Source organism: Brachybacterium sp. FME24 (assembly GCF_014897705.1).
Classification (GTDB): Bacteria; Actinomycetota; Actinomycetes; order Actinomycetales; family Dermabacteraceae; genus Brachybacterium.
Genome location: NZ_JABUXV010000005.1, coordinates 1 through 57,671, shown reverse-complemented (window position 1 = coordinate 57,671; position 57,671 = coordinate 1). Strand labels below are relative to the sequence as shown.

Below are 57,671 nucleotides of genomic sequence, written 5' to 3'. Positions count from 1 at the left end.
ACCGATCCGGCGAGGACCGCCATCTGGTCATCGTCCAGGTCAGCGCCGAGACGCTCACCGGAAACGTTCCCGCGGGAACGCCGGAACCCCTACCCACCGCTGACGAGTCGATGGGAACGCCGACGTCCTCCCCCACCGCTGACGTTCCTGCGGGCACGTCCTCACGCTGCGGGGTCGTCGGCCAAGGACCGTTGGAACCCCGCACAGCCGAACGTCTGGCCTGCTCCGGGAAAGTCGCGCTGATGATCACCGACGCTGGCGGGGAGGTGCTCCATCTGGGCCGGACCAGCCGACTCGCCTCCCGAGGCCAGCGCCGCGCCCTGCGACTGCGCGACACCGTCTGCAACTTCCCCGGCTGCCACCAGAGCCGCCATCTCGACGCCCACCACACGACCCCCTGGTCGCAGGGCGGTGCAACGGACATCGAGGGCCTGGCACTGCTGTGCCGTCGCCACCACGTGATGGTCCACGAGGGCGGCCTCCACCTCGTCCCGGATCCCGCCCGGTTCACGCCTCTCCAGCCACGATTTCAGGTGGTGGACGAGGCCGGCCGACTCGTCCAGGCACGCTGGCCGGCCATGCTCGAAGCCCTGTCCGTGCGCGCCGCTCCCCCGGCCCGTCTCGAGGCGGACGTCGATGCCGACCCCGAGCGGATCGCGGCGACCACCGGAGGGTTCGGCTTTCGTCTCGCGGACTGCGTCGACGTCCTCTGCTCGAACGTGGTGAAGTCCGCCGCCTGATCGCGCGGTCGCGTGATGTCAGCGCATTGATCGGCGGCCGGATCATCTAGCTCATCGGAAGCATCGGCGAGCGGAGACGCGATCGCCAGAGTGCGGCCGATCAACGCCCGGAGTGCGTTCCGTGCTCCGTCTCGTCCGTATCGAGCGCGGCAAACGCCGCCGTGAGGACTCCTGTCCCCAGTCCCATGACCAGTCGCGGCGCCGGGACTCCCCGGGAGCGCAGAGCATCCTCCACACGGTGATCTATCCAGATCCCGGCGACGCCCGCTCCCGCGACGAGGGCCCCGAGGCCGAGGGACAGTCCGAGCCGCCAGCTCGTCGATATCGGCGCCTCGACCTCGTCTGCGGTTCCCGCAGGTTCGTCCGCGACGACCGTCCCCGTCACCGGCGCGGTCTCCTGAGCCGACTCCGCAGGCTCCGTCGTCAGCGAGTCGGCGTCGGTATCGCCGCGGTGTCGCGGATCACGTGCCCCCTGAGCGACGTGGGTGACGATCGCGGTCAGCGTCGCGGGGGCGACGACATAGCCGATCTGTAGCGGACGCGGCAGCCGGTGCAGCGGGATGGTGCCCAATGCCGCAGCGGCCACGGTCCCCACGGCGAGGGGGAGGATCTGGTCTCGTCGCAGTGCGCACATAGTTCGGGTGGCTCCTGTGGTCGGTTCCGGAGGACGGCGCTGTCGCGCGCAGCCATCGGTCAGGAGATCGACGGTATCGAAGCGGACGCGCTGGCGACCCCGACGATCGGCCGAATCCTCACGACGACCGCAGGGGTGCCACCGGCGAACAGCGATAAATGCGGAAAAGATAAATGCGGAAAAGGAGACCCGCAAGGCACAAGGCAGGGCTCGAGGCGCCGGGTAGCTGCGCGGTAGGAGCCTGCTGTCGCGCTCACAGCTCGCGGACGTAGACCTGCATCTGCACGGGCTCTCCGTGCTCGTTCGTGCTGGGAACCTCGTGCGAGACGGAGAATCCTGCCTTCTCGGCAACCCGGACCGAGGCGACGTTGTCGGTCTCGCAGCGGATCACGGCGCGCTCCCCCGCCTGCTGCGCGCCCAGCTGGGCGCAGAGCAGCCCAACAGCACGCGCGGTGATCCCGAGCCCGCGCATCCACGGGGCGAGGGTGTAGGCGATGTTCACGTCCCCGGGGCCGATGCCGTCCTGCGGATCGGCGTCGTGGTCGATGGAGCCCACGCAGTGCCCGTCGACGCGGATGGTGAACGCCCGCTTGGTGCTGCCGGTGGCCGCGCGTGTCTCCAGGTGCCGCACGTACCTGCGGGTGCCCTCGACCGTGCTGCGGCCCCCGGTGAGCCAGCGGACCGTTTCCTCGTCCTCCGCCGCGACCATGGCCTCGGCATCCTCGACCTGCAGGGGCCGCACAGTGATCTCCACGCCGCGATTGTGCGCCACCGGGGTCGAGAACGTCCATCGAATACCGATCGTGCCGGGTACCGGGTACCGCAGGATAGACACATGCGCCTCTGGTCCCTGCATCCCCGCCACCTCGATCGTCCGGGCCTCACCGGCTGCTGGCGGGAGTCGCTGCTCGCCCAGGCCGTGCTGGCCGGTCGAACGCAGGGATATCGTGCGCACCCTCAGCTCGAACGCTTCCGCGCCCAGGAAGATCCCCTCGTCACCATCGGGACCTACCTCGAGACCGTCGCGCAGGAAGCCACTGAGCGGGGATACCGCTTCGACCGAGCCCGCATCGACCGCAGGCCAACAGTCGCTCCGCCGCAGGAGCCTGGAAAGTACGCCGTCGTCGGACGCATCCCCGTCACTGAGGGACAGCTCGCTCTGGAGTGGGAGCATCTGCTGCTCAAGCTGTCCCGTCGAGACCCGGAGCGCTGGGAGCGGGAATCCGCCCTCCCCGGTCCTGAGCTGCATCCTCTGTTCGTGGCAGTTCCGGGAGAGGTCGAGCCCTGGGAGCGCGCCGGGAGGTGAAGGAACTCGCATGATCGCGGCGCACTGCTCCGGCTCGAGACGCAGCACATAGCCAGTCGTGATCCTGCTCCCGATACGGGCCCAGGAACCGGCCCCGGTTCCACGCCATCGCGGCCGTCCCGGCAGGCCATGGGGAGTCCTCCCCATCGGTTTCGCGCCCGGATCCGCATAGTCTCCCGGCACACGCCGCACACACTCAATGGGGGGCCATGACAACCGAAATGACGACCACCACCGGGCGGGGACGGCGCGCTTCCAGGACGAGACGCTCGGTGCTTCTCCTCCTGCCGGTGACAGTGATGGTGGCCGGATGCGGGCGGGTGGACGTCGCTCCCCCTTCGCCGACGGTCACTCTCACAGTCATCTCCGCCCCATGGACCGGCTGGAGCAAGGAACAGCCCGAGCCGGAGCCGTCCGAGGAGAGCGTCACGAAGGGTTCCACATTCACTCGAGACAGCCAGGGCGATGAGATCACCTTCACGGTGAAGGCCGTGGACGACGACGAAGTCACGCTGAGCACGAGCGAACCGATGTCCCCGCGCTCCGAGGACGGCGGGATTGACCTCTCCACCGACCAGACGAAGTTCTCCGTCGTCAAGGGCGAGACCTTGAAGATCACGACCCCGACCATGGACAGTGGGACGACATTCGAGATCACGTACGAGGACTGAAAAGTCAGTACCCCATCCGTCACCTCTGCTCGGCGAAGATCGCGGCGAACCTGCCGTCATGGGCGAGCAGATCCTCGTAGGTCCCCTGCTCGACGACCCGTCCCTCACCGAAGACGTAGATCCGGTCCATCTCCTTGAGGGTCCACGCCCGGTGCGAGACGACGACGGTGATCCTGCCGTGCTTCGTGCGCTGCAGCTCGTGGAAGATCTCCTGCTCCGCCTCCGCGTCGATCGCCGACGTCGGCTCATCCAGCACCCAGATCGGAGCGTTGCGGAGGTAGGTGCGCGCCAGGGCGAGGCGCTGCCACTGGCCCCCGGAGATGCCGACCCCGCCCCACTGCTCGCCGAGCTGCTGATCCAGACCTTCCGGCATCGCTGCGACCATTCCTGCCGCATGGGCCGAGTGCAGAGCATCCCAGACTTCAGCGTCCGTCACGTCCTCGCGGGGAGATCCCAGGCGCACGGCGTCGCGCACTGTCAGCTCGAAGCGACCGAACTCCTGGGTCAGCAACCCGAACCGCGCGAGCCAGGCCGCTTCCCCGAGGTCGGTGCGGTTCTCCCCATCGAGCAGGACCTCGCCGTCCTGCGGCGTGACGAGACCGAGCAGGGCATTGACCGTGGTGGTCTTCCCCGCACCGTTCACACCGACCAGCGCCACGACGTCGCCGAGCCTCGCTTCGATGCTCACGTCCGTGATGGCGTCCTGGTCCCGGCCGCCGTAGCGGTGCGTGAGGTGCTCTGCGCGAAGATGCTGGACTACAGGAGCCGGCGGATGCCTCCGGCTCGGCCGAGCCGCAGACAGGAACCGTTGGAGCCCTCGTGCGAGGGGAAGGTTCTCGATCGCGAGCCCGGCGCTCAGCCCGGCGCCGGCGGAGGCGGTCATCGCTGCCATCACCCCGTAGATGCCTGCGACAGCCGGCGACTCGAACTGCGCACCGATCACCACGGCGAGGATCGCCCCGCCGAGAAGGACCGCCGAGACGATCCCGCTGGCGGCGTTCCCCAGCACTTGGGGCCGAAGGGCCTTGGCCATGATGGAATCGACGATCCGCCAGCGCGCCGCGACCATCTCCCCCACCCGCTCCGAGGTTCCCAGCCCGGCGAGCTCCGTCGCCGAGCGTTGGCGCACGATGAGCTCGCGCAGGTATCGCTCCTTGTCGTAGTGCGGGCTGACCTCCTCCCACTGTCGTTCCCAGACCCGCGAGAGGTACCGGGAGTAGACCAGCGGCGGGATGAGGGAGAACAGGGTGAGCACACCGGCGACGGCACTGAACGAGAACACGGCGACGATCACGCCGACCGAGGACAGCAGTGCCATCACGGCCGTCATGTACTGACTGAAGGACCAGGCGATGCCTTCGCCGATGGCTCGGGAGTGCCGCTCCACCTGCGCCGCGATCGAGGAGTTGACCAGCTCGTCCGGCGCGATCCTCGACGCTTCGCGGACCAGCGACGAGTTCAGCTCGGCCTGCAGCCTCTGCGCAGCTCGATGCTGGAAGTCACCGCAGATCGAGGACACCGACGGGGTCAACCCGACGAGCAGGATCATGGCGAGGAGGAGACCGGCGAGGTCGCGAAGCCGGTCCGTGTCACCGAGGGCGAGGATCAGTTCTGCGATGAGGAGGACCTGCAGTGCTGGGACCGCCGCGAGCGCCAGGGCGATGACCGAAGTCCAGGTGACGATGCCGGGAGCGGCGAGAAAAGCGCGCCGCGAGATCCATGCGATGGTCCGCAAGGTCCCTCCTCTGTCGACGACGACGGTTCCGGCGCGCGTCACCCCGCAACCTCTCCGACTCTCTCACGGTCTCAGAGCACGCGCCCGGAATTCTCCGCTGTCGCGCAGGGAGCTCCCAGCTGCTAGCGTCGAAGCATCGACCTACCTGATCCGCAGGGGAGTCCGCGCCGTTCGGCGCGCCCGACCCCACGGAGACAGTGATGACCGATTCCCTGCGAACGTCTCGACCCCTCAGCATCTGGGACATGGTCGACGGACCGATGCCGCACGGCATCCTGGGTGTGGGCGATCCCGACGTCCATCTCATCGACGGCACCCCGACGATGTTCCTCGGCGGCTTCTCGACCTCGTTCCGCAATCGTCTGTACGTGGCGACCCTCCCGTCGCACGCCGATCCGGCCGGTGACTCCTGGCTCGTGGCGACCGATGCGCGGGGCCGCGCCCTCCCTCTGGCCGCGGACCCGCCGCGCGGCGCGTGGGACGGCGCCGGGATGCACACTCCCTCGTTCGTACCGGCCACCGCTGACCAGCCGGCACGCATCTACTACACGGGCAGGAGATCGACGAAGCAGTACGGCCCGAAAAGCGAATATGCCATCGGGGTTCTTGAGCATCGCGACGGTCAGTGGCACCGGCGAGAGGAACCGCTGGTGCGTGGCGATGCACTCCGGCGCAGTGTGCTCGAGCCGCTCGTCGTGCATGACGGGGATCGCTATCTGATGTGGTTCCAGGCGAATCCCTACGAGATCGGTCCCGGCGACCTGCCCGATTACGAGATTCGCGTCGTCGAGAGCGCCGATGGGCTGATGTGGAGCGACCCCCGCGTCTTCACGACCTCGAGCGACGGCTTCTTCGACAACGCGATCACCCGAGTGCCGGGCGGATGGCTCATGGTTCTCGCCCGCGGCGCGGACATCCACGGTTCAGGAGGAATGCCGCCGCAGGGTCTATGGATCAGCACCGCGACGGTGCTCAGTGCGGATCCCGAGGAGTGGTCGACACCTCGGCATGTTCTTCGCACCGACGAATCAGGCACGCCGGAGAGCCTGGCACGCGGCACCTACGGACCGGGAATTCTGCACACCGCCGACCCCGATCGCGTGGTCCTCTACGCCACCGGGGTCCGGGACACGCCCCGCTGGCCGCGCTTGATCACCCGACGTGTGCTCCGCGGGCAAGCACCCGTCGTCCCGTCACCGTTCTATCTCTCGGTCACGGCGGTCGAGCTGCACGGCGGGGCCACGCCCGGCTCGCCCGGCGGATCTCCGTTCACGACGAGCGCTGGATAGCCCGCAGCTCCTTCTTGAGCTCCTGGACCTCATCACGCAAGCGGGCTGCTGCCTCGAACTGGAGGGTTTCGGCGGCCTGGTGCATCTGCGCCGTCATCTCGTCGATCATGCCGGTCAGAGAACCGACCGGGTCGTCGCCGAGGTCGACGGTGCGGTTGTTGACCGCATCGACCGTGTTCGCGCGCGCCCGGTCGCGGGCCACTCGGTCCTTGCCGGAACGGTAGTCGGTCGACATCAGGGTGTCGGTGTCGATGTCCTCGCGAGCCAGCATGTCGGTGACGTCGGCGATGCGCTTGCGCAACGGCGTCGGGTCGATGCCGTACTTCGTGTTGTAGGCGACCTGCTTCTCGCGACGACGGTTGGTCTCGTCGATCGCGGACTGCATCGAGTCGGTGATCCGATCGGCATACATGTGCACCTCGCCGGAGACGTTGCGCGCGGCGCGGCCGATGGTCTGGATGAGGGAGGTGCGCGAGCGCAGGAAGCCCTCCTTGTCGGCGTCGAGGATCGCCACCAGGGACACCTCGGGAAGATCCAGACCCTCGCGCAGCAGATTGATGCCCACCAGCACGTCGAACTCGCCCTGGCGCAGGGAGCGCAGCAGCTCGATCCGGCGCAGGGTGTCGACGTCGGAGTGCAGGTACTGGACCCTGACCCCGTTCTCCAGCAGGAAGTCCGTGAGGTCCTCGGCCATGCGCTTGGTCAGCGTGGTCACCAGCACTCGCTCGTCGCGCTGGACCCGCTTCTCGATCTCCTCGCGCAGGTCGTCGATCTGCCCCTTGATGGGTTTGACGATCACCTCGGGGTCCACCAGACCCGTCGGCCGGATGATCTGCTCGACCACGCCGTTCCCCTTGCCCAGCTCGTAGGCGGCGGGGGTCGCGGAGAGGTAGACGGTCTGACCGGTGCGCTCGGTGAACTCCGAGAAGGTCAGCGGGCGGTTGTCCAGGGCGCTGGGCAGGCGGAACCCGAAGTCCACCAGCGTGCGCTTGCGGGAGCGGTCCCCCTCGAACATCGCGCCGATCTGCGGGACCGTCACATGGGACTCGTCGATGACCAGCAGGAAGTCCTCGGGGAAGTAGTCCATGAGGGTGTTCGGCGCCGTGCCGGAGTCGCGCCCGTCCAAGTGGCGGGAGTAGTTCTCCACGCCGTTGGTGGAACCCATCTGGCGCAGCATCTCCAGGTCATGGGTGGTGCGCATCCGCAGCCGCTGCGCCTCGAGCAGCTTGTTCTGCGCCTCGAGCTCCTCGAGGCGCTCTCGGAGTTCGATCTCGATGGTGCCGATGGCGCGCGAGAGACGTTCGGGACCGGCGACGTAGTGGGAGGCGGGGAAGATGTGGATGTGATCCTCCTGGCGGATCACCTCTCCCGTCATCGGGTGCAGGGTGTAGATCGCATCGACCTGGTCGCCGAAGAACTCGATGCGGATCGCGAGCTCCTCGTACATCGGGATGATCTCGACGGTGTCACCGCGCACGCGGAACGTGCCGCGTTCGAAGGCGATGTCGTTGCGGTCGTACTGCATGTCCACGAAGCGCTGCAGCAGCTCGTCACGATCGAGCTGCTGGTCGCGGGAGATCTGCACCATCCGGTCGACGTATTCCTGCGGGGTGCCCAGGCCGTAGATGCAGGACACCGAGGACACCACGACCACATCGCGGCGCGTGAGCAGGGAGTTGGTCGCGCTGTGCCGCAGCCGCTCGACCTCGGCGTTGACCGAGGAATCCTTCTCGATGAAGGTGTCCGACTGGGGGACGTACGCCTCCGGCTGGTAATAGTCGTAGTACGAGACGAAGTACTCCACGGCGTTGTGCGGCAGCAGATCACGGAACTCGCTCGCCAGCTGCGCGGCGAGGGTCTTGTTGTGCGCCATGACCAGGGTGGGTCGCTGCACCTGCTCGATCAGCCAGGCGGTGGTCGCCGACTTGCCGGTGCCGGTGGCGCCCAGCAGCACCACGTCCTGCTCACCGTCGTTGATGCGACGGGTGAGATCGGCGATGGCGGTCGGCTGGTCACCCGAGGGGGTGTACTCGGAGACGACTTCGAAGGGATGTTCGGCGCGGACCAGATCGGTGACAGGACGCATGGGTCGAGCCTACGGCCCGGGGCCGACAGTCGGATGGGCTCAGGCGTGCAGGGCTCGTGACAGTGCCCTCAGAGCGCGCTTCTCGAGGACCGCTCGCGACGAGGTGTTCAGCACCAGGCGGTCCGCGCGGCGGATTCTCTCCACGTCCGTGACCTGGACTGCCATGATCGACTCGACGTAGTCGCGATCCTTGCCGCGATCCCGCTGGACTCGCTCGATGCGGTCCGCCCGGCGCGCGAGGACCGCGACGACCGCCTGGTAGTCACCGTCCTTGTCCTGCTCCAGCAGCAGCGGGCTGTCGTGGATCACCAGGCGCTCCCCCGCGGCGACGGCGTCAGCTTCCTCGTGAGAGACCGCTTGCGCGACCCTGCTCAGCACGATCTGCTCGAGATCGGTGCGGGCGGCGGCGTCGGCGAAGACGAGTGCGGCGAGGGCCGCGCGGTCGATGGTGCCGCTCGGTGCCCGGTAGGTCTCGCCGAAGCGGGCGACGGCCTCCTCGATCCCCTCGCCAGGGGTGTCGAGCACGGCGCGGGAGTGGGCGTCCAGATCGATCACCCGGTGCCCTGCCTCACGCCAGATCGCAGCGACCGTCGATTTTCCCGACCCGATGCCCCCGGTCAGCCCGAGCCGCAGCAGAGAAGGGCAGAGGGTGGGGCTCGAGCTCATGGCCCGATCGTACGTGGGCAGGAGTGCGTTGCGGCCACCGATCGAGGGCGGCTCCGTTCTCCGTTCTCCGGCTCGCCCGACAGCTGGCCGGACCGTGGGCACGCTTCCCGCTGGTGTGACCCGTCCGATCACCTCTCCGGCCCCGCGGGCGGCTACCGTCGAGGCGTGAACCCCCTCGAGCTGCTCGTGACCAACGACTTCCTGCGTGTGCTGGACCTGATCGGGGTCTTCGTCATGGGTCTCGCTGCAGGAGCCCTCGCCGCCCGGTTGAACTTCGACGCCGTGGGCTTCGCGATCATCGGGATCGTGGCCGGCCTGGGCGGGGGCCTCGTGCGCGATCTGATCCTCGACTACGGCACGCCGGCCGCCTTCGACGGGCCGTGGTACCTGACCTGCGCTCTGGCCGGTTCGCTCTTGGCCTTCCTGATACCCACCGACGGCCCGTGGTGGCGGCGCCTGGTCACGGTGCTGGACATCGCCGCGATGGCGCTGTGGGCGGCGACCGGCACCGCCAAATCCTTCGGCTACGGGCTCGAGCCGCTGCCCGCGATCCTGCTGGGCGTCACCAGCGCAGTCGGCGGAGGGGCGATCCGCGACGTGCTGGTGGGGCGCATCCCCGTCATCTTCGGGGGCGGACCGCTGTATGCGACCGGTGCACTGGTCACCGCGATCGGGACCTGGATCGTCGTCGCGCTCGGCATCCCGTCTCCCTTCGTGCTGGTCGCGGTCGCGCTCGGGGCTCTGCTGGCCGGGCTCGCCGCCTGGCGGCGCTGGTCGCTGCCCGCCCATGGTGAGTGGCAGGTGACGATGTCCGCCTCACAGGTGAAGGCCCTGGTGCGTCGCACCCGACGCTCGGAGCGTGAACGGGTGGCCCTGGAGACGGGCACGATCCCGGTGGTCGATGCCACCACCGACGATCTCGCCGACGACGTCAGCTTCCTGGACGCGGACGCCGGTGACTACGCGGAGCGCACCTTCGCCGAGCAGGACGAGCCCGACATCGACGCCCCTCGGTCCGGCGGCGCGGAGACCGACAGGTCATGGCGTCAGGACGGGGCCAGTCCGGAGGGTGACGATCCCGGGGACCGGCCCGGTTCCTGACAGGAACGGCGTGTGGTGGTGCTCGACCACGGCTGCGCGACTCGTCCGTGATCACGAGGCGCTGCCCACCCCCGACGGCCGGGAGCGACCCGGCCCGGACTCAGGGGCGCAGGAGCTCCAGCATCCGTGAAACCTCCGTGGCCTCGACCTGCCCGGGGGCCGAGGTCTTCCCGACCGAGGCGAACGTGGCGGCGCTGCCGAAGGTCTCCGCGGCCACCCGGCTGACCACGCCCAGCGATCCCATGCTGATCGCGATATGCGGGCCCTTCCCCTCCGCCGCGACGGTGAGGCTGGCCGACATCAGCGCCAGGACGTCGCGCGCCGAGCTCGGGGTCACGGCGACCTTCGGGACATCGGCTCCCAGGCGGCGCTGGGCCCGGAGCAGCTCGACCAGCTCCTCCTCGCTCGGGGTCGAGGTGAAGTCATGGAAGGAGCCGACGACGACCACGCCGTTGCGATGCGCCGTGGCCATCACCCGCGCGACGATCTCCGGGGTGCGCGAGGTCTCGATGTCGATCAGGTCGATGGGCGATTGCGAGCCGGCCCGTCGCGTCGCGATCAGGGCCTCCAGCAGGACGGCGAGGTCCGAGTCCCGAATCTGACGGGCGCCGCCCTCGGCGGAGGTGCGCACTGTGGCCAGCAGCGCCCGGTCCGGTCCGAGCTGTGCCCGCAGCGCGGGCAAGGAGGCGAGGACGAGCTCGCGATGCGCTTCGGGATCCTCGACGTCGGGGCGGAAATGATCGATCCGCCACTCGATGATGCGAGCCGACGTCGCGGCGGCGGCACTGGCCTGGGCCAGCACTGCCTCCTGATCGTCGCCCATGATCGGCACGATGATCTCGGGGCGCGCCCGGCCCAGTTCGATGCCGCGGACCGTCGCGGTGATGGGCATGCTCTCCGTCGTCATGGCGGCCTCAGGCCGTGATCGCGGCGTAGGCGGACAGGAGCAGCGCAGGATCGGGGCCCTCGAGACGGGAGACCGTGCCGATCCGGTCGAGCACCACGAATCGCAGCAGGCCCGCGCGGGTCTTCTTGTCGCGTTTCATGGCGTCCTCCAGCTTCGGCCACTGTCGGTCGCGGTAGGTGGTGGGCAGGCCCAGGGAGAGGAGGATGCTGCGGTGACGGTCGACGTCGGCCTCGGAGAGCTTCCCGGCCAGATGGGACAGCTCCGCGGCGAACATCATGCCGACGGACACGGCGGCTCCGTGACGCCACTGGTAGCGCTCGTTGCGTTCGATCGCGTGACCGAGGGTGTGGCCGTAGTTGAGGATCTCGCGATTGCCCTGTTCTGTGAGATCGCCGGAGACGACGTCCGCCTTGATGCGGATCTTGCGCTCGACGACCTCGCGAAAGGCGTCGCTGGCGACGTCGAGCACGGCCTGCGGATCCGCCTCGATGATCTCGAGGATCCGCTCATCGGCGATGAATCCGCCCTTGACGACCTCGGCGAGGCCGGCGGCGACGTCATGGGCGCCGAGCCCCGCGAGGACATCGAGATCAGCCAGCACGGCGATCGGCGGATGGAAGGCGCCGACGAGGTTCTTGCCCTCGGACGTGTTGATGCCCGTCTTCCCGCCCACGGCGGCATCGACCATGGCGGCGACCGTGGTCGGGACCTGCAGCACGTCGATGCCCCGCAGCCAGGACGCGGCGACGAAGCCGGCCAGGTCGGTGGCGGCCCCGCCCCCGAGGGCGATGATCAGGTCTCCGCGGCCGATCTCGGCCTGCCCGCACACGCCCCAGAGGAACCCGGCGACCTGGGCGGTCTTGGCCTCTTCGCCGTCGGGGATCTCCGCGGCGAAGGCATCGCGCCCGGTGCCCGAGACCGAGGCGCGAACCTCTTCGGCGACCTCGCGGAGGCTGGGCTGGTGGACGATGACCACGCGCCGCACGCGCTCCGGGATCAGCCCGGGCACGTCGGCGAGGATCCCGCGGCCGACGTGCACGTCGTAGCCGCCGGTCGGGGTGGTCACGGGAATCACGGTCGTGGTCATACGTTCTCCTCCTCGGGGCCGACCAGCAGGTCCTGCCCCATGATGTCGGTGATGACGCGCGCGACGGAGGCGGCGCTGCCGCGGCCGGCGTCGACGCTCCAGCGTGCCAGGTCGCGGTAGATCGGGTACCGCTGCGCGGCGAGCTCGCGCCAGCGGATCATCGGGTCCTGGTCCCCGGCGAGCATCGGGCGGCCACGGCCCCGGCCGAGCCGACTGGCGACCACCGCCTCGTCGATCTCGAGCAGCACGATCGGCCCGCCGCGCAAGCGCTCCCGGGAATGCGCCTGGGTGACGGCTCCCCCGCCCAGGGAGAGCACACCGCGGGTCGAGACCAGGGCGTGCGCGAGCACGGCGGCCTCGAGCTCCCGGAACCCGTTCTCGCCCTCGGTCTCGAAGATGGCCGGGATGGAGCGGCCGGCCTCGGCGACGATCATCGCGTCGAGGTCGTCGAAGTGCACGTCCAGACGTGCCGCGAGCTCACGCCCGACGCTGGTCTTCCCGGCCCCCATGGGGCCGAGCAGGATGACGGCAGGCCCGCTCACGTGGCGGCGTCCGCGCCACCGCCCACGATGCGGGACTGCAGCTCGAGGGTGCCGGCGAGGTGGGCCCGGATCTCGTCGACGCTGTCGCCACCGGTCTTCTCCAGCAGGGCGTCGACGAGGGTCAGGGCGACCACGGCCTCCGCGATGACCGCGGCGGGAGCGACCGCGCAGGTGTCGGAGCGCTGATGGTTGGCGGTGGTCTGCTCGCCGGTGCGCACATCGATGGTGCGCAGGGCGCGCGGAACGGTCGAGATCGGCTTCAAGGCACCGCGCACTCGCAGCACCTGACCGTTGGTCATGCCGCCCTCGAGTCCGCCGGCGCGGTTGCTGGCGCGCGGGACCGCGGCGGCGGCGTCGTCCTGGCCCGCAGAGAGGATCTCGTCGTGGGCGTCGGAGCCGCGGCGTGCGGCCGTCGCGAAGCCGTCACCGATCTCCACGCCCTTCATCGCCTGGATGGACATGATCGCCTGCGCGAGCCGGCCGTCGAGCTTCCGGTCCCACTGGGTGTGGGAGCCCAGTCCGACGGGGAGATCGTAGGCGAGCACCTCGACGACCCCGCCCAGGGTGTCGCCGTCCGCCTTCGCGGCGTCGACCTCGGCGACCATCGCCGAGGACGTCGCGGGGTGGAAGCAGCGCAAGGGATCAGCGTCCAGAGCGGCGTCGTCGTCCGGCGTCGGCAGGGGGGCGTCCTCGGGTACGCGCACGGAGCCGACGCCGAGGGTGTGGGAGACCAGTCGGATCCCGGCGGCCTGCTCCAGGATGGCTGCCGCCACGCGGCCGGCGACCACGCGGGCCGCGGTCTCGCGCGCGCTCGCACGCTCGAGGATCGGGCGGGCCTCCTCGAAGCCGTACTTCAGCATTCCGGACAGGTCGGCGTGGCCGGGCCGGGGGCGGGTCAGGGGCCGGTTGCGGGCGATCTCCCGCTCGTCACCGGTGCCGGCGTCGACGACGAGGTCCTCGCGCTGCACCGGATCGGCGCTCATGACCTTCTCCCATTTGGGCCATTCGGAGTTCGCGATCTCGATCGCGAGCGGGGAGCCGAGAGTACGACCATGACGGAGCCCGGAGTGGATGCTCACCACGTCCTGCTCGAACTTCTGGCGGCTTCCGCGGCCGTGGCCGAGACGTCGGCGGGCCAGCGTGGCCTTCAGATCGTCACTGGTCAGCTCGACTCCGGCAGGGACGCCGTCGAGCAGGGAGATGAGGGAAGGGCCGTGTGACTCCCCGGCCGTGAACCAGCGCAACATGTGCACGATTCTCTCATGAGGCGCCTGACCGCAGAGAATGCGTCCGCGCTCTCAGTCCTCTCCGAGCTCGACGGACTCGATCGGTGTGAGCTGCTCGACCAGGGGCACGACATCGGCGATGCCGTCCAGGACCGCGGTGGGCCGGTACGGGTACTGCGGGATCTCCTCCTCGCGGGTCGAACCGGACAGCACCAGCACCGAGCGCATGCCTGCCTCCAGACCGGACTTCACATCGGTGTCCATGCGGTCACCGATCATCACGGACGTCTCCGAGTGCGCGCCGAGACGATTCAGCGCCGTGCGCATCATCAGGGGGTTCGGCTTGCCGATGTAGTACGGGCGGATACCCGTGGCGGCGGTGATCATCGCGGCGACGGAGCCGGTGGCCGGCGTCGGTCCCTCGGCGCTGGGGCCCGTGACGTCGGGGTTGGTGGCGATGAACTTCGCGCCCGCGGAGATCAGACGGATGGCGCGGGTGATCGATTCGAAGGAATAGGTGCGCGTCTCCCCCAGCACGACGAACTCGACGTCGGCGTCCGCCAGGATGAACCCCTCCTCGTGCATCGCGCTGGTGAGCCCGGCCTCGCCGATCACGTACGCGGCCGCACCGGGCGCCTGCTCCGCGAGGAAGCGGGCCGTGGCCAGCGCACTGGTCCAGATCGCCTGCTCGGGGATGTCGATGCCGCTGCGGGACAGTCGCGCTCGCAGATCGCGCGGCGTGAAGATCGAGTTGTTGGTGAGCACCAGGAAGGGTCGACCGAAGCGCTGCAGGGCTGCGATGAAATCGGCTGCGCCGGGCAGTGCGGACTGCTCATGGACGAGGACACCGTCCATGTCGGTGAGCCAGGTGTGGATCGGATGGGCATCGAGCGTGGTGGTCATGTCACCAGTGTGCACCGCCGACGGGCTTGCTGCAGGCGGGTTCACCGGCGGTGCGCACGCACCTGTGCGGGTCAGGCGCTCCGAATGTGCCCGGCGCGCTCGCCCCGACAGACGGGAACGGCCCGGCCCCCTCGCGGGGACCGGGCCGTTCCGCAGAACGATCCGAGGATCAGTTGCCGGTGAGCTTGGCGCGCAGGGCCGCCAGGGCCTCGTCGGAGGCCAGGGTGCCCTCGTCCGTGGTGGCCGACTGGTAGGAGGACTGCGACGACGCGGGAGCGGCATCGGCGGCTGCGGGCGTCGACGTGGAGGTCTCGGTCGCCGGAGCGTTCGCGGACTCCTCGTCAGCCTTGATGGCCTCGATGACCTGCGCCTTGTGGGCGTTCCAGCGCTCGTAGGCGGCCGCGTACTGGCCTTCCCACACCTCGCGCTGGGCGTCGTAGCCCTCGAGCCACTCGTTGGTCTCCGGGTCGAAGCCCTCGGGGTACTTGTACTCGCCGTTCTCGTCGTACTCCGCGGCCATGCCGTACAGAGCCGGGTCGAACGTGGTGTCGTCGCCCTCGGGGTCGACACCCTCGTTGGCCTGCTTGAGCGAGAGCGAGATGCGGCGACGCTCGAGATCGATGTCGATGACCTTGACGAAGACGTCCTGGTCGACCGTGACGACCTGCTCGGGCAGATCCACGTGACGCTGAGCCAGCTCGGAGATGTGCACCAGGCCCTCGATGCCGTCCTCGACGCGCACGAACGCACCGAACGGAACCAGCTTGGTGACCTTGCCCGGGACGACCTCGCCGATGGCGTGGGTGCGGGCGAAGAGCTGCCACGGATCTTCCTGGGTGGCCTTCAGCGACAGCGAGACGCGCTCGCGGTCCATGTCGACGTCGAGCACCTCGACGCTGACCTTCTGACCGACCTCGACGACCTCGGACGGGTGATCGATGTGCTTCCAGGACAGCTCGGAGACGTGCACCAGGCCGTCGACACCGCCGAGATCGACGAAGGCGCCGAAGTTGACGATGGAGGACACGGCACCCTCGCGGACCTGACCCTTCTGCAGGGTCTGCAGGAAGTCGGAGCGGACCGCGGACTGGGTCTCCTCGAGGTAGGCACGGCGCGACAGGACCACGTTGTTGCGGTTCTTGTCGAGCTCGATGATCTTCGCCTCGATCTCCTGGCCGACGTAGGGCTGCAGGTCGCGGACGCGACGCATCTCGACGAGAGAGGCGGGGAGGAAGCCGCGCAGGCCGATGTCGACGATGAGGCCGCCCTTGACGACCTCGATGACGCGGCCCGTGACGACGCCCTCGTCTTCCTTGATCTGCTCGATCGTGCCCCAGGCGCGCTCGTACTGCGCACGCTTCTTGGACAGGATCAGACGGCCTTCCTTGTCCTCCTTCTGGAGAACCAGGGCCTCGATCTCGTCGCCGACCTCGACGACCTCACCGGGGTCGACGTCGTGCTTGATGGACAGCTCGCGCGAGGGGATGACGCCCTCGGTCTTGTAGCCGATGTCCAGGAGGACCTCATCGTGATCGACCTTCACCACAGTGCCTTCGACGATGTCACCATCGTTGAAGTACTTGATGGTCGCATCGATGGCTGCCATGAGTTCGTCGGCGCCGCCGATGTCGTTGATGGCGATCTGGGGGGTCGTGGTGTCGGTCATGTAGGTAGGAACTCCGTCGGGACAGGAATGAGTAGGAATGATGGGCATGCAGCGCCCGCAAGGGGCGCATCGATGCGCGACGGAACCGACAGGCGGGACAGCTCGCGCACAGACCTTCTGAACCTTACCAGCACTGCCTGCGATGCGCGAGGGACGAGCGCGCGTCTCCGCGACGCACCGGTGTGAGGTCCGTCCCCCATCTCTCCGGCGCGAGAGACCCGCTCCCGGGTCCCCTCCCCGCCCGGACCTGCGGGGACGAGGACGCTCGGGAACCTCAGTGCGCCGCGTCGCGCCAGGTGCGGCCGACGCCGACCCCGACCTCGAGCGGGACCGAGAGCTCGTAGGCGCCGTCCATGCCCTCGACCACGATCCTGCGCGCCGCCTCGAGCTCCCCGGGCGCGACCTCGACCACGAGCTCGTCGTGGACCTGCAGCAGCATCCGGGACTCGAGGCCCTCCTCGCGCATGCGTCGCTCGACCGCCAGCATCGCGAGCTTGATGATGTCGGCGGCACTGCCCTGGATCGGGGAGTTCAGGGCGACGCGCTCGGCGTTCTCGCGGCGCAGCCGGTTGTCGGACGTCAGGTCCGGCAGGTAGCGGCGACGGCCGAGGATCGTCGCGGTGTACCCGGTGGATCGAGCCGTCTCGACGCTCTCGTGCAGGTAGTCCCGCACCCCGCCGAACCGCTCGAAGTACCCGTCGCGCAGGGCGGTCGCCTCCGCCCGGGAGATGCGCAGCTGGCGCGAGAGCCCGAAGGCGGAGAGGCCGTAGGCGAGGCCGTAGCTGACGGCCTTGGTCTTGGAGCGCATAGCCGGATCGACGGCGTCCGGGGACACTCCGAACACTCGGGAGGCGACGAAGTTGTGGAGGTCCTCGCCCGAACGGAAGGCCTCGATGAGACCGGCGTCCTCGGACAGGTGCGCCATGATGCGCATCTCGATCTGGGAGTAGTCGGCCGTCAGCAGAGTCTCGTACCCGTCCCCGGCGACGAATACGTCGCGGATGCGCTGACCCTCGGAGGTGCGCACCGGGATGTTCTGCAGGTTCGGCTCGGTCGAGGCGAGGCGTCCCGTGGCCGCGGCGGTCTGCTGGAACGTGGTGTGCACGCGGGAGGCGCTGTCGTGGACCTTGTCCAGCCCGACCACGTAGCCGGTCAGCTTGCTCATCTCGCGGAAGCGCAGCAGCCACGACAGGAACTCGTGCCCCGAGGATCCCGGGTCGAGCTTCTCCTGGAGGTCCGTGAGGGACTCGGCATCCGTCGAGTGACCGGAGGAGATCTTCCGTGTGGTCGGAAGGGCGAGGGTCTCGAAGAGAACCACCTGGAGCTGCTTGGGCGAGGCGAGGTTGACCTCCTCGCCCACGATCGCCCCGGCCTCCCGCTTGGCCTGGGCGACGAAGCCCTCGAACTCGTCCCGCAGGACCTGCAGCGCCGCCTGATCGATCGCGATGCCCCGCTCGTGCATGGTCTCCAGCACAGCCTGCAACGGCCGTTCGAGATCCTCGATGATGCCGGAGGCCCAGGGCTCGGCCCCCTGCTGGTGCGTCAGCTCGGCGGCGACCGGGTGCAGGGCCGCGGCGGCCTGGGCCAGACGGGACCCGGCGAGGGACACATGGCCGGCGCGCACCTCCGGAGTCTCCTTCTTCAGGGTCGAGTCGGCGGGCTTTCGCGGGCGCGGCTCGAACCGTGCACCTCCCAGCTCGGCGCCGAGCGCCTCCGCATCATAGGTGCGCGCGCCAGGGCGCAGGACGAACGCCTCCAGGGACAGATCCCGGGCCTTTGATCCCAGCTCATAGCCGTTCTGGTGCATCCAGGAGCGCACTGCGGGCACGTCGGTCGCCAGCAGCTCGACGGTGCTCCCGAGTGCGTCGGCCAGCACGGAGGAGGTCTCGGAGTCGAGCTGCTCGAGGCGCACCGCGGCGAGGGCGTGCGGGGTCGCGAGGCCCAGCATCGGCCCGCCCCGCACATCGTCAGCGACGGTCAGGGCCAAGGGGCCGGCCGATTCCCCCAGCAGCTCACGCAGGCTCGGCGCGCCATCGATCTCGGGCACCTCGGCGGCCGGCTCCCGTTCGGTGTCCGCCGCCGCGCCGTCGTCCTCGCCGAACAGGACCGCGGGGAGGTCCCGCCGGATGGTGTCGCCGAAGGCGAGCTCGTCGAAGACCACGGCGGTGCGCTCCCGGTCCCCACCACCCAGGGTGTAGTGAGCGGGATCGGTGGGCAGTTCGAGGTCCAGGACAGCGGCATTCATGAGCCGGTTGCGTTCGACGTCCTCGAGGTGGTCCCGCAGTGACTGACCCGCCTTGCCCTGGATCTCGCCGGCGTGGGCGATGACGCCGGGCAGGTCGCCGTACTGCACGATCCATTTGGCCGCCGTCTTCGGGCCGACGCCCGGGACGCCGGGAAGATTGTCCGCCGCTTCACCGACGAGCGCCGCGAGGTCCGAATAGCGCTCGGGCGGGATGCCGTACTTCTCCTCGACCGCCGCCGGGGTCATCCGGCGCATCTCGGTGACGCCCTTGATCGGTTGCAGCAGGGTCACCTTCTCCTCCACCAGCTGGATGGCATCCCGATCGCTGGTGACGATCAGCGCCTCGCCGCCCTCGCGTGCTGCCCGGGTGGCGAGGGTCGCGATGATGTCGTCGGCCTCGTAGTCCTGGACCGTCAGCCAGCGCACCCCGAGTGCGTCGAGCACCTGCATGATCAGGTCGATCTGGCCCACGAACTCGGGCGGGGTCACGTCACGACCGCCCTTGTACTGGTCGTAGATGCGGTCGCGGAAGGTGCCGCCGGGCAGGTCGAAGGCCACGGCGACGTGGGTCGGCTGCTCCGAGGCGACGACGTTGATGATCATCCGCGCGAAGCCGTACACGGCGTTCGTGGCCTGTCCTCGACCGTCGCTGAACCCGTCGGCGGGCAGCGCGAAGAACGCGCGGAACGCCATGGCGTGCCCGTCGATGAGGAGGATCCGCTGGTCACCGGTGTCGCTCGCACTCATGAGGAGAAGTCTCGCACGTCGGCCCGACATGCGTTCCCGCCCGTGCACGCTGCGTACCCTGTGGCACCCTCGGAGCATGACGGACACGACCGACCTGCCACATGCTTCCGCTGCTCCCCTGTCCGGTGAGCAGCTGCGCGCCCTTGTCGACCCCATGATCCGCGGCACGCTCGTGGAGCGCTGCGGGATGGAGCTGCAGAGCCTCCACGCGGGTGGCGGCACCATGACCATGCCGGTTGCCGGGAACACGCAGCCTGCGGGACTGCTGCACGGAGGTGCCACGATCGCTCTCGCCGAGTCGGTCGCCTCGTTCGCAGCCATCCTGCGCGCCCGTGAGGTCCATGGCGACGGCGCGCAGGCAGTGGGCACGTCCGTCTCGGCGCTGCACCACCGCTCTGCACGCGATGGGATCGTGACCGCCACCTGCACGGTCCGTCATGCCGGGCGGCAGGTCGCGAGTTATCTCGTGGACGTCCATGACTCCGGAGGAATCCTGCTGAGCACCATCACCGTCCAGACCATGCTGCTACCACCGCGCTGAGAGGCGACCGTCAGGATCCGGCGTCGAAGTCCTCGCTGGTGCCGCGCTGGATCTCCTGGGCATCGCTCCAGGTGAAGGTCCGTATGGCGCCCGTGCGGGCATCCTTCGCGGCGCCCAGCTCGAGAGCGCCCATGCGGCCGGTGAACCTGATCGTGGCGCGCTCATCGGCGCTCAGACCCGCGCGCAGGATCGAACGGCAGTCGCCGAAATCCGTGCACTCCTGGGTGCCCGTGAGGATCTTCCCGATCGAGGCGGAGATGTCGACACCCTCCGCCGACAGCGCGTCCTGCGCCGCCAAGCACGCGAGAATCACAGCGTCGTAGCCCTGCTGCGAGTACGCATACCCGGTGCGCTGCAGGTCCGGGTCCACATTGAGCATCATGTTGACATGGTCGACCTGCAGATCGGTCCCGGGAACATATCCAGTGGCCGAGGACAAGCACTCCGGGAGCAGTTCCGCGTCCACGTAGTCCACACTCGCTGCGGGACCCAGTCGCGTCGGGACCACCACCGTGGGCCGCTCGTCCTCATCGAGGGTGGCGGCGTAGAGCGCGGAGAGGAAGGGCCCGGCTTCGGGCCCGCCATTGACCACCAGCAGGGCCGGCGGGGTCTTCAGGACCTTCGCGACGACAGCATCGAGCTCCCCGATCTCCCCGAAGCCGTAGAAGTGCTCGGCGACGACCTGGCCGCCGGCGGGTTCAAGGATCTGGGTGAGCTCGTGCAGGAGGCTGTGGCCCTGAGCAGTGTCCTCGGAGACGAACGCCACCGTGCCCGGTGCTCCGCTCTTGCTGCCGGAGCCCGCCCACGCGGCCTCGGCGTACAGGGAGGCGATCGCCAGGTCGTTGGGCGCGAGGCGGATGAGCATATTGGAGGTGAGCACGTCGGGTGCACGCACGCTCATCCCGGAGGTGAACACGTCGATCACCGCCATGCCTGCCTCCACGAAGGCCGGCATCGCCGCGATCAGCGAGTCCTCGTCGATCGAGGTGATCACCGTGGTGACGCCGGACTCCGCCATGGCGGCGATCACCGCTGTCAGGTCCTCGCCGGCCTCAGCCATCACGTGCCGTTCGGCCATCTCCACCTCGTGCCCGAACAGGCCCTCCCACCGCGCATTGACGGCGATCAGCGCCTCATGGAGGGCAATGCTGATCGCCGACTCGAAGGGTGCGCAGCGGCCGTAGGACGCGCCGATCGACCCCATCACGAGCGGGGCGTCCGGTTCCGTGAGGTCTCCACCCGTCGGCGCTGCAGGAGGAGTCGTCCCGCGACCGCCGCGCCCTGTGGTGCATGCCGTCAGGGCGCCGACGCCGAGGACTCCCACCCCGAATCCGCGCACCAGCGTGCGTCGTGAGATCGACATCGGCCCAGCGCATCCCCTCTCGCTCCGGCGCGCCCCCGGCGCCGGCTCAGCACGTCATTCCTTGCCCGGGCCACCCAGCTGATCCACGACGGCGTCGGCGACCTCGCGCATCGTCAGGCGACGGTCCATGGACGTCTTCTGGATCCAGCGGAAGGCCTCCGGCTCCGACAGTCCCATGTTGGTCTGCAGCAGGCCCTTGGCGCGGTCCACGCGCTTACGGGTCTCGAACCGCTCGCCGAGGTCCTGGATCTCGGCCTCGAGCTGCGTGATCTGCGTGTAGCGGGAGATCGCGATCTCGATCGCGGGCAGCAGATCCGCCGGGGTGAAGGGCTTGACGACGTACGCCATGGCGCCGGCATCCCGGGCACGATCGACGAGCTCGGCCTGGGAGAAGGCGGTGAGCATGACCACGGGGGCCAGGTTCTCCTCGCCGATGCGCTCGGCGGCGGTGACGCCGTCGACCTGCGGCATCTTCACGTCCATCACGACCACACTCGGTCGCAGCTCGCGTGCCTTGGTCACGGCGCTCTCGCCGTCTCCGACCGCGGCGAGCACCTCGAAGCCGGCCTCGGTGAGTGTTTCCACGATGTCCATGCGGATGAGGCTCTCGTCCTCGGCCACCACCGCCGTGCGGCGCGGACGGCCCTCGTCCTGGGCCGTGAGGTCCTGCGCGTCGTCGGCCTGCGCATCGTCGGGAAGGGGTGCGGTGTCGTCAGTCATGTTGCCCTGTGTCTCGGGTAGTGCCTGGTGCGAAGGTGGCCTGCACCCGCGCGGTCAAGGCTGGTGGTCATCAGAGGTATCCTAGTCCAGCCCTCCCCCGAGGGGGCGAGCCGGGTTGGCGGAATGGTAGACGCGGCGCACTCAAAATGCGCTGTCCGTGAGGGCGTGCGGGTTCGAGTCCCGCACCCGGTACTGGATCGGGGTCCTGCGTGCATGCGTGCACACAGGTCCGAGCACGAGACGGCGCCCGCCGGCCATCCGGCCGCGGGCGCCGTTCTCCTGTGGCGGCCTGCTCAGCTCTCGGGGCCCGCCGCGATGCGGTCGGCCTCCATACGAGCGGACTCGGTGCCGTCGAGGTCACCGATGCGGTGCACCCGCAGCGTGTTGGTCGATCCGTGGACGCCGGGAGGTGAACCGGCCGCGATCACGACCAGATCGTTCTTCTGCAGGCCCTTGTGCTCGCGCAGCAGCGAGTCGGCCACGGCGACCATCGCGTCGGAATCCTTCTGCATGGGCACCAGGTGCGCCTCGATGCCCCAGGTCAGCGACAGCTGGCGGGCGACCTCCGGGTAGGGGGTCATCGCCAGCAGAGGGATGGTGGGACGCAGCCGGGACAGGCGCCGCGCCGTGTCACCGGACTCGGTGAAGGTCACCAGATACTGCGCGGAGAGCTGATCGCCGATCTCGGCGGACGCGCGGGTGATCGCGCCACCGCGGGTGTGCGGGATGGTGCCGAGGGGGAGGATGCGGTCCGCACCGTTCTCCTCGGTGTTGATGATGATGCGGGCCATGGTGCGGACCGCCTCGAAGGGGTACGCGCCGACACTGGTCTCGCCGGAGAGCATGACTGCATCGGCGCCGTCCAGGATGGCGTTCGCGCAGTCCGAGGCCTCGGCCCGGGTGGGACGGGGGCTCGTGATCATGGACTCGAGCACCTGAGTGGCGACGATCACCGGCTTGGCGTTGCGGCGAGCCAGCTCGATGGCGCGCTTCTGCACCAGCGGGACCTGCTCGAGCGGCAGCTCGACGCCCAGGTCGCCGCGCGCGACCATGATGCCGTCGAACGCACCCACGATGGAGCGCAGGGCGCGGACGGCCTGCGGCTTCTCGATCTTGGCGATGACGGGGACGCGGCGTCCCTCCTCCTGCATGATCCGCAGGACCTCGTCCATGTCGTGCGCGTCGCGCACGAAGGACAGCGCGATCATGTCGGCACCGAGGCCCAGGCCCCAGCGGAGGTCCGCGATGTCCTTCTCGCTCATGGCCGGGATGGAGACGGCGACGCCGGGGAGGTTGATGCCCTTGTTGTTCGAGACGGGGCCGGGGACCTCGACGATGGTGGTCACGTCCGTCTCGCTGACGTCGGTGACGCGGATGGAGACCTTGCCGTCGTCGATCAGGAGGACGTCGCCGGGGCGGCAGTCACCCGGGAGGCCCTTGAACGTGGTCGAGACGCGCTCCTTCGACCCGATGATGTCCTCGGTGGTGATCGTGAAGGAGTCGCCGACCTCGAGCTGGTGAGGTCCGCTCTCGAACTTGCCGAGGCGGATCTTGGGACCCTGCAGGTCGACCAGGATGGCGACATTGCGGCCGAGGTCCTCGGCCGCCTTGCGGATGTTCGCGTAGACCTGCTCATGATCGTCGTAGGTGCCGTGGCTGAGGTTCATCCTCGCCACGTTCATCCCGGCGTCGATCAGGATCCGGATCTGCTCGTAGGTGCTGGTCGCCGGACCGAGTGTGCAGACGATCTTCGCTTTGCGCATGTCAACCCATCTGTAGTTCTGGTAAGGGCCGCGGCCCGCCGGCAGGCACCACAGACAGCGCCGCCGGACGGGCCGCAGCATCGCGTGGTCGCCCCTAGTGTTTCACACCGTGACGGGCTTCTCGCCGGGGCTCACGGGGGCGGGGAGGGATGTGCTGCCCATGAGATGGCGATCCACCGCCGCCGCGCAGGCGCGACCCTCCGCGATCGCCCACACGATCAGGCTCTGGCCTCGTGCGCAGTCTCCCGCCGTGAACACACCGGGGGCGGTCGTGGACCAGTTCTCGTCGTGCACGATGTTCCCGCGCGAGGTGAGGTCCGCTCCGAGCGCGGCCGGCAGCCCGTCCTCCTGGGTTCCCGTGAATCCCATCGCGAGGAGCACCAGGGTGGCGGGCAGCACGGTCTCGGTGCCCGGAGTGGGTTCCCGCTTCCCGTCGCGGAACTGGGTCCGGGCCACCTTCAGCCCGGTCACCGCGCCGTGCTCGTCGACCTCGAAACCGGTCGTCGAAGCCAGGTAGGAACGTCCGCCGCCCTCCTCGTGAGCGGTGGAGACCTCGAACAGCACGGGATGCGTGGGCCAGGGCTGGCTCTCGTCGCGCTCGGCGGGCGGCTGCGTGCCGATGGCGAGCGTGGTCACCGAGCGCGCCCCTTGACGCAGGGCGGTGCCGAGGCAGTCCGCGCCGGTGTCGCCACCGCCGATGATCACGACGTCCTTGCCCTGCGCGGAGATCTGGTCCCCGATCCAGTCTCCCTCCACGAGGCGGTTCGCCTGGGTCAGGTACTCCATCGCGGGGTGGATCCCGCTCGCATCCCGACCCGGGACCGGAAGCTCTCGGGGGGCGCTGGCCCCGGTGGCGAGCACCACCGCGTCGAAGCGGGAACGCAGCTCCTGGATCGTCAGCGCGTCCTCGCCGTCCCCGCCGACCTCGACGCCGCTGCGGAACTTGGTGCCTTCGGCGCGCATCTGCTGCAGACGCCGATCGATATGACGCTTCTCGAGCTTGAACTCCGGGATGCCGTAGCGCAGCAGACCGCCGAGACGGTCATCGCGTTCGAGGACCACCACGAAGTGGCCGGCACGGGTGAGCTGCTGGGCGGCCGCCAGCCCGGCCGGTCCGGAACCGACCACGGCCACTGCCCGGCCGGTCTGACGGGAGGCCTCGACGGGCTCGACCCAGCCGTCCTCGAAGGCGCGATCGATGATGGAGACCTCGACGTTCTTGATGGTCACCGGGGGCTGGTTGATGCCCAGCACGCAGCTGGACTCGCACGGCGCCGGGCAGGCACGGCCGGTGAACTCCGGGAAGTTGTTGGTCGCGTGCAGACGCTCGCTCGCCTCCCGCCAGTCATCGCGGTAGACCAGGTCGTTCCATTCCGGGATCAGGTTGCCCAGCGGGCACCCCTGATGACAGAACGGGATGCCGCAGTTCATGCAGCGTCCGGCCTGGCGGGAGACGACATCCAGCGTCCCCTTCTCCCGCGCCTCGTACACCTCGCGCCAGTCCATCAGGCGCAACGGCACCGGCCTGCGTGCGGGAAGCTCGCGGTCGCGGTATCTCAGGAATCCACGAGGATCAGCCATGAGTGTTCTCCATGATCTCGTTCCAGACGTCGTTCGAATCGGGGTCGATCCCCTGGGCCAGGGCGTCCTCGCGGATCCCGGTGATGCGCAGGAAGGCGCGGGGCGCGATCTCGGTGATCCGAGCCAGCAGCTCGGTGGGGTCGGCCAGCAGAGCGGCCGCCCGGTCCGACCCGGTGCGGCGCGCGTGCTCGGAGATCGCCTCGAGCACGAATCCGCGGTGGTCCTCGCGCACCGGAGTGATCTCGAAGGTCGCGGCGTCCTGGGGATTCAGCATCGCGCGGTCGAGGTCGAGGACGAACAGGGTGCCGCCGCTCATGCCGGCGCCCAGGTTGCGACCGGTGGGGCCCAGGATGAGCACCACGCCACCGGTCATGTACTCCGCACCGTGATCCCCGATCCCCTCGGCGACCAGGGTGGCCCCGGAGTTGCGCACCCCGAACCGCTCCCCCGCCGATCCGGCGAGGAGAAGCCGTCCGCTGGTGGCCCCGTAGGCGCAGGTGTTGCCCGCGATCGGGGCGGAGGTCACGGAGGGCTCCGTGCCGGCGCCGTGCCCGACGGCGATCACGCCGCCGGAGAGTCCCTTGCCGACGTAGTCGTTGGCATCGCCCGTCAGGTGCATGCTCACCCCCTGCGGGAGGAACGCCCCGAAGGACTGCCCACCGGTGCCCTCGAGGTCCAGCACGATGGAGTCCTCCGGCAGGCCGGTCCCGCCGGTGCGACGGGTGACCTCGTGTCCCAGCAGCGTGCCTGTGCTGCGCTGGACATTGCGGATGGTGTCTGTGATCCGCACCGACGGCTGTCCGCCGTCGATCACTTCGGCCGCCTGCTCGATCCAGGGATGGTCCGCGGCCCGCTCCAGCTGGTGATCCTGACCGCGACGTCGCCGCGGGAAGTCACCCTCGTGGACGACGGGGGCCGCGAGAACCGCCTCGAGATCGAGTCCCTCGCGCTTGGCGGCGCCGAGCACGGACCCGGCGCGCGCGTCCTGGCGCAGGGACAGCAGGTCGCTTCGGCCGACGGCCTCGTCCAGGGAGCGCAGTCCGAGCGCCGCGAGATGCTCGCGCACCTGCTCCGCGACGAACTGGAAGAAGGTCACCACGTGGTCCGCGCTGCCGGTGAAGCGCGACCGCAGTTCCGGGTTCTGCGTGGCGACGCCCACCGGACAGGTGTCCAGATGGCACACGCGCATCATCACGCAGCCGGAGACGACCAGCGGGGCGGAGGCGAAGCCGTACTCCTCGGCACCCAGCAGGGCGGCGATGACGACGTCGCGCCCGGTCTTCATCTGCCCGTCGACCTGCACCGTGATGCGGTCGCGCAGCCCGTTCAGCAGCAGGGTCTGCTGCGTCTCGGCCAGACCCAGCTCCCAGGGGGTGCCGGCGTGCTTGAGGGAGTTCAGCGGGCTGGCGCCGGTGCCCCCGTCGTGGCCGGAGATCAGCACCACATCCGCATGGGACTTGGAGACGCCCGCCGCGACAGTGCCGACCCCGAAGCGGGAGACCAGCTTGACGTGGACACGCGCCGCGGGGTTCGCGCTCTTCGCGTCGTGGATCAGCTGTGCGAGGTCCTCGATCGAATAGATGTCGTGGTGCGGCGGCGGCGAGATCAGGCCGATGCCCGGGGTCGAGTGCCGGGTGCGCGCGATCCACGGGTACACCTTCTCCGGGGGCAGCTGCCCGCCCTCGCCGGGCTTGGCACCCTGGGCGATCTTGATCTGGATGTCCCGCGCGAACGTGAGGTACTCGCTGGTGACCCCGAAGCGCCCGGAGGCGATCTGCTTGATCGCACTGCGCCGCTCGGGGTCGCGCAGGCGCTCGGGATCCTCGCCGCCCTCGCCGCTGTTGGACATCCCGCCCAGCCGGTTCATGGCGATCGCGAGGGTCTCGTGAGCCTCCTGCGAGATCGAGCCGTAGCTCATCGCACCGGTCATGAACCGGCGCGTGATCGCTGCGACCGGCTCGACCTCCTCAAGCGGGATCGGGTCGAGCTCTCCGGTGCGCAGCCTCATCAGGCCACGGATCGTCATCAGCCGCTCGTGCTGGTCGTCGACCTCGTCGGTATAGCGCCGGAACTCGTCGTACTGCCGGTTGCGGGTCGAATGCTGCAGGCGGAAGACGGCCTCGGGGGTGAACAGATGCGGCTCGCCTTCGCGACGCCACTGGTACTCCCCGCCGACGGGCAGGTTCCGGTGCGCGGGCCGGTCGCCGTCGATCGGGTAGGCCAGGGCGTGGCGAGCAGCGTTCTCCTGCGCGATGACGTCCAGGGAGATGCCGCCGATGCGGCTGACGGTGCCGGGGAACCACGTGTCCACGAGTCCCTGCGAGAGCCCGACCGCCTCGAAGATCTGTGCACCACGGTAGGACGCGACGGTGGCGATACCCATCTTCGACATGATCTTCAGGACCCCCTTGCCGAGGGCCGTATTGAGATTCCGCACCGCCTGCTCGGGCTCGATGTCGCTGAGGACGCCGCGGCGCACGAGCTCCTCGACGCTCTCCATGGCCAGGTACGGGTTGATCGCACTCGCGCCGTAGCCGATCAGCAGGGCCGCGTGGTGGACCTCCCGGACGTCACCTGCCTCCACGATGAGCCCGGCCGCCGTGCGCCGGCCGGTGCGCACCAGGTGGTGCTGGACGGCGCTGGTCAGCAGGAGGGACGGGATCGGGGCGAGCACCTGGTTGGCATCCCGGTCCGAGAGCACCAGGAACGTGGCCCCGTCGTCGATCGCGGCCACCGCCTCCTCGCAGATCTCGTGCAGGCGGGCCTCGAGGGCGGCGGTGCCGCCGCCGACCGGGTAGAGGCCGCGCAGGACCACGGTGTGCAGATCGGCGGTGCCGGGGTGCGCATCGACCGCCACGATCGTCGCCAGTTGGTCGTTGTCGAGGATCGGGAAGTCCAGGGCGAGCTGGCGGGCGTGCTGCGCCGTCGCATCCAGCAGGTTCCTGGAGTGGCCGATGGTCCCTCGCAGGGAGGTCACGATCTCCTCGCGCAGCGAGTCCAGCGGAGGATTCGTCACTTGCGCGAACATCTGCGTGAAGTAGTCGAACAGCAACCGCGGCCGCTCCGAGAGCACGGCGATCGGGGTGTCCGTCCCCATCGCGCCGAGCGGCTCCGCGCCTTTCGCGGCCATCGGTGCCAGCAGCACCCGCAGCTCCTCCTCGGTGTACCCGAACGTCTGCTGGCGCCGCACCACGGAGGATCTGGAGTGGATGATGTGCTCGCGTACGGGGAGATCCGCGAGGTTCACCTTCTGCTCGCGCACCCAGGTGCCGTACGGGTGCTCGGTGGCGATGGCCTGCTTGAGCTCCCGACTGGGCACGATCTCCCGGGAGGCGAGGTCCACCAGGAAGATCTCCCCCGGCGCCACCCGCCCGGTGCGCACGATCGAACTGCGGGGGACGTCGATCAGCCCGGTCTCGGAGCCGAGCACCACGAGGTCCTCGTCGGTGACCCAGTAGCGCAGCGGTCGCAGGCCGTTGCGATCCAGGCGGGCGCCGACCTGCGTGCCGTCGGTGAAGACCACCGACGCGGGCCCGTCCCACGGTTCCTGCAGCGACGCGTGGAACTCGTAGAACGCCCGCAGGTCCGGATCCATCGACTCGTCGTTCTCCCAGGGTTCCGGGATGAGCATCATGAGGGCATGCGGGAGGGAGCGGCCCGAGAGGTGCAGCAGTTCGAGCACCTCGTCCAGGCCTGCCGAGTCCGACGCGCCGGGGGTGTTCACCGGCAGCAGCCGCTCGAAATCCTCGCCGAAGGCATCGGTGCGCATGCTGCCCTCAGCGGCGCGCAGGCGATTGCGGTTGCCGATGACGGTATTGATCTCCCCGTTGTGGGCGAGTGACCGGAACGGGTGCGCGAGGGGCCAGGCGGGGAACGTGTTCGTGGAGAACCGGGAATGCACGATCGCCAGCTCCGAGGCGAAGCGAGGATCCTGCAGGTCAGGATAGAACTCGTCGAGCTGGGCCGGCGTGAGCATGCCCTTGTAGACCATCACGCGGGTCGACAGCGAGGGGAAGTAGGCGCCGGTGGTGTGCTCGACGCGGCGACGCACCGCGAAGGCCGCGCGCTCGAGCTCGATCCCGCTGCGCTCGCCGGCGCCGTCGGCGAGGAAGATCTGGACGAAATCGGGGCGGACCGCCTCGGCGGACGGGCCGACGAGCCCCTCGGTGATGGGCACCTGGCGCTGGCCGAGGACGCGCAGGCCCTCGTCCGAGGCGATCACGTCGAGGGCGTCCATCGCCTCGCGTCGGCCCGACTCGTCCCGCGGGAGGAACGCGATGCCCGCGGCATAGGAGCCCAGCGGCGGCAGATCCAGGCCGCTGACTTCGCGCAGGAAGGCATCGGGCAGTTGCACCATGATGCCGGTGCCGTCACCGGTGTCCTCCTCCGCACCGACCGCACCGCGGTGCTCGAGGTTGCGCAGCGCCGTGAGGGCATGCTCGACGATGTCGTGGCCGGCGCGACCACGGAGGGTGGCGATCATCGCCACGCCGCAGGAGTCGACCTCGCTGGCCGGGTGGTAGAGGCCCTGGGGGCTCGGGAAACGGGTGAAACGGGAATCAAGAGGACGCATGAGCGTGAAGCCCTTTCAGGCGGGCGGCCGGTGGCGGGGGCGTCGGATTTCGACGACTTCCCGGTCCCGGGCACGGGTTCCCGTCCTGGCGATCTGCGTCGCGCGGGTTCCAGAGCGCCCTAAGGGCCGGGTGAGGGGTCCTCACCCGTGGAAGGAGGAGTCCCGGACTTCTCGACCTCGTCCTCGTCCGGGCCGTTGCCCGCGGTCTGCGCGAACAGCTCGAAGGAGCCGTCCGCGGCGACGACCTCTCCCCCGCGCTGGCGCTTGCGGTGGCTGAGATACACGAACACGCCGATGCCCACGAGGGCCATGACGATCGCGACCAGGGTGTGGATGCGCAGCGGTCCCACCATCAGCACGGGCTCGCTGCGGATCGCATCGATCCAGGCGCGTCCGGTCGAGTAGATCGCGACATAGGCCCAGAAGATGCGGCCTCCGCCCCAGGCGAAGCGCCGGCTCAGAAGCAGCAGGCCCGCCAGGCCGGCGAGGTTCCACAGCTGCTCGTAGAGGAACGTGGGGTGATACGTGCCGGGGATGCAGCCACCGATGGTCTGCCCGTTGGTCACGCAGGTGACCTTCCAGGCCCACCAGGTGTCCAGCGCCGGGCCGTACAGCTCCTGGTTGAACCAGTTCCCGAAGCGGCCGAGGATCTGGGCCGCCATGATCGTCGGGCCGATGGTGTCGGCCAGGGCGATGAACGACACCTTCTTCACCCGGGCCATGATCCACACCGCGAGGGCGCCGCCGGCGACGCCGCCGTAGATCGCGAGACCGCCCTGCCAGATGTAGAACACGGCCATCGGGTCGCCCCCCGCGCCGAAGAAGGGCTCAGGGGAGGTCAGGACGTGCCAGATGCGCGAACCCACGATGCCGGCGATGATCGCGACGAAGACGATGTCGAACAGGTCGTCTCCGCTGCCGCCGCGCCGTTCCCAGCGCTTCGTGGCCCACCACAGGGCCAGGCCGATGCCGGCCAGGATGCTGATGGCGTAGAAGTGCACCGTGAGCGGCCCCAGGGACACCGAGGAGATGGACGGGCTGGGGATCATGTCCGGGCTCCTCACTGCTGGTGCCGCTCATCGCGGCGTGCTGGTCGTTCCGAGACCATGGCGGCGGCGACGATCCGATCGTCGCGTCCCCTGGTCACTGCAAAGCGTTCGTCACTGCCGGGTTCGAGAGCGCTCGACGCCTGCACGCAGATCGTCGGTCACGGTGGCCAGAGCAGTGCGGGCCGCCGGGGCGTCACCCTCATGATCCAGGAGCGCACGCACGAAGGCCGAACCCACGATCACTCCATCAGCGTACGCCCCCACCTGCGAGGCCTGTTCACCGTTCGAGACGCCGAGACCGACGCAGACGTTCTCGGCACCGGCCTCCCGGGTGCGCGCGACCAGGCCCTCGGTGGCCGCAGACACGCTGGCCCTGGTCCCGGTGACACCCATGGTGCTCGCCGCGTAGACGAAACCGCGTGTGTGGGACACCACATGGGCAAGTCGATCCGGCGGCGAGCTGGGCGCGACGAGGAAGACGCGGTCCACGCCATGCTCCTCGCTCGCGGCGATCCAGTCGGCGCCCTCGTCGGGGATCAGGTCAGGGGTGATCACGCCGGCGCCACCGGCTGCCGCGAGGTCGCGCGCAAAGGCATTCGGGCCATACGCGAGCACCGGATTCCAGTAGGACATCACGAGGATCGCGGCGCCGCGGCCGGAGAGTGCTTCGACGGCCTCGAGCACATGACGGGTGCGGACGCCGCCGCGCAGCGCTGCAGAAGCAGCCTTCTGGATGACCGGGCCGTCCATCACCGGATCGGAGTACGGCAGACCCAGCTCGATCATGTCGGCGCCGTGGTCGATCAGGACGCGCGCGGCCTCGATCGAGCCGGCCAGGTCCGGGTAGCCGACGGGCAGATAGCCGATCAGGGCGGCGCGGTTCTCGGCGCGGGCGACGTCCAGGGCGTCCGCCGCGCGCAACCGGTGGGTGTCGAGGGCGGTCATCGCGTCTCCTTCCCGTTCTTCTCGGACGTGCTGGCGGTGCTGTCGGACGTGGAGCGAGCCCGGGCGCGCAGAGCCTCGAGATCGGCGCGACCGGAGTCCTCCCCGACCAGCCCGAACCAGCGCGAGGCGGTGTCCACGTCCTTGTCCCCGCGGCCCGAGAGGCTCACCAGGATCACCGCGTCCTCACCGAGCTCGCGGCCCAGCTCGAGCGCTCCGGCCAGGGCGTGCGCGGACTCGATCGCGGGCATGATGCCCTCGGTCATCGACAGCAGGGCGAAAGCCTCCATGGCGGGGCCGTCGTCGACCGCTCGGTACTCGGCGCGGCCGATGTCGGCGAGCCAGGCGTGCTCGGGCCCGACGCTGGGATAGTCCAGGCCCGCGGAGATCGAGTGCGAGGCGATGGTCTGGCCGTCCTCGTCCTGCATCACGAAGCTATGGGATCCGTGCAGGACCCCCGGCGTGCCGCCGCCGATGGTCGCGCTGTGGAGGCCGGAGGAGATGCCCTCGCCGCCGGCCTCGCAGCCGACCAATCGCACGAGCGGGTCGACGTCGTCGAGGAAGGCGTGGAAGATGCCCATCGCGTTGGATCCGCCGCCGACGCAGGCCACCACGACGTCCGGAAGCCGCCCCACCAGGTCGAGGGTCTGCGCCCGGGCCTCCTCGCCGATGATCCGATGGAAGTCGCGCACCATGACCGGGAAGGGATGGGGGCCGGCGACGGTGCCCAGCAGATAGTGGGTGGTCTCGACGTTGGCGACCCAGTCGCGGAACGCTTCGTTGATGGCGTCCTTCAGGGTGCGCGAACCCTGCGTCACCGCGATCACGTCGGCCCCGAGCAGGCGCATGCGCGCGACGTTCAGAGCCTGGCGCTCGGTGTCCTCCTCGCCCATGTAGATCGTGCAGTCCAGCCCGAACAGCGCGGCCGCGGTGGCGGTCGCGACCCCATGCTGACCGGCTCCGGTCTCGGCGATCACGCGGGACTTGCCCATGCGCTTGGTCAGCAGCACCTGGCCGAGCACGTTGTTGATCTTGTGGCTGCCGGTGTGGTTGAGGTCCTCCCGCTTGAGCAGGATGCGGGCGCCGCCGGCGAGCTGCGAGAAGCGCGGGGCCTCGGAGAGCAGTGACGGACGGCCGGTGTACTCGCGGGCCAGCCGCTGCAGCTCGGCGATGAACTCGGGGTCCAGCACGGCCTTCTCGTAGGTCTCGCGCAGCTCGTCGAGCGCCGGCACCAGGGCCTCGGGGAGAAAACGGCCGCCGAAGTCCCCGAAGTAGGGGCCGGCCTCGGAACGCAGCTCACCGAACGGGCGTGCGAGATCGGTGACGACAGGTCGGGGATCGGGGGTGCTCATGCCTGAGCTCCTTCCGGGGCGGGGCGGCCACGGCGGGCCACCTGGCGGAACGCGGCGACCGCGCTGGCCGGATCACCGGAGGTGACCAGGGCTTCGCCGACGAGGACGGCGTCGGCCCCCGCGGCGGCGTACGCCTCGACGTCGACGACGGAGGCGACTGCGGATTCCCCGATCGCGAGCGGCCCGGCGGGGATCTGTCGCAGGAGGTGCGCCGCCCGGTCGAGATCCACGTCGAGGGTCTTGAGGTTGCGGGCGTTGACCCCGATGATGTCTGCCTGCAGCGCGAGGGCGCGCTCGACCTCATCGTCGGTATGGGTCTCGACCACTGCCTGCATGCCGAGCTCGGCGGTCAGCTCGTACAGCTCGCGCAGCAGCGGGTCCTCGAGCGCGGCGACGATCAGCAGCACCAGGTCGGCGCCGTGGGCGCGGGCCTCGAACACCTGGTACGGCTCGACCACGAAATCCTTGCGCAGCACCGGCACCGGGACCCGGGTGCGCACCGCGTCCAGATCGGCCAGGGAGCCGCGAAAACGGCGCTGCTCGGTCAGGACGCTGATCGCGCTGGCCCCGTGCGCGGCATAGATCTCGGCGAGCTCGGCCGGGACGGGGATGTCCGCGAGGGCGCCCTTCGACGGGCTGGCTCGCTTCACCTCGGCGATCAGCCCCATGGTGGTGCCGTCGCCGAGGAGGGCTGCGCGGGCGTCCAGCGCCGGTGCGGCCTGCTGGGCGAGCTCCCGGATCGCAGCGGCGGAGGTCTGGGCCCGACGGGCGTCGAGGTCTTCGCGCACGCCGGCGATGATCTCGTCGAGCACGGTTCCGGTGGTGGTCACGGATGCCTCCTGCAGTGGTCGGGGATGGCGGCTCAGGCGCCGACGAGGGAGATCGGGGCGAGGAACCAGAAGGCTGACAGGTTGCGCAGCACGGTGAAGACTGCGATGACGGCGACCAGGACGTACGCGACCCGTTGCGAGGGCAGCAGGTTCGTCGGCCACCCCCGCGCTCGGCGCACGGTCCATACCGCGAACCCGGCGACCGTCAGCGGCAGTGCCGCGGCGATCAGGACGTTGCTGCGCAGCGCGAGGAGCAGATCACCGGCGAGCAGGGCGTGCACGGAGCGGATCGCTCCGCATCCCGGGCAGTGCAATCCCGTCAGGTGGTAGACCACGCAGAGCGGGATATCGGTCCGGAAGGGGTCGAACACCAGTTGGACGATCAGCGCGACCGCGACGCCGCCGACGGCGAGGCCGACGGGCAGCACCACCCTGCGCAGTCCGCGGGCGGGGGCCTCCTGCGCGCGAATGCCGCGCTGGTCCCGCACCGCGGAAGTCACCGGGCTTCTGCTCCTACGCTCCGGCGGCGCGGCTGGCCCAGTCCGGCCATCGAGAGGGCAATGCCGACGACGATGGCCAGAGCGATCACGCCGGCGCCGATCCAGACGAGCAGCGTCATCGGCAGCACCATGCCCAGGCCGATCAGGAGGGAGCCGAGGACCACGCCGTAGTTGAGCGTGTACGCGGCCACGGTCTTGCCCTCGTTGTGGGGCGGGGGCGGCGGCACGGCATAGGTCTTGGTCATGGTCCTTCTCCAGTCAGGGTCCCGGTCCAGGCCATTGTGCCATGTCATCGGGGCGGGGGCGGCGAGGAGTCCGGCTGTCGGTCCGGGTGCCGAATCCCGGGTGACCACGGTCACCGCACCCGAGGTGGGCCCGCCAGGAACGTGCCGGGGCGAGTTGCTGGAGCAGGATCTGCCGGGCCGACGGCGCACGGCGCCCGAGCTCACGGGCGGCGCGGATCCGGGGTGGTCCCGGGCTCCGGCGGGCCGTCATCGCCGGTGCTGGAACCCCCGTTGTCGATGCTGGGGTCCTCGCCACGGGTGAGTGCGTCCCAGGCCGCTGCGGGATCGCGAGCAGGGTCCGAGGGGGCGGCGACAGCCGCGCTGCGATACCGGGTGCCCACAGGCCAGGAGCGGCCCGCGACGAGCACGATCACCCCGACCGCTGCGACCGCGGCCGCGGGGATCAGGGCGAGCAGCGGCCAGGGCGTGGCGACCGCATCCACCTCGGAGCCGAGCACACCGGTGGCCGTGGTGACGGCGGATCCCGCAGCTCCGATCGGATCCAGCGCCGCGGCGATGGCGGACCACGCCGCCGACAAACCCGCCGCGATGAGCACCGGCCCGGTCACGTAGCGCACCCAGGTCGAGGACAGCGAGCTGGCCAGGGCGGCGGCTATCGCGACCACGGCCAGCGCGAGCACGGCCGGGGCGGCCTCCGACCCGGTGACCGCCACAGACTGCGAGGTCCCGGTGAGGTCGGGTGCTGTCGCCTCTGCCCAGGTGGTGCGCGTGGCGCCGATGAGCAGCGCGGACGCTGCGGTGCCGGCGAGCACGGTCACTCGACGGCTCGGCATCCGGCGTCCGGAGCGAGGCCGGCCCTCGGCGATGCGTGAATCGTCCCTCGCTGCATCGCCCTCGGGTCGGCGGGGCCCGTCGGCGCTGCGCGGGGAGGTCGAGGATGCGCCGCTCATGCGGGACGCAGCGTATCGGCCGAGGCGACGGCGCGCAGAGCCGCGGCCGCCTTCGACTGGGTCTCCCGGTACTCCATGGTGGCGTCCGAATCGGCCACCACTCCCCCGCCGGCCTGGACATGAGCGGTGCCGTCCTTGAGGACAGCGGTGCGGATCGCGATCGCCATGTCCATGTCCCCCGCGAAGTCGATGTACCCGACGGTGCCGCCGTACACGCCGCGGCGCACCGGCTCGAGGTGGTCGATGATCCGCATGGCCGAGGGCTTCGGGGCCCCCGAGAGGGTTCCCGCCGGGAACGTGGAGCGCAGCGCGTCGTACGCCAGAGCGTCCTCGCGGATGTGCCCGGTGACGGTCGAGACGATGTGCTGGATGTGGGAGAAGCGCTCGATGTGCATGAAGTCCCGCACCACCACGGTGCCGGGGTCGCAGAACTTCTGCAGGTCGTTGCGCGCGAGATCCACCAGCATCAGATGCTCCGAGCGCTCCTTGGGATCGGCCAGCAGCTCCTGGGCGAGGCGCTCATCCTCCTCCGGAGTGGCGCCCCGGGGACGGGAACCGGCGATCGGGTGGGTGGTCGCGGTGGTCCCGCGCACGGTCACGAGGGACTCGGGGCTCGCGCCGACCACATCGATGGGCTCCCCGGCCGCGTCGACGGTGCGCAGCAGATACATGTACGGGCTGGGGTTCATGCGCCGCAGCACCCGGTACACGTCCAGGGGGTGCGCCGCGACCGGCAGGGAGAACCGCTGCGAAGGCACGACCTGGAAGATCTCTCCCTCGACGATGTCCTGCACCGCCTCCTGCACGGCCCGCTCGTAGTCGAGCTGGGCGGTGCGGGACTTGGGTTCGAGATCGCGAACCGTCTCATAGACCATCGCGCCGCTGCGCAGTGGGGTGCGCAGACGCTCGCGCATCGCCTCCAGCCGGGCGAGGGCGTCGTCGTAGGCGACGTCGACGCCCTCATCGGTGGCGTTGAGGTTCAGTGCATTGGCGACCAGCACCACGGTCGAGTCGTGGGCGTCGTGGACCACGACGTCCTGGGCGAGCAGCATCGACAGGTCCGGCAGGCCCACTTCGTCCGGTGGAGCCGCGGCGAGCTTCTCCCAATGCCGCACCGCGTCGTACGCGATGAAACCGACCATGCCGCCGGAGAAGGGCGGCAGGTGCGGCTGACGCGCAGCACGGAAAGCGCTGGTGACCTCGCGCAGTGCCTCGACGGGGCTGCCGTCGGTCGGTACGCCGGCCGGGACGTCGCCGAGCCAGCAGGCTCGGCCCTCCTGTTCGGTCAGGACGGCGCGGGCCCGGGTGCCGATGATCGACCAGCGCGAGGCCTCGCCCTCTCCTGCTGATTCGAGGAGGAAGGTGCCGCGGCCGTCGCCTCCGGCGGTGAGCCGGCGATACAGGGACACGGGGGTGTCCTCGTCGGCGAGCAGGCGCACACTCACCGGCACCACTCGTTGGCGGGCGGCGAGGGCGCGGAACGTCTCCCGGTCGGGCTGGACGATACCGAGCGTGACGCCCTCGCGGCCGGCGACGAGCTCCGGATAGGCCTCGCTGCGGCTCTCGCTGTCGGGACGATGTGGATCGGTCATGCGGTGCGCTCCGTGGGATCCAGGACGACGGCTCCCAGGTCGCCGCCGTCGAAGCAGGTGTCGGTGCCGCGGTGGCAGGCCGCGCCGACCTGGTCCACCTGCACGAGCAGGGTGTCGGCGTCGCAGTCGATCGACACCGCGCGGACCCACTGGACGTGGCCGCTGGTGTCGCCCTTGCGCCAGTACTCGCCCCGGGAGCGGGACCAGTAGGTGGCCCGCCCCGTGGTCAGGGTGCGATTCAGCGCCTCGTCGTCCATCCAGCCGACCATCAGCACGCGGTGGTCGGTGGCGTCCTGGACGACGGCGGTGATCAGGCCGGCATCGTCCCGCTTCAGGCGTGCGGCGAACTCCGGGTCGAGGCCGGTCGCCGGGGCGGAGGAGGTCAGGCTCGGGGATCCGTCGGGCGTGGTCACAGGGCGCGCTCCAGTTCCGCCGCGCGGTCGGTGCGCTCCCAGGTGAACTCCGGCAGCTCGCGGCCGAAGTGGCCGTGCACGGACGTCAGCGAGTAGATGGGCCGCAGCAGGTCCAGGGCGTCGATCAGGGCGGCAGGGCGCAGGTCGAAGACCTTCCGCACGGCGGCGGCGATCTGGTGGGCCGGCCGGTGGGCGGTCCCGAAGGTCTCCACGTACAGGCCCACGGGCTCCGCCACACCGATCGCGTAGGCGACCTGGACCTCGCACCGATCCGCAAGGCCCGCGGCGACGATGTTCTTGGCGACCCAGCGCATCGCATAGGCGCCGGAACGATCCACCTTCGACGGATCCTTGCCGGAGAAGGCGCCGCCGCCGTGCCGGGCCATGCCGCCGTAGGTGTCCACGATGATCTTGCGGCCGGTCAGGCCGGCGTCGCCCTTGGGGCCGCCGAGCACGAAACGACCGGAGGGGTTGATGTGGGTCCTCACCCCCGAGACGTCCAGGCCCAGTGCCGCGAGGTCCTCGAGGACCGGGGCGATGACGACCTTGGAGATGGCCGGCGCGAGCTGGCTGTCGAGATCGACCTCCTCGCTGTGCTGGGTGGAGACGACCACGGCCTCGACACTGCGCGCCACGCCGTCCTCGTCATAGCCGATGGAGACCTGGGTCTTGCCGTCGGGCCGGAGGTACGGCAGCACACCGTCCCGGCGCGCGGTCGAGAGATTGCGGGTGAGGCGATGGGCGGCGTGGATCGGCAGCGGCATCAGCTCGGGGGTGTCGTGGCAGGCGTAACCGAACATGAGTCCCTGATCGCCGGCGCCGAGGCGGGCGAACGCCTCTGCCCCCGCGTCGCCGCGGGTCTCGACGGAGTTGTCGACGCCCTGGGCGATGTCCGGGGACTGCGCACCGATCGAGACCTCGATACCGCACGAATCCGCGTCGAAACCCTTCTCGGAGGAGTCGTAGCCGATGTCGCGGATCACATCACGCACGATGGTGGCGACGTCGCTGTATCCCGTGGTGCGAACCTCACCGGCGACATGAACGAGGCCCGTGGTCACCATGGTCTCCACGGCGACGCGGGCGTCTCGATCCTGGGACAGCAGGTCATCGAGGATCGCGTCGGAGATCTGGTCGCAGATCTTGTCGGGGTGCCCTTCGGTGACCGACTCTGACGTGAAGGTGCGCAGCTCGCTGGAGGTCATGCGGACCAGGGTACGTGCGGCAGCCGATCGACGAGTTCGTCGAGCACTGCGTGGGCGACGGTGGTCTTGCTCCCGGCCGCTTCCGCGACCTCCTGCCCGTCGCCGTCCAGGATGCGCACGGCGTTGTCCGAGGCACCGAACACGCCATTGGTGATGTCGTTGAAGACCAGCAGATCCGCTCCCTTGCGGCGGGCCTTCGCCCGGGCGAGCTCCAGGGCGGAGCTGCCATGACCACCGGTCTCGGCCGCGAAGCCCACGATCGCGGGGCGGTCGGAGCTTCCACGGTCCAGCACGCTGTGACGCAGGATGTCCTCGGTCCTGCGCAGGTCGATCGACGGGACGGAGTCGTCGTCGCCGTCGTCCTTCTTGATCTTCTCGTCCGCGCGCGCTGCCGCGGTGAAGTCCGCCACAGCAGCGGCCATGACCAGCGCATCGACGTCACGCCGGTGCTCGGCGATGCTCGCAGCGAGCTCCGCGGCGCTGCCCACGTCGAACCGCTGCGCGCCCGGAGGAGTCTCGAGGTCGACGTTGGCCGCCGCCAAGCGCACGCGCGCTCCCCGGACCAGGGCGGCGTGAGCAAGTGCCCAGCCCTGGCGGCCGGAGGAATGATTGGCGAGGAACCGGACCGGATCGAGGTCCTCCCGGGTACCGCCGGCGCTGACGAGCAGTTCGTACCCGGCCAGATCCTGCAGGACCGCGCCGTTCGCGTCCCGAGGAGCGGCGATCACGGAGCGCGCGGCGTCGAGAAGGGCGTCAGGTTCGGGGAGCCGTCCGGCCCCGGAATCCGGGCCCGTCAGGCGGCCCACTGCGGGTTCGAGCACCGTGACACCGCGTTCGCGCAGCACACGCACGTTCTCGACCGTGGAAGGGTGCTCCCACATCTCGGTGTGCATCGCCGGCGCCACCACCACGGGCGCTCGGGTCACGAGCAGGGACGCCGTCAACAGATCGTCCGCGCGACCAGCTCGCATCCGGGCGAGGAGATCCGCGGTCGCCGGGGCGATCACCACGAGATCGGCCTCCTGGCCCCGTCGGACGTGCGCCACCTGATCGACGTCCTCGAACACGGAGGTGAGCACGCGGTGGTGGCTGAGCGCCTCCCAGGTTGCTGCTCCCACGAAGTTCAGGGACGAGGCCGTGGGCAGGACGTGGACGTCGGCCCCTTCACCGACAAGACCGCGCACCAGGTGCGCGGTCTTGTAGGCGGCGATCCCGCCACCGACACCGACCAGGACGCGGGCACCCTCGAGGGTGCGCTGCACAGTACTCATCGGATCTCCCGGTGGGGGGACCGGATCAGAAGCCGAACTCGGAGGTCTGGACCTCAGGGGCGTCGTCACCGAGCTTGAGCGGCGCCGGAGCATTCGGATCGGGCTCGTTCTGGGCGGCGAACTCGGCCTCGTCGACCTCGCGAACCGTCAGCAGCCCCTCGTCGATCTCGCGCAGCGCGATCGACAGCGTCTTCTCCTGGTTGTCGACGTCCACCAGCGGGCCGACGAACTCGAGCAGGCCCTCGGAGAGCTGCGAGTAGTAGGCGTTGATCTGACGGGCGCGCTGGGACGAGTAGAGCACCAGCGCGTACTTGGAGTCGACGGTCTCGAGGAGACGGTCGATCGGGGGGTTCGTGATGCCTTCGGGCTGGGCGACTGTTCCGGCCACGGATGTCCCTTCGAGAGTTTCGGCGTGCGACGCTCCAGGATACTCCCTGAACCCCGGAAGGGGCGAGGGACCCGGCGCACAGGTCAGGTGAGGTCGCGCACGCCCAGCAGGGCGGCCAGCTCCGCGGTCGCTCGCGGCACCTCGTCGTTGACGATGGTGACGTCGAACTCGCTCTCGGCCGCCAGCTCCCGCGCCGCCGTCTCCAGACGGCGCTCACGCTCCTCGGCGGATTCGGTGCCGCGCCCGACGAGGCGCTCGACCAATGAGTCCCAGCTCGGCGGGGCGAGGAAGACGAAGCGCGCCTCCGGCACGGTGTGGCGGATCTGCCGGGCACCGGCCAGGTCGATCTCCAGCAGCACGGGATGGCCTGCCGCGACGGCCTCGACGACCGGCCCGCGCGGCGTGCCGTAGCGATGGCGACCGTGGACCACGGCCCACTCCAGCATCTGCTCGTTCTCCACCAGGCGGGTGAACTCGTCATCGCTCACGAAGCGGTAGTGGAGTCCATCGACCTCGCCGGGGCGGGGAGGTCTGGTGGTGGCCGAGACGGACAGCCAGATCTGCGGGTACAGCTCACGGATCTTGGCGGAGACCGTGCCCTTGCCGACCGCTGTGGGACCGGCCAGGACAGTCACCGGGGCCGGTGCCGATTCGGCACCGGCCCCGTGTGGAACGGTCACTCGGAGAAGTGGGCGACGAGCTTCTCCGCCTGATGGGAGCCGAGGCCCCGGATCTTGCGGGAGGGGGAGATGCCGATCTCCTCCATGATCTGCTGCGCCTTGACTTTGCCGACGCCCGGGAGGGCCTCGAGCAGGGCGGCGACCCGAAGTCGGCCGACGATCTCGTTGGTCTCGGCCTCGACCAGGACCTTCTTGATCTCCTCGCCGCGTCGGCCGGCGCTGTCCTTGAGTCGACCCTTGATGGCCGCACGCTCGCGACGAGCCTCGGCGGCCTTCTTCAGGGCGTCGGCCCGCTGCTCAGGGGTGAGGGGAGGGAGAGCCACTGTTCTTACCTCTTGTTCTCTTGCTGGTGACGAGCGGGATCCGGGAGGACCTCGCGTGTGGGAAGAGCGTAACCCCAATATCGTGGCGAAGCGCACTTCTGACACGCACAATCCCAGGTCCGGTGCAGATTGGGGCCCCACCGGAGGCCTCCGGTGGGGCCCGGGTGCCTGCTTTCGCAGGGTCCCCGGACCCCGTTGACCCGGCCCCGGGAAGCTCAGGAGTACTGCGCCCTCAGGCTCTGGACATGGGCCCGCAGAGCCTGCGGATCCGGCCCCGCCGAGAGCACTCCACGAGAGAGTGACACCAGTACGTGACCTGCACTTTCACCGAAGACGTCCGAGATCTGCGCAGGTCCCGCGCCCTGGGCACCGAAGCCCGGTGAGAGCAGCGGCACGGACGGAGCGGCGCGGTCCAGGCCGAGCCGTCGGTACGCATCGCCGACGGTCGCACCGACGACCAGTCCGACGCTCCCCCACTCCCCCGGGCGACCTGCGCCGATCTCCTCGGCGTGTCGTGCGATCTCCTGCGCCACCGGCGTGTTCGCGCCGGTGAGCGCATGCTGGATCTGCGGTCCGTCAGGATTCGAGGTCAGTGCCAGGAGGAACAGGCCCTTTCCGTGCGTCAGCGCCAGCTCTGCGGCAGGATCCAGCGATCCGGTGCCGAGGAACGGGCTGACGGTGATGGCGTCGGCCTCGAGCGGGGCGCCCGGACGCAGGTGCGCCTGGGCATAGGCCGACATCGTGGAGCCGATGTCGCCCCGCTTCACGTCGAGGATGCTGAGCACGCCCTGGGCCCGCGCAGCGGCGAGGAGATCCTCCAGGACAGCGACCCCCCGCGACCCGTGCCGCTCGAAGAAGGCCGATTGCGGCTTGATCGCGGCGACCTGGCCGTCTACCGCGTCGAGGACGGTCCGTGAGAACTCCGCGAGCCCTGCCGGGCTGTCCGGCAGGCCCCACGCCTCCAGCAGGGAGGCGTGGGGATCGACGCCCACGACGATCCGGCCCTGCTCGGCCACTGCCTGCTGAAGCCGCGCCCCGAAGGGTGCCCCTGCGAGGTCCCTGCCTGGGCTCATGCCCGGGCCCGCGCGGCGCGGTCCTCGACGAGGCGTCGCGTGTGTGCCTGCAGGCTGCCCACCTCGAAGGGTTCCACCGGACGCGCCTCGATGGCCTGCACCGCCGCCTGGAACTCCTGCAGGGTGGTGATCATCGGGACGTCCATGCTGGTCGCGGCGGCGCGGATCGCGTAGCCGTCCACTCGGGCGTTCGAACCGGACGGCGTGTTCAGCACGAGCGCGATCTCGCTGGACTCGAGGAGCTCGATGACGCTCGCCCCCTCCCCGGGCTCCGAGGCCTTGCGCAGCACGGTGCAGGGGATGCCCGAGCGGCGCAGGACCCGGCCGGTGCCCGCGGTGGTCAGGATGTCGAAGCCGAGTGCGGCGAGTCGTGCGACCGGCAGGGCCAGGGAGCGCTTGTCACGATCGGCGACCGAGACGAAGACGGTGCCCGCGGTCGGCAGGCCCTGTCCGGAGATCGCCAGCTGGGACTTGGCGAAGGCGAGCGGGAAGGTCGCGTCCAGGCCCATCACCTCGCCGGTGGAGCGCATCTCCGGACCGAGCACGGAGTCGACCGCGCGACCCTCGCGGGTGCGGAAGCGCTTGAACGGGAGCACGGCCTCCTTGACGGCGATCGGCGCGTCGTCCGGGAGGTCCGCGCCGTCCCCCACGGACGGCAGCACACCGGCCGTGCGCAGCTGCGCGATCGTCTCGCCGGCCATCACCCGGGCCGCCGCCTGGGCCAGCGGCACCCCGGTGGCCTTGGCGACGAACGGGACCGTGCGCGAGGCACGCGGGTTCGCCTCCAGGACGTACAGGATGCCCTGGGAGAGGGCGTACTGGACATTGAGCAGCCCGCGCACGCCCACCCCCTCGGCGATCCCGAGGGTCGAGGTGCGGATCCGGTCCATGACCGCGTCGGAGAGGGTGACCGGCGGGAGCGTGCACGCGGAGTCGCCGGAGTGGATGCCGGCCTCCTCGATGTGCTCCATGACGCCGCCGAGGTAGAGGTCCTCCCCGTCGTACAGGGCGTCCACGTCGATCTCGATGGCAGTGTCCAGGAAGCGGTCGATGAGGATCGGCGCCTCGGCGCGGCCCCCGTCGGGGAGGTTCCGGCTCACGTAGTCGACCAGACCCTCCTGGTCGTAGACGATCTCCATACCGCGCCCGCCGAGCACATAGCTGGGCCGCACCAGCACCGGGTAGCCGACGTTCGCGGCGACCTCGGTCGCGTCCGAGAGGCCCCAGGCGGTGCCGTAGGGCGGTGCGGGCAGGTCGGCGTCGGCCAGGACGGCCCCGAAGTGACCGCGGTCCTCGGCGAGGTCGATGGCCGAGGGGCTGGTGCCGATGATCGGCAGTCCCGCCTCCTCGAGGCGACGTGCGAGGGACAGCGGTGTCTGACCGCCGAGTTGCACGATCACGCCGACCACCGGACCGGCGGCCTTCTCGGCCTCGTACACCTCGACGACGTCCTCGAAGGTGAGTGGCTCGAAGTAGAGACGGTCGGCGATGTCGTAGTCGGTCGAGACCGTCTCGGGGTTGCAGTTGACCATGACGGTCTCGTAGCCCCCGCCCGGAAGGCTCCGGTCGCCGAGCGCGAGCGCGGCGTGGACGCACGAGTAGTCGAACTCGATGCCCTGGCCGATGCGGTTGGGGCCCGAGCCGAGGATCAGGATCGCCGGCCGCTCACGGGGTTCGACCTCCGTCTCCTGGTCGTAGGTCGAGTAGTGGTACGGGGTCCGGGAGGCGAACTCCGCCGCACAGGTGTCGACCGTCTTGAACACGGGGTTTATCCCGAGTGCTTCGCGCACCCCCTTGACCACGTCGCCGTGCTGGCCGCGGAGCAGGCCGATCTGGTCGTCGGAGAGCCCGTGGCGCTTGGCCAGGCGCAGCAGCTGCGCATCCAGCACCTCGGTGGTACGGATCTCTGCGGCGAGCTCGGCGACCAGCAGCATCTGATCGAGGAACCAGCGATCTATCCAGGTGGCCTCCACCAGACGATCCAGGGTCTCGGTGGGGTCCACGATGCCTTCGGCGGCGGCCCACAGGATCCGGGAGATGGTCACCAGGCGGGTATCGGTCGGAGTGCGGACCGCATCCATCAGCTCGGTGACCTCTGCGACCGACGGGGGGTTTCCCTCGTAGGTCGGGACCGCTCCCTTCGCGTCGAGGGAGCGCTGCGCCTTGCCGAGGGCCTCGGTGAAGTTGCGGCCCATGGCCATCGCCTCACCGACGCTCTTCATGGTGGTGGTGAGCGTGGGATCCGCGGCGGGGAACTTCTCGAAGGCGAAGCGCGGGACCTTGACCACCACGTAGTCCAGAGCAGGCTCGAAGCTCGCCGGAGTGGTGCCGGTGATGTCGTTGCGGATCTCGTCGAGGGTGTAGCCGATCGCCAGGCGCGCCGCGATCTTTGCGATGGGGAAGCCGGTGGCCTTGGAGGCCAGGGCCGAGGACCGCGAGACGCGCGGATTCATCTCGATGACGACTATGCGGCCGGTCTCGGGATGCGTCGCGAACTGCACGTTGCAGCCGCCGGTGTCGACCCCGACCTCGCGGATGATGGCGATGCCGAGATCGCGCAGCTTCTGCATCTCGACGTCGGTGAGGGTGAGGGCCGGGGCCACCGTGACCGAGTCACCGGTGTGCACGCCGACCGCGTCGACGTTCTCGATCGAGCAGATGACCACGCAGTTGTCGGCGCGGTCCCGCATGAGCTCGAGCTCGAACTCCTTCCATCCGAGGATGGACTCCTCCAGGAGCACCTCCGTGGTCGGCGAGTAGTGCAGCCCGTCGCCGCCGATGCGGCGCAGGTCCGCCTCGTCGTACGCCATGCCGGAGCCGAGGCCGCCCATAGTGAAGCTGGGGCGGACCACCATCGGGTAGCCCAGCTCCTCGGCGCCGGCCAGCAGATCCTCCACGGTGTGGCAGATCTTCGAGCGGGCGGACTCGCCGCCCACGCGCTCGACGACCTCCTTGAAGAGGCTGCGGTCCTCGGCCTTGTTGATCGCGTCGAGGCTGGCGCCGATCATCTCGACGCCGAATTCCTCGAGCGTGCCGTTCTCGGCGAGGGCGATGGCGGCGTTCAGCGCGGTCTGCCCGCCGAGAGTGGGCAGGAGCGCATCGGGGCGCTCGGCGGCGATGATCGACCGGATGATGTCGGGGTCGATCGGCTCGATGTAGGTGGCATCGGCGATGTCCGGATCGGTCATGATCGTCGCCGGATTCGAGTTCACGAGGATGACCCGCAGGCCCTCCTCGCGCAGCACCCGGCAGGCCTGGGTGCCGGAGTAGTCGAACTCCGCGGCCTGGCCGATGACGATCGGGCCGGAGCCGATGACGAGGACGGAGGAGATGTCGGGACGACGGGGCATCAGGACTCCTTCTGAGCGGACTGATCGGACGCAGTGGACGCAGAGGACTCCGGGGACGCATCGTCGCCGCTGCGACGGGCCACCACGAGATCTGCCAGACGATCGAAGAGGTAGGAGGCGTCGTGCGGGCCGCCGGCCGCCTCCGGGTGGTACTGGACGGAGTAGACGGGGCGGTCGAGGCAGCGGATGCCCTCGACCACGTTGTCGTTCAGGCCGACATGGGAGACCACCACGCGGCCGTAGCGGCCACCGTCGTGCGGGGCGAGGTGCTCGCCCTCCAGCGGGATGTCGACGGCGAAGCCGTGATTGTGGGCGGTGATCTCGACCTTGCCGGTATCGCGGTCCAGCACGGGCTGGTTGATACCGCGGTGTCCGAACTTCAGCTTGTAGGTGTCGAAACCGAGCGCGCGCCCCAGCAGCTGGTTGCCGAAGCAGATTCCGAAGAAGGGCAGCCCTGCGTCCAGGACGCCGCGCAGCAGTTCCACCTGGGGATCGGCGGCGGCGGGATCACCGGGGCCGTTGGAGAAGAACACCGCGTCCGGGGCGGTGGCCAGGAGATCCTCGAGGGAGCTGGTGGCCGGCAGCAGGTGCACGCGCAGCCCGCGGGCGAGCATGCTCCGCGGCGAGGCGCCCTTGATGCCGAGGTCGACGGCGGCGACCGTGCCGATCACCTCACCCTCCGGCTCGAGGACGACGGGCTGGGCGATCGTCACCTCCTCGACGAAGCTGGAACCGCTCATCGCGGGCTGCTCCCGGACCTGGGCGAGCAGAGCGGACTCCTCGGACTGCAGGGCATCTCCGGAGAAGATGCCACCGCGCAGGGAGCCGGTCTCCCGCAGGATGCGGGTGAGCATCCGGGTGTCGATGTCGCAGATGCCCACGATGTCGCTGCTGATGAGCAGGTCGTCCAAGGACTGCTCGGCACGCCAGTTGGAGGAGATCCGGCTGGCATCGCGCACGGCGTAGCCGCGCACCCAGATGCGGCGGGATTCCATGTCCGTGGCATTGGCACCGGTGTTGCCGATGTGGGGCGCCGTCTGCACGACGATCTGACCGGCGTAGGAGGGGTCCGAGAGGGTCTCCTGGTAGCCGGTCATCCCGGTCGTGAAGACGACCTCGCCGAGACGGGCACCGCGGGCGCCGTAGGCGGAGCCGCGCAGGATGGTGCCGTCCTCGAGGATCAGCAGTGCCCGCTCGCGGCGTGCGGCGCGAGGGGATGTGGGGGCAGACGTGGCCTGAGGCGAAGCCGAGGCAGTCATGGGTGCTCCTTCCGGGAGAGCAGCAGGTCATGGTCCTCGCGCCGGGCGAGGCGCAGACCGGTATCGAGGAGCTGGTCGCCGAGGCGCCAGCGGAGGATGAGGATCCCGTCGCCGCCGATGAACTTGCCGGCGATGCCGGGGCCGGCGGTGACCTCGTCGACGGAATCAGCGGGGATGGTGAGTGCCTGGACGCCCTCGCGGACGATGTGCCAGGTGCCGGCGGAGCCGACGGCGACCTGGGCGGCGGAACGCTGGCCGAGGGAGTGGGCGACGACGCGTTCGAGGGGCTGCTGGGCGAGCACGGTGCTCACGTAGATCGCCTCGAGCGGACCGATCGCCGACTCCTCGCCGAGCTCGTCGAGACTCGCCGAGGACGGTGCGGGCAGACACTCCTGGGAGCGGCCTCGTCGTCGCCATCCCCACGCCATGAGGATCAGGACCAGCACGAAGAGGGCGACCAGTGCGAGGACCGGGCCGAGCTCGTCCATCAGTGCTCCACCACGGCGCCGTCGCGCACCGTCGGGCGACCCGCGAGGACGGTGAGCCGGTTCGTCCCCGGCAGCTCGAGTCCCGCGAAGGGCGAGTTGCGACTGCGGGAAGCGTGCTCGCCAGGGTCGGTGACCCGCTGCGGACGCGGGTCCCACACCAGCACGTGGGCGGGAGCACCGGGCTCGAGCGGGTGTCCCTGATCCTCGTCGCGCCCGATCTCAGCAGGCTTCTGAGACATCACGCGGGCGACGTCCCGCCAGCTCAGGCGACCGTCCTCGACCATGGTCCGCTGGACGAGGGACAGAGCCGTCTCGAGCCCCGTCATACCCATCGCCGCCTGGTCCCATTCGCGGTCCTTGGCATCGCGCGGATGCGGGGCGTGGTCGGTGGCGACGATGTCGATGGTCCCGTCGGCGAGTCCCTCGCGGACCGCCTCGACGTCCTCGGCGGTGCGCAGGGGCGGGTTCACCTTGAACACGGCGTCGAACTGGCGCACGTTCTCGTCGGTCAGCAGCAGATGGTGCGGGGTGACCTCGGCTGTCACGGCGACGCCGCGCTGCTTGGCCCAGCGCACGATGTCGACGCTGCCGGCGGTGGACAGGTGGCACACATGCAGACGGGAGCCGACGTGCTGGGCCAGCAGCACGTCGCGGGCGATGATCGACTCCTCCGCGACCGCGGGCCAGCCGGCCAGGCCGAGCTCGGCGGAGACGACGCCCTCGTGCATCTGGGCGCCCTCGGTCAGGCGCGGGTCCTGTGCGTGCTGGGCGATGACACCGTCGAAGGACTTGACGTACTCCAGGGCCCGGCGCATGAGCACCGGGTCGTGCACGCATTTCCCGTCATCGCTGAACACCCGGACCTTGGCGCGCGAGTTGGCCATGGCGTCGAGCTCGGCGAGCCGCTCCCCCGCCAGGCCCACCGTGACCGCGCCGACGGGGCGCACCGCGCACCAGCCGGCGCTGTCGCCGCTTCGCGCGACCTGCTCGACCACTCCGGCGGTGTCGGCGACCGGAGTGGTGTTCGCCATCGCGTGCACGGCGGTGAACCCTCCGCGCGCCGCGGCGCGGGTCCCGGATTCGACGGTCTCGGCCTCCTCGCCGCCGGGCTCGCGCAGGTGGGTGTGGAGGTCGACGAGGCCGGGCAGCACGATGCAGCCGCTCGCGTCGATGATCTCGGCGCCTTCGGGGGCGTGGAGGTCGGCGCCGATCGCCTCGATCGTTCCGTCGACCAGGAGCACGTCGCGGACGTCCTCGCCGTAGGGGCGACCGCCGCGGATCAGCAGTGGCGAGATCGGGGAGGCCGCGGGGTTCGCGGAGGATGCAGCGGTCTCAGTTCTCACGGGGCGCCTCCCAGGCGTCGGTGGCGAGCAGGTGGTAGAGCACGGCCATGCGCACGAACACGCCGGAGGCGACCTGTTCGACGATGACGCTGCGCGGCGAGTCGGCGACATCTCCCGCGATCTCGAAGCCGCGGATCATCGGCCCGGGGTGCAGCACGATCGAGTGGGCCGGCAGCGAGGCGGCCCGGACGGTGGTCAGCCCGTAGCGGCGGGAGTACTCCCCCTCGGTCGGGAAGAAGCCTCCGCCGACCATGCGTTCGCGCTGGACCCGCAGCATCATGACGGCGTCGGGGCCGGTCGCGAGAGCCTCGTCGAGGTCGTAGAGGATCTCGCAGGGCCAGGCCGAGACTCCGACCGGGACCAGGGCGGGCGGGGCCACCAGGGTGACCCGCGCGCCGAGCAGGGTCAGCAGCAGAACGTTCGAGCGGGCGACCCGGGAATGCAGCACGTCGCCGACGATGACCACGTGAATCCCGTCCAGACCCCCGGTGCGGTCCCCCGGCCGCAGATGACGTCGCAGGGTGAAGGCGTCCAGCATGGCCTGGGTGGGATGTTCATGGGCGCCGTCTCCGGCATTGACGATCGGCTGGTCGATCCATCCGGAGTGGGCCAGCAGGTGCGCGGCGCCGGAGGACCCGGAGCGCACCACGACCGCATCGGCGCCCATCGCCTGCAGCGTGAGCGCGGTGTCCTTGAGGGACTCGCCCTTGGAGACGCTCGAACCCTTCGCCGAGAAGTTGATGACGTCGGCCGAGAGTCGCTTGGCGGCGGCCTCGAAGCTGATCCGGGTGCGGGTGGAGTCCTCGAAGAAGAGGTTCACCACGGTCGCACCGACCAGGGTGGGCAGCTTGCGGATCGAGCGCGATTGCGTCTCGGCCATGTGCTCGGCGGTGGCGAGCACGGCGATCGCCTCGGCGCGGTCGAGGTCGGCGATGGAGATGAAGTGCCTCACGCCCGCACCTCCCCCGCGGCTGCCGGTCCAGGACCCGGTCGCACGATGTCGACTGCGTCCGTGCCATCGGTCTCGGTGAGCTGGACGTGCACCCGTTCGCTGCGCGAGGTGGGGAGGTTCTTGCCGACGTGATCGGCACGGATCGGCAGCTGCCGATGCCCCCGGTCCACGAGCACGGCCAGGCGGACCGCCGCGGGGCGGCCGATGGCTCCGAGCGCATCCAGGGCGGCCCGGATGGTGCGGCCGGAGTAGAGGACGTCGTCCACCAGCACCACGGTGCGGCCGTCGATGCCGTCCCGGGGGATCCGGGTGGGGCTCGGGGCACGGGTGGGGTTGTGGCGCAGGTCGTCGCGGTACATCGTGATGTCCAGGGAGCCGGCGAGCTGGTCGAGCGGGCGGTCATCCCCCTCGGCTCGTGCGATCTGCTCCGCGAGGCGCTCGGCCAGCGGGACGCCACGGTGCGGGATGCCCAGCAGCACGAGGTCGTCGGCGCCGTGCCCGCTCTCGAGGATCTCGTGGGCGATACGGGTCAGGGCTCGGCGGATCTGGTCCGCGCCGAGCACTCGGGAACGTTCCGCAGCGGAGGATTCCTCGCCGTCGGACGCAGCCGGGGGTTGTTCGTCGTGCATGGTGATCTCCCTTCGGCGCCTCTCTGGACGCGTCGTTAAAGGGTGTGGATGCTCGTGCGAGCTGGCGAGAGTCTAGACGGCCCGAGGCCCGCGGCGGCGCAGCGACCGCCCTTCGGACGGGCCGACGCCCTCGGGCCCATCAGCTCGGTGGGATCTCCTGCTCCGAGCAGTGGCCCTCAGGAGAGGCCGCGGATGTCGACCAGTCGCTGCAGGAGCCCGTTCACGAAGCGGGGGGAATCGTCGGTCGAGAGAACCTCGGCGATCTTGATGTACTCACCGATGATCGCGCCACGACCGGTGTCGTCCCCTCCGTACAGCACCTCGGCGCTGCCCAGTCGGAGAAGAGCGCGGTCCACCGCCGGCATGCGGTGCAGCGGCCAGTCGCGGGAGTGGGTGGCCAGGTCCTCGTCGATGTCCTCGGCGTGGGGCGCATAGAGCTCGACCAGCTCGCGCGCGGTCTGCGGCAGTGGACTCTGGGCCGCTGTCCTGCGCAGGCGTTCGTCGAGCACGTCGAGCACGTCCAGCTGCTTGGCGTCGGCCTCGAACAGGACGTCGAGGGCGCGGATGCGATCGCGCGAACGCCGGTGGAGGCGCTCGGTGGCCGCGGGCACGGTCCGCTCGAACTCGACGTCCGCCCCCTCACGGGTGGGGTGGGGAAGGCCGGTGCCCCGAGGGGCGGGGGTCTGGGTCACTTCACGCGCTCGAGGTAATCGCCGCTGCGGGTGTCGACCTTGACGTCGTCGCCCTGGTTCAGGAACAGCGGGACCTGGATCTCACGACCGGTGACCAGGCGAGCCGGCTTGGTGCCGCCGCTGGAGCGGTCGCCCTGCAGGCCCGGCTCGGTGAACTCGATGCTCAGGACCACGGAGGGCGGGAGCTCGACGAAGAGCGCATTGCCCTCGTGGAACGCCACCACGACATCCTGTCCCTCGATCATGAAGTCCTTGGACTCGCCGACGATCTCCGCGGTGAGGTTGGTCTGCTCCCAGTTCGACGTGTCCATGAACACGTACATGTCGCCGTCGAGGTAGGAGAACTGCATGTCGCGGCGGTCCACGGTCGCCGTCTCGACCTTGAGGCCGGCATTGAAGGTCTTGTCGACGCCCTTGCCGGACAGGACGTTCTTGAGCTTGGTGCGCACGAAGGCCGGGCCCTTGCCGGGCTTGACGTGCTGGAAATCCACCACGCTCCACAGCTGGTTGTCCAGCACGAGGACCATCCCGTTCTTCAGATCGTTCGTCGTCGCCATGAGTCTCCTCGGTAGTCGTCGGGGCGCACCAAGGATAGCGTGCAGGCACTGCTGGTCCGCGGGTGTCGGCGTGACTCAGCGGGGTGACGTGAGGTCGATCATGCTCAGCAGACGCGTGGCGAGCGGGTGAGCGGCACTCTCCTCCCGCCAACCGCTCGTGGTCACGGCCCGCGAGACCGTCTGCTGGGTCACGCCGAGGCGCTGGGCGAGCTGCGCCTGCGTCGCCCCGGGGTCGTCCCGAAGAGCGCGGACGGCGCGCCACTGGCCACGATTTCGCGTGCGGACCATCCAGCCGATGAGGCGCAGCACGGCCTCGGCATCCTCCGCAGTGTCCCGGTGACGGGAGTCCGCGGCGCGCACGACGATCGGCACGCTCGAGGTGGTGCGGGCCGAGGCCACCGCTGCCGCAGCGGCCGACGCCGCGGGGCCCGAGATCGCCCGGACAGTCTCGGGCAGTGGCCTGTCGACCGCCCCGATGCCGAGCCCGATCGCCCAGTCCCCTGCCTCGCGGGCGCGCAGCAGCGCGTCCAGCGCGGTCTCGGCGCGAGAGACGAGGGCGAGCACCTCGGGGCCGGCGGTGCGCTCGGCGGGCAGGGCACAGGTCACCGCGCCGAGGGCCTCCAGAAGTGCTGGGACCTGGTCATCGGTATCGCGGGTGCGACGCGGGCTCGCCGCGGAGAAAGACAGGACGAACATTCGGCCTCACCACCTCGCGGCGGAATCCGGAATCGGTCCGACGCGTCGACTTCGCAGCAATCAGTCGAAAGCCGCTGTGCGCGAGAGTACAGCGGAAAAACCTTGACGCACGGTACGGCGCGCCCATGGCACTCCGGCCCGGCTATGTCTCACGCCAGTTCGACGAGCTCCTGGTATTCGGCGTTCCAGTGGTCCTCGACGGCGTCGGGCATCATCAGCACCCGCTCGGGGGACAGCGAGGAGACGGCTCCGCCGTCGTGGGAGACCAGCACGACGGCACCCTCGAAGGCGGCGAGGGCCCCGAGGATCTCCGCGCGGCTGGCGGGGTCGAGGTTGTTCGTCGGCTCGTCCAGGAGCAGTACGTTCGCACTGGAGACCACGAGGGCTGCGAGCGCGAGACGGGTCTTCTCGCCACCGGAGAGCACCTTGGTGGGCTTGTGCACGTCGTCCCCGGTGAACAGGAAGGAGCCCAGGATCTTGCGGGCCTCGACCTCGGGCAGCTCGTAGGCAGCGGTCATCATGTTCTCGAGCACCGTGCGCTCGAGGTCCAGGGTCTCGTGCTCCTGCGCGTAGTACCCGACCCGCAGGCCGTGACCGGGCAGGATCCCGCCGGTATCCGGTTTATCGACGCCGGCGAGGATCCGCAGCAACGTGGTCTTGCCGGCGCCGTTCAGGCCCAGGATGACCACGCGCGAGCCGCGGTCGATCGCGAGATCGACGCCGGCGAAGATCTCGAGGCTGCCGTAGGACTTCGAGAGGTCCTCGGCCATCAACGGGGTCTTGCCGCAGGGTGCGGGCTTGGGGAAGCGCAATGAGGCGACCCGGTCGGTCTGCCGCTCCCCCTCGACGCCGTCGAGCATCCGCTCGGCGCGCTTGAGCATGTTCTGCGCGGCAACGGCCTTGGTGGCCTTCGCGCGCATCTTCTCGGCCTGGGCGGTGAGGGCGGTCGCCTTCTTCTCCGCGTTCTGGCGCTCGCGCTTGCGTCGCTTCTCGTCGTCCTCGCGCTGGCGCTGGTACAGTTTCCAGCCCATGTTGTACATGTCGATCACGGAGCGGTTCGCGTCGAGATAGAAGACCTTGTTCACGACGGTCTCGACGATCTCCACGTCGTGGCTGATGATGATCAGCCCTCCCCGGTAGGCCAGCAGGTACTCACGCAGCCACGTGACCGAGTCGGCGTCGAGGTGGTTGGTGGGCTCGTCCAGGATCATGGTGGAGGCCTGGGAGAACAGGATGCGGGAGAGCTCCACGCGGCGTCGCTGCCCTCCGGAGAGGGTGCCCAGATCCTGCTCGAGGAGGCGGTTGGGCAGGCCGAGGTTGGCGGCCATCCGCTTGGCCTCGGCCTCGGCGGCGTAGCCTCCGACGGCGTCGAGCTCGGCCGACAGACGGGGGTAGCGGTTCATCGCCTTCTCGCGCTTGGCCTCGGACAGGCTCATGTCCCCCATCTCCTCCTCGGCACGACGCAGCTTGCGCATCAGGTCGTCGAGGCCGCGGGCGGAGAGGATGCGCGTGATCACCGATTCGGAGTCGTCGCCGCTATGGGTGTCCTGCGGCAGATAGCCGAGCTCGCCGGCCACCTCCACCGACCCTTCCGAGGGCGCCAGAGTTCCGGAGAGGACCTTGGTCAAGGTGGTCTTGCCGGCGCCGTTGCGTCCCACCAGGCCCACCCGGTCCCCGTCGGTGAGCTGGAAGGAGACGTCGCTCATGAGGAGCCGGGCACCGACGCGGATGGCGAGGTCGTGCACGGTGATCACGGGATCATTCTCCTGGGGTGTGAGGAATCGGGCGGGCGCCCGCGAACGAGGTCGACCGTCGGCCGGTCGAACCGGTTCGGGGCCGGATCGAGTCTAGGGCCGTGAGCTCCGTCCGGCCCCTGAATATCGGTGCACGGTGCCGTGTTCCACAGTCGGTTCCGCGGTTCTCCGGCTCCCTCACAGGTCCGTCACCTTTTCGGTCCGTCTCGCGGGGCATTCGGTGCCATGCTGGTCGCGAGCGGCCGCATGCGGCGGCCAGGCGACGACGCAAGGAGGCTTCGGCATGCGCATCGGAGTGCCGCGGGAGATCAAGAACAACGAGAACCGGGTGGGATTGACCGCCGCCGGGGTCCATGAGCTCGCCGTCCGCGGCCACGAGGTCGTGGTCGAGACCGGAGCGGGCCTCGGTGCCCGCATCACCGACGACGACTACCGGGCCGCGGGAGGGATCATCCTCGCCACGGCCGACGAGGTCTGGGAACAGGCCGAGATGATCGTCAAGGTCAAGGAGCCGCTGGACGTCGAGTTCGGCAGGATGCGCCGCGGTCAGGTGCTGCTGACCTACCTCCACCTCGCAGCGGACCAGGCCCTCACGCAGGCCCTGCTGTCCTCCGGGGTGACCTCGATCGCCTACGAGACCGTGCAGCTGCCGGATCGCACGCTGCCGCTGCTGGCCCCGATGAGCATGATCGCCGGGCGGCTGGCGACCCAGGTCGCGGCCTACCACCTGATGTCACCGCTCGGCGGAGCCGGCATGCTGATGGGTGGGGTGCCCGGCACCGACGAGGCCGACGTGCTGATCATCGGCGGCGGCGTGGTCGGTGAGCAGGCGGCCATGATGGCCCACGGGCTGCATGCGGACGTCACGGTCATGGATCTGAACGTCTCCCGTCTGGGACAGATCGCGACCATGCACCACGGGGGCATCCTCACCCGGTACTCCACCACCCTCGACCTCGCCGAGAAGATCCGCGAGGCCGACGTGGTGATCGGCTCGGTGCTGATTCCCGGCAAGAAGGCCCCCAAGCTCGTGACCGACGAGATGGTCGCGACGATGAAGCCGGGATCCGTGCTGGTGGACGTCGCGATCGACCAGGGCGGATGCTTCGAGAACTCCCACCCCACCACGCACGACGATCCGACCTTCGCCGTGCATGACACGGTGTTCTACTGCGTCGCGAACATGCCCGGCTCGGTCCCCGTCACGGCGACCTCAGCACTGACCAATGCGACCCTGCCCTACGCGCTGAAGATCGCCAACGGCGGATGGCGCGAGGCGCTGCGGGCCGACGATGCGCTCGCGAAGGGACTGCACACCCACGACGGGGTCCTGACCCACGCGGGCACGGGCGAGGCGCACGGCCTCGAGGTCACCCCCGCGCAGCAGATCATCGGCTAGGGCCCCGCAACGACCGAGGCGGGTCACCGCAGAGGGCGACGACGCGCAGAAGACGTCGCCACGAAGGACAGGACCCCGGGATCTCTCCCGGGGCCCTGTTCGTTCCGCGCTCGGCGCGGACGCTGATCAGTGGGTGATCAGAGATTGAAGCCGATCGCGCGCAGCTGCTCGCGACCGTCCTCGGTGATCTTCTCCATGCCCCACGGCGGCATCCACACCCAGTTGTTATCCCACCGATGCCCACTCAATGACTCGAGAACGGGGGCGTGACCTGCAGCTTCTCTGCGACACGCTCACCAGGCTGGCGCAAATTACGCACAAAACTACGCACAATTTCACTGCAATTTCAGCGATGTGCCGGGGCAATATCTCGGTGACCTTGTGGCACCGCGATGGCCACCGCTCACGACCTGACGATGGAGACGGAACATCGGCCGAATCAGCGCACTGCTTGCAGACCCTCGAGGGTGCCTCCAGATCGGGGTCCATCTGTGTCGTCGCGCCGCCTCTCGGCTTCGACTAAGAGACCCTTCGGCTCTGTTGTGGTCGCTTCGGACCGGCCGCACTGGAGCCTGGCCCTAGGAGCCACTCCATGACGAGAACCGTCCGCGACCGCTTCAGCGTCGTGGCCCATCAGGCACCATGACGGCAAGCCACACATCTCAGGGCAACGCGGTTCCGCCCAGTCAGGTCGACGACTTGAAAGCCCTATGACACAGATCGCGTCTTCTTCATCGAACAGACGCATATGGTCAACTCATGGACTGGAGCACCGTGGCCATTTCGGCCCTCATCAGCGCAATCATCAGCACTGGATTCGGTCTGGCGGTCGTCTCGCAGTCCACAGTGCTCCAAATGCGCGCGCAAGCTCGCGAGGAAGCGGTCAGGGAGTTGAGTGCCGTTGCGCGAGACCTCCAGCGTCAGCTTCTACGGCACCAGGACTCGGATAGCCCCAAGGGACTTCGGTCCGAGGAGACGATGGCCATGGACGATCTCTCCGACGCCCATCGAGTCATTGCAGCCTCCTCGGGTCTGGGCCGTAGGCGTCAGCGCCAGGCCATGCTGCTCGCGCGTCGACTGTTCGGAGACTGGATCGTCGAACGTGCACGGCTAATGCCTGACGACTCGTCAGATGCCGCGGTCATCTCCTGGTTCGGTGGTGCGATCAAAGAATCCAATACTCAGCCAGCTCGGTCCGGCTCCTGGCACAATGCTTTGGCTGCACCTTCGACGTCACAGAGGGTGTTCGAAGCGCTCGAGGACCTTCAGGAGCTGGAGGGGAAGAGCTGATCGACCAGACGATCGTATGCCCCTCCAACTCGGCCAAGCCGAACCAGCAGCGCGGGACGCGGGCAAGCCCAGTATGACAAGATGATCAGCGAACACCCCGGATGACCCCTCGTTCCACGGAGCGATGTCGCCGGGGTTCTCCTCTGCCCGGGTGCTTCGGAGGGGCTGAACGGAGGCAGGTCAAGTCCCTGGAAGTGGTGTAGCGGTCCTTCGATGAGAGGGGTCAGGCGGTAAGGGCGGGAAGGGCTTCGGTGGTCACCTCGTTCGCGGGGTTGGTGGTGAGCGTGAGACGGCAGCGGGCGAGGACGTCGAGGCCGAGGTAGCGGCGTCCTTCGGCCCATTCATCGGTCTGTTCTG

50 protein-coding genes, 1 tRNA gene and 2 pseudogenes (1 of these 53 running past the window's edge) are annotated in these 57,671 nt (G+C 69.6%); 9 read left to right on the top strand and 44 right to left on the bottom strand.

Annotation, left to right across the window (positions count from 1 at the left end):
• On the top strand, positions 1-740 hold the final stretch of the coding sequence (locus tag INT51_RS06730; protein WP_193104451.1) for an HNH endonuclease signature motif containing protein. The gene continues 766 nt to the left of window position 1, outside the view; only the last 740 of its 1,506 coding nucleotides appear in the window; its start codon lies beyond the left edge, outside the window; its stop codon occupies positions 738-740.
• A 100-nt stretch (positions 741-840) separates the two neighbouring features.
• Here the strand turns inward: INT51_RS06730 and INT51_RS06725 are convergent, their stop codons facing one another.
• Both INT51_RS06725 and INT51_RS06720 read right to left on the bottom strand, forming a co-directional pair.
• On the bottom strand, positions 841-1,374 hold the full coding sequence (locus tag INT51_RS06725) for a hypothetical protein (protein ID WP_193104450.1): 534 nt from the start codon (positions 1,372-1,374) through the stop codon (positions 841-843).
• 253 nt (positions 1,375-1,627) lie between these two features.
• A complete protein-coding gene (locus INT51_RS06720) occupies positions 1,628-2,128 on the bottom strand; it encodes a GNAT family N-acetyltransferase (RefSeq protein ID WP_193104449.1) in 501 nt (166 codons plus the stop codon).
• Positions 2,129-2,209: 81 nt separating this feature from the next.
• Between INT51_RS06720 and INT51_RS06715 the strand changes: the two genes are divergently transcribed.
• Both INT51_RS06715 and INT51_RS06710 read left to right on the top strand, forming a co-directional pair.
• Positions 2,210-2,680 carry a pyrimidine dimer DNA glycosylase/endonuclease V gene (locus INT51_RS06715; protein ID WP_193104448.1) on the top strand — a complete coding sequence of 157 codons (471 nt, stop codon included), beginning with the start codon at positions 2,210-2,212 and terminating at the stop codon, positions 2,678-2,680.
• Between the two features lie 272 nt (positions 2,681-2,952).
• The gene (locus INT51_RS06710; protein ID WP_193104447.1) at positions 2,953-3,351 is read left to right on the top strand and encodes a hypothetical protein; all 399 of its coding nucleotides are present in this window, start codon (positions 2,953-2,955) and stop codon (positions 3,349-3,351) included.
• 19 nt (positions 3,352-3,370) lie between these two features.
• Here INT51_RS06710 and INT51_RS06705 read toward each other — a convergent pair whose 3' ends face one another.
• On the bottom strand, positions 3,371-5,086 hold the full coding sequence (locus INT51_RS06705) for an ABC transporter ATP-binding protein (RefSeq protein WP_193104446.1): 1,716 nt from the start codon (positions 5,084-5,086) through the stop codon (positions 3,371-3,373).
• Between the two features lie 200 nt (positions 5,087-5,286).
• Between INT51_RS06705 and INT51_RS06700 the strand changes: the two genes are divergently transcribed.
• Positions 5,287-6,375, top strand: coding sequence for a hypothetical protein (locus INT51_RS06700; RefSeq protein WP_193104445.1), 1,089 nt, complete (start codon positions 5,287-5,289; stop codon positions 6,373-6,375).
• Here the strand turns inward: INT51_RS06700 and uvrB are convergent.
• Both uvrB and coaE read right to left on the bottom strand, forming a co-directional pair.
• Positions 6,356-8,461: an excinuclease ABC subunit UvrB gene (gene uvrB / locus INT51_RS06695; RefSeq protein ID WP_193104444.1), complete on the bottom strand. Its 2,106-nt coding sequence runs from the start codon at positions 8,459-8,461 to the stop codon at positions 6,356-6,358. The genes INT51_RS06700 and uvrB overlap by 20 nt on opposite strands.
• A gap of 39 nt (positions 8,462-8,500) precedes the next feature.
• Positions 8,501-9,127 carry a dephospho-CoA kinase gene (gene coaE, locus INT51_RS06690; protein WP_193104443.1) on the bottom strand — a complete coding sequence of 209 codons (627 nt, stop codon included), beginning with the start codon at positions 9,125-9,127 and terminating at the stop codon, positions 8,501-8,503.
• Between the two features lie 165 nt (positions 9,128-9,292).
• Between coaE and INT51_RS06685 the strand changes: the two genes are divergently transcribed.
• Positions 9,293-10,228: a trimeric intracellular cation channel family protein gene (locus INT51_RS06685; RefSeq protein WP_193104442.1), complete on the top strand. Its 936-nt coding sequence runs from the start codon at positions 9,293-9,295 to the stop codon at positions 10,226-10,228.
• 100 nt (positions 10,229-10,328) lie between these two features.
• Here INT51_RS06685 and aroD read toward each other — a convergent pair whose 3' ends face one another.
• From aroD to polA, 7 genes are all read right to left on the bottom strand, one after another.
• Positions 10,329-11,135, bottom strand: coding sequence for a type I 3-dehydroquinate dehydratase (gene aroD, locus INT51_RS06680; RefSeq protein ID WP_226832053.1), 807 nt, complete (start codon positions 11,133-11,135; stop codon positions 10,329-10,331).
• Between the two features lie 7 nt (positions 11,136-11,142).
• Positions 11,143-12,222 carry a 3-dehydroquinate synthase gene (aroB, locus tag INT51_RS06675; RefSeq protein WP_193104441.1) on the bottom strand — a complete coding sequence of 360 codons (1,080 nt, stop codon included), beginning with the start codon at positions 12,220-12,222 and terminating at the stop codon, positions 11,143-11,145.
• Positions 12,219-12,764 (bottom strand): shikimate kinase, encoded by a 546-nt coding sequence (locus INT51_RS06670; RefSeq protein ID WP_193104440.1) that lies wholly within the window; start codon positions 12,762-12,764, stop codon positions 12,219-12,221. The genes aroB and INT51_RS06670 overlap by 4 nt, the downstream gene beginning before the upstream one ends.
• Entirely contained in the window at positions 12,761-14,011 is a 1,251-nt protein-coding gene (aroC, locus tag INT51_RS06665) for a chorismate synthase (protein WP_193104439.1), read from the bottom strand. The genes INT51_RS06670 and aroC overlap by 4 nt, the downstream gene beginning before the upstream one ends.
• A 51-nt stretch (positions 14,012-14,062) precedes the next feature.
• Entirely contained in the window at positions 14,063-14,893 is an 831-nt protein-coding gene (locus INT51_RS06660) for an HAD-IIA family hydrolase (protein ID WP_193104438.1), read from the bottom strand.
• Between the two features lie 169 nt (positions 14,894-15,062).
• On the bottom strand, positions 15,063-16,559 hold the full coding sequence (rpsA, locus tag INT51_RS06655) for a 30S ribosomal protein S1 (RefSeq protein WP_193104437.1): 1,497 nt from the start codon (positions 16,557-16,559) through the stop codon (positions 15,063-15,065).
• A gap of 274 nt (positions 16,560-16,833) precedes the next feature.
• Complete coding sequence (gene polA / locus INT51_RS06650) at positions 16,834-19,551, bottom strand: DNA polymerase I (protein WP_193104436.1); 2,718 nt, start codon at positions 19,549-19,551, stop codon at positions 16,834-16,836.
• 76 nt (positions 19,552-19,627) lie between these two features.
• Here polA and INT51_RS06645 point away from each other — a divergent pair, with 76 nt between their 5' ends.
• Positions 19,628-20,092, top strand: a complete 465-nt coding sequence (locus INT51_RS06645; protein ID WP_193104435.1) for a PaaI family thioesterase — start codon at positions 19,628-19,630, stop codon at positions 20,090-20,092.
• Between the two features lie 10 nt (positions 20,093-20,102).
• On the opposite strand, the gene INT51_RS06640 is transcribed toward INT51_RS06645, so the two are convergent.
• Positions 20,103-21,455: an ABC transporter substrate-binding protein gene (locus tag INT51_RS06640; RefSeq protein ID WP_193104434.1), complete on the bottom strand. Its 1,353-nt coding sequence runs from the start codon at positions 21,453-21,455 to the stop codon at positions 20,103-20,105.
• A 54-nt stretch (positions 21,456-21,509) separates the two neighbouring features.
• Positions 21,510-22,175 (bottom strand): ANTAR domain-containing response regulator, encoded by a 666-nt coding sequence (locus INT51_RS06635; protein WP_193104433.1) that lies wholly within the window; start codon positions 22,173-22,175, stop codon positions 21,510-21,512.
• 109 nt (positions 22,176-22,284) lie between these two features.
• Here INT51_RS06635 and INT51_RS06630 point away from each other — a divergent pair.
• Positions 22,285-22,367 (top strand) — tRNA-Leu (locus tag INT51_RS06630).
• Between the two features lie 101 nt (positions 22,368-22,468).
• Here the strand turns inward: INT51_RS06630 and pyk are convergent.
• The 28 genes from pyk to INT51_RS06490 all read right to left on the bottom strand — a co-directional run bounded on the left by pyk (position 22,469) and on the right by INT51_RS06490 (position 54,625).
• Positions 22,469-23,938, bottom strand: coding sequence for a pyruvate kinase (gene pyk, locus INT51_RS06625; protein WP_193104432.1), 1,470 nt, complete (start codon positions 23,936-23,938; stop codon positions 22,469-22,471).
• A 102-nt stretch (positions 23,939-24,040) separates the two neighbouring features.
• A complete protein-coding gene (locus INT51_RS06620) occupies positions 24,041-25,519 on the bottom strand; it encodes a glutamate synthase subunit beta (protein ID WP_193104431.1) in 1,479 nt (492 codons plus the stop codon).
• Entirely contained in the window at positions 25,512-30,092 is a 4,581-nt protein-coding gene (gene gltB / locus INT51_RS06615; RefSeq protein WP_193104430.1) for a glutamate synthase large subunit, read from the bottom strand. The genes INT51_RS06620 and gltB overlap by 8 nt, the downstream gene beginning before the upstream one ends.
• Positions 30,093-30,211: 119 nt before the next feature.
• Positions 30,212-31,141: a prolipoprotein diacylglyceryl transferase gene (gene lgt / locus INT51_RS06610; RefSeq protein WP_193104429.1), complete on the bottom strand. Its 930-nt coding sequence runs from the start codon at positions 31,139-31,141 to the stop codon at positions 30,212-30,214.
• Between the two features lie 111 nt (positions 31,142-31,252).
• On the bottom strand, positions 31,253-32,086 hold the full coding sequence (gene trpA / locus INT51_RS06605) for a tryptophan synthase subunit alpha (RefSeq protein WP_193104428.1): 834 nt from the start codon (positions 32,084-32,086) through the stop codon (positions 31,253-31,255).
• Positions 32,083-33,435 carry a tryptophan synthase subunit beta gene (gene trpB, locus INT51_RS06600; protein ID WP_193104427.1) on the bottom strand — a complete coding sequence of 451 codons (1,353 nt, stop codon included), beginning with the start codon at positions 33,433-33,435 and terminating at the stop codon, positions 32,083-32,085. The genes trpA and trpB overlap by 4 nt, the downstream gene beginning before the upstream one ends.
• On the bottom strand, positions 33,432-34,265 hold the full coding sequence (gene trpC / locus INT51_RS06595) for an indole-3-glycerol phosphate synthase TrpC (RefSeq protein WP_193104426.1): 834 nt from the start codon (positions 34,263-34,265) through the stop codon (positions 33,432-33,434). The genes trpB and trpC overlap by 4 nt, the downstream gene beginning before the upstream one ends.
• A 32-nt stretch (positions 34,266-34,297) precedes the next feature.
• Positions 34,298-34,765, bottom strand: coding sequence for a DUF2752 domain-containing protein (locus INT51_RS06590; protein WP_193104425.1), 468 nt, complete (start codon positions 34,763-34,765; stop codon positions 34,298-34,300).
• Positions 34,762-35,010, bottom strand: a complete 249-nt coding sequence (locus tag INT51_RS06585; protein ID WP_193104424.1) for an HGxxPAAW family protein — start codon at positions 35,008-35,010, stop codon at positions 34,762-34,764. Before INT51_RS06585 ends, INT51_RS06590 begins: the two co-directional genes overlap by 4 nt.
• Before the next feature lie 200 nt (positions 35,011-35,210).
• Positions 35,211-35,960, bottom strand: coding sequence for a Trp biosynthesis-associated membrane protein (locus INT51_RS06580; RefSeq protein ID WP_226832052.1), 750 nt, complete (start codon positions 35,958-35,960; stop codon positions 35,211-35,213).
• Positions 35,957-37,552, bottom strand: a complete 1,596-nt coding sequence (locus tag INT51_RS06575) for an anthranilate synthase component I (protein ID WP_193104423.1) — start codon at positions 37,550-37,552, stop codon at positions 35,957-35,959. The genes INT51_RS06580 and INT51_RS06575 overlap by 4 nt, the downstream gene beginning before the upstream one ends.
• Positions 37,549-37,965 (bottom strand): phosphoribosyl-AMP cyclohydrolase, encoded by a 417-nt coding sequence (gene hisI / locus INT51_RS06570; RefSeq protein WP_193104422.1) that lies wholly within the window; start codon positions 37,963-37,965, stop codon positions 37,549-37,551. Before hisI ends, INT51_RS06575 begins: the two co-directional genes overlap by 4 nt.
• Positions 37,962-39,170: a methionine adenosyltransferase gene (gene metK, locus INT51_RS06565; RefSeq protein WP_193104421.1), complete on the bottom strand. Its 1,209-nt coding sequence runs from the start codon at positions 39,168-39,170 to the stop codon at positions 37,962-37,964. The genes hisI and metK overlap by 4 nt, the downstream gene beginning before the upstream one ends.
• Complete coding sequence (gene coaBC / locus INT51_RS06560; protein ID WP_193104420.1) at positions 39,167-40,441, bottom strand: bifunctional phosphopantothenoylcysteine decarboxylase/phosphopantothenate--cysteine ligase CoaBC; 1,275 nt, start codon at positions 40,439-40,441, stop codon at positions 39,167-39,169. The genes metK and coaBC overlap by 4 nt, the downstream gene beginning before the upstream one ends.
• Before the next feature lie 25 nt (positions 40,442-40,466).
• Positions 40,467-40,829 carry a DNA-directed RNA polymerase subunit omega gene (gene rpoZ / locus INT51_RS06555; RefSeq protein ID WP_193104419.1) on the bottom strand — a complete coding sequence of 121 codons (363 nt, stop codon included), beginning with the start codon at positions 40,827-40,829 and terminating at the stop codon, positions 40,467-40,469.
• 83 nt (positions 40,830-40,912) lie between these two features.
• Positions 40,913-41,509 carry a guanylate kinase gene (gmk, locus tag INT51_RS06550; RefSeq protein ID WP_193104418.1) on the bottom strand — a complete coding sequence of 199 codons (597 nt, stop codon included), beginning with the start codon at positions 41,507-41,509 and terminating at the stop codon, positions 40,913-40,915.
• Positions 41,506-41,832 carry an integration host factor, actinobacterial type gene (gene mihF, locus INT51_RS06545; RefSeq protein WP_193104417.1) on the bottom strand — a complete coding sequence of 109 codons (327 nt, stop codon included), beginning with the start codon at positions 41,830-41,832 and terminating at the stop codon, positions 41,506-41,508. Before mihF ends, gmk begins: the two co-directional genes overlap by 4 nt.
• Before the next feature lie 215 nt (positions 41,833-42,047).
• Positions 42,048-42,905 carry an orotidine-5'-phosphate decarboxylase gene (pyrF, locus tag INT51_RS06540; protein WP_193104416.1) on the bottom strand — a complete coding sequence of 286 codons (858 nt, stop codon included), beginning with the start codon at positions 42,903-42,905 and terminating at the stop codon, positions 42,048-42,050.
• Positions 42,902-46,255 (bottom strand): carbamoyl-phosphate synthase large subunit, encoded by a 3,354-nt coding sequence (carB, locus tag INT51_RS06535; RefSeq protein WP_193104415.1) that lies wholly within the window; start codon positions 46,253-46,255, stop codon positions 42,902-42,904. The genes pyrF and carB overlap by 4 nt, the downstream gene beginning before the upstream one ends.
• Complete coding sequence (gene carA, locus INT51_RS06530; RefSeq protein ID WP_193104414.1) at positions 46,255-47,514, bottom strand: glutamine-hydrolyzing carbamoyl-phosphate synthase small subunit; 1,260 nt, start codon at positions 47,512-47,514, stop codon at positions 46,255-46,257. The genes carB and carA overlap by 1 nt, the downstream gene beginning before the upstream one ends.
• Positions 47,511-48,002 (bottom strand): hypothetical protein, encoded by a 492-nt coding sequence (locus INT51_RS06525; RefSeq protein WP_226832051.1) that lies wholly within the window; start codon positions 48,000-48,002, stop codon positions 47,511-47,513. The genes carA and INT51_RS06525 overlap by 4 nt, the downstream gene beginning before the upstream one ends.
• The gene (locus INT51_RS06520; protein ID WP_370540784.1) at positions 48,002-49,345 is read right to left on the bottom strand and encodes a dihydroorotase; all 1,344 of its coding nucleotides are present in this window, start codon (positions 49,343-49,345) and stop codon (positions 48,002-48,004) included. The genes INT51_RS06525 and INT51_RS06520 overlap by 1 nt, the downstream gene beginning before the upstream one ends.
• Positions 49,335-50,297 carry an aspartate carbamoyltransferase catalytic subunit gene (locus INT51_RS06515; protein ID WP_193104413.1) on the bottom strand — a complete coding sequence of 321 codons (963 nt, stop codon included), beginning with the start codon at positions 50,295-50,297 and terminating at the stop codon, positions 49,335-49,337. The genes INT51_RS06520 and INT51_RS06515 overlap by 11 nt, the downstream gene beginning before the upstream one ends.
• On the bottom strand, positions 50,294-50,926 hold the full coding sequence (gene pyrR / locus INT51_RS06510; protein ID WP_193104412.1) for a bifunctional pyr operon transcriptional regulator/uracil phosphoribosyltransferase PyrR: 633 nt from the start codon (positions 50,924-50,926) through the stop codon (positions 50,294-50,296). The genes INT51_RS06515 and pyrR overlap by 4 nt, the downstream gene beginning before the upstream one ends.
• A 176-nt stretch (positions 50,927-51,102) precedes the next feature.
• The gene (nusB, locus tag INT51_RS06505; protein WP_193104411.1) at positions 51,103-51,618 is read right to left on the bottom strand and encodes a transcription antitermination factor NusB; all 516 of its coding nucleotides are present in this window, start codon (positions 51,616-51,618) and stop codon (positions 51,103-51,105) included.
• The gene (gene efp / locus INT51_RS06500; protein ID WP_193104410.1) at positions 51,615-52,175 is read right to left on the bottom strand and encodes an elongation factor P; all 561 of its coding nucleotides are present in this window, start codon (positions 52,173-52,175) and stop codon (positions 51,615-51,617) included. The genes nusB and efp overlap by 4 nt, the downstream gene beginning before the upstream one ends.
• A gap of 75 nt (positions 52,176-52,250) precedes the next feature.
• On the bottom strand, positions 52,251-52,871 hold the full coding sequence (locus INT51_RS06495) for a helix-turn-helix domain-containing protein (RefSeq protein WP_193104409.1): 621 nt from the start codon (positions 52,869-52,871) through the stop codon (positions 52,251-52,253).
• 149 nt (positions 52,872-53,020) lie between these two features.
• Positions 53,021-54,625, bottom strand: a complete 1,605-nt coding sequence (locus tag INT51_RS06490) for an ABC-F family ATP-binding cassette domain-containing protein (protein ID WP_193104408.1) — start codon at positions 54,623-54,625, stop codon at positions 53,021-53,023.
• A gap of 283 nt (positions 54,626-54,908) precedes the next feature.
• Between INT51_RS06490 and ald the strand changes: the two genes are divergently transcribed.
• Complete coding sequence (gene ald / locus INT51_RS06485; protein ID WP_193104407.1) at positions 54,909-56,024, top strand: alanine dehydrogenase; 1,116 nt, start codon at positions 54,909-54,911, stop codon at positions 56,022-56,024.
• 137 nt (positions 56,025-56,161) lie between these two features.
• Here ald and INT51_RS22120 read toward each other — a convergent pair.
• Positions 56,162-56,257: pseudogene (locus INT51_RS22120) on the bottom strand (metal-sulfur cluster biosynthetic enzyme); the annotation flags it as partial.
• A gap of 526 nt (positions 56,258-56,783) precedes the next feature.
• Between INT51_RS22120 and INT51_RS06480 the strand changes: the two are divergent.
• A complete protein-coding gene (locus INT51_RS06480; protein WP_193104406.1) occupies positions 56,784-57,314 on the top strand; it encodes a hypothetical protein in 531 nt (176 codons plus the stop codon).
• 223 nt (positions 57,315-57,537) lie between these two features.
• Here the strand turns inward: INT51_RS06480 and INT51_RS06475 are convergent.
• A pseudogene (locus INT51_RS06475) lies at positions 57,538-57,671 on the bottom strand (IS256 family transposase); the annotation flags it as partial.

Bases quoted from the DNA above. Each gene is read 5' to 3' on its own strand.
- INT51_RS06725 (WP_193104450.1), bottom strand. From the start codon at position 1,374: ATGTGCGCACTGCGACGAGACCAGATCCTCCCCCTCGCCGTGGGGACC.
- INT51_RS06715 (WP_193104448.1), top strand. From the start codon at position 2,210: ATGCGCCTCTGGTCCCTGCATCCCCGCCACCTCGATCGTCCGGGCCTC.
- INT51_RS06700 (WP_193104445.1), top strand. From the start codon at position 5,287: ATGACCGATTCCCTGCGAACGTCTCGACCCCTCAGCATCTGGGACATG.
- uvrB (WP_193104444.1), bottom strand. From the start codon at position 8,461: ATGCGTCCTGTCACCGATCTGGTCCGCGCCGAACATCCCTTCGAAGTC.
- coaE (WP_193104443.1), bottom strand. From the start codon at position 9,127: ATGAGCTCGAGCCCCACCCTCTGCCCTTCTCTGCTGCGGCTCGGGCTG.
- aroD (WP_226832053.1), bottom strand. From the start codon at position 11,135: ATGACGACGGAGAGCATGCCCATCACCGCGACGGTCCGCGGCATCGAA.
- aroB (WP_193104441.1), bottom strand. From the start codon at position 12,222: ATGACCACGACCGTGATTCCCGTGACCACCCCGACCGGCGGCTACGAC.
- aroC (WP_193104439.1), bottom strand. From the start codon at position 14,011: ATGTTGCGCTGGTTCACGGCCGGGGAGTCACACGGCCCTTCCCTCATC.
- INT51_RS06660 (WP_193104438.1), bottom strand. From the start codon at position 14,893: ATGACCACCACGCTCGATGCCCATCCGATCCACACCTGGCTCACCGAC.
- rpsA (WP_193104437.1), bottom strand. From the start codon at position 16,559: ATGACCGACACCACGACCCCCCAGATCGCCATCAACGACATCGGCGGC.
- polA (WP_193104436.1), bottom strand. From the start codon at position 19,551: ATGAGTGCGAGCGACACCGGTGACCAGCGGATCCTCCTCATCGACGGG.
- INT51_RS06645 (WP_193104435.1), top strand. From the start codon at position 19,628: ATGACGGACACGACCGACCTGCCACATGCTTCCGCTGCTCCCCTGTCC.
- INT51_RS06640 (WP_193104434.1), bottom strand. From the start codon at position 21,455: ATGTCGATCTCACGACGCACGCTGGTGCGCGGATTCGGGGTGGGAGTC.
- INT51_RS06635 (WP_193104433.1), bottom strand. From the start codon at position 22,175: ATGACTGACGACACCGCACCCCTTCCCGACGATGCGCAGGCCGACGAC.
- pyk (WP_193104432.1), bottom strand. From the start codon at position 23,938: ATGCGCAAAGCGAAGATCGTCTGCACACTCGGTCCGGCGACCAGCACC.
- INT51_RS06620 (WP_193104431.1), bottom strand. From the start codon at position 25,519: ATGGCTGATCCTCGTGGATTCCTGAGATACCGCGACCGCGAGCTTCCC.
- gltB (WP_193104430.1), bottom strand. From the start codon at position 30,092: ATGCGTCCTCTTGATTCCCGTTTCACCCGTTTCCCGAGCCCCCAGGGC.
- lgt (WP_193104429.1), bottom strand. From the start codon at position 31,141: ATGATCCCCAGCCCGTCCATCTCCTCGGTGTCCCTGGGGCCGCTCACG.
- trpA (WP_193104428.1), bottom strand. From the start codon at position 32,086: ATGACCGCCCTCGACACCCACCGGTTGCGCGCGGCGGACGCCCTGGAC.
- trpB (WP_193104427.1), bottom strand. From the start codon at position 33,435: ATGAGCACCCCCGATCCCCGACCTGTCGTCACCGATCTCGCACGCCCG.
- INT51_RS06585 (WP_193104424.1), bottom strand. From the start codon at position 35,010: ATGACCAAGACCTATGCCGTGCCGCCGCCCCCGCCCCACAACGAGGGC.
- INT51_RS06580 (WP_226832052.1), bottom strand. From the start codon at position 35,960: ATGAGCGGCGCATCCTCGACCTCCCCGCGCAGCGCCGACGGGCCCCGC.
- INT51_RS06575 (WP_193104423.1), bottom strand. From the start codon at position 37,552: ATGACCGATCCACATCGTCCCGACAGCGAGAGCCGCAGCGAGGCCTAT.
- metK (WP_193104421.1), bottom strand. From the start codon at position 39,170: ATGACCTCCAGCGAGCTGCGCACCTTCACGTCAGAGTCGGTCACCGAA.
- coaBC (WP_193104420.1), bottom strand. From the start codon at position 40,441: ATGAGTACTGTGCAGCGCACCCTCGAGGGTGCCCGCGTCCTGGTCGGT.
- pyrF (WP_193104416.1), bottom strand. From the start codon at position 42,905: ATGAGCCCAGGCAGGGACCTCGCAGGGGCACCCTTCGGGGCGCGGCTT.
- carB (WP_193104415.1), bottom strand. From the start codon at position 46,255: ATGCCCCGTCGTCCCGACATCTCCTCCGTCCTCGTCATCGGCTCCGGC.
- carA (WP_193104414.1), bottom strand. From the start codon at position 47,514: ATGACTGCCTCGGCTTCGCCTCAGGCCACGTCTGCCCCCACATCCCCT.
- INT51_RS06525 (WP_226832051.1), bottom strand. From the start codon at position 48,002: ATGGACGAGCTCGGCCCGGTCCTCGCACTGGTCGCCCTCTTCGTGCTG.
- pyrR (WP_193104412.1), bottom strand. From the start codon at position 50,926: ATGCACGACGAACAACCCCCGGCTGCGTCCGACGGCGAGGAATCCTCC.
- efp (WP_193104410.1), bottom strand. From the start codon at position 52,175: ATGGCGACGACGAACGATCTGAAGAACGGGATGGTCCTCGTGCTGGAC.
- INT51_RS06495 (WP_193104409.1), bottom strand. From the start codon at position 52,871: ATGTTCGTCCTGTCTTTCTCCGCGGCGAGCCCGCGTCGCACCCGCGAT.
- ald (WP_193104407.1), top strand. From the start codon at position 54,909: ATGCGCATCGGAGTGCCGCGGGAGATCAAGAACAACGAGAACCGGGTG.
- INT51_RS06480 (WP_193104406.1), top strand. From the start codon at position 56,784: ATGGACTGGAGCACCGTGGCCATTTCGGCCCTCATCAGCGCAATCATC.